The organism is Nitrospira sp. (assembly GCA_035968315.1).
GTDB lineage: Bacteria > Nitrospirota > Nitrospiria > Nitrospirales > Nitrospiraceae > Nitrospira_D.
Genome location: JAVYIN010000002.1, coordinates 1 through 54376, shown reverse-complemented (window position 1 = coordinate 54376; position 54376 = coordinate 1). Strand labels below are relative to the sequence as shown.

The 54376-nt window shown below is 60.1% G+C and carries 63 protein-coding genes and 2 tRNA genes (1 of these 65 cut by a window edge); 32 read left to right on the top strand and 33 right to left on the bottom strand.

The window, feature by feature from the left end; genetic code table 11:
* From RI101_00545 to RI101_00480, 14 genes are all read right to left on the bottom strand, one after another.
* A protein-coding gene (locus RI101_00545) for a hypothetical protein (GenBank protein MEC4888521.1) crosses the window boundary here: on the bottom strand, positions 1 to 192 show its 5' end (the start). It extends 261 nt beyond the left edge of the window; 192 of the gene's 453 nt are visible here — the first part of the coding sequence; the start codon lies at positions 190 to 192; its stop codon lies beyond the left edge, outside the window.
* Positions 189 to 956, bottom strand: coding sequence for an alpha/beta fold hydrolase (locus tag RI101_00540; GenBank protein ID MEC4888520.1), 768 nt, complete (start codon positions 954 to 956; stop codon positions 189 to 191). Before RI101_00540 ends, RI101_00545 begins: the two co-directional genes overlap by 4 nt.
* Before the next feature lie 43 nt (positions 957 to 999).
* Entirely contained in the window at positions 1000 to 2298 is a 1299-nt protein-coding gene (locus tag RI101_00535; protein ID MEC4888519.1) for a cbb3-type cytochrome c oxidase subunit I, read from the bottom strand.
* A 9-nt stretch (positions 2299 to 2307) separates the two neighbouring features.
* A complete protein-coding gene (gene thiD, locus RI101_00530) occupies positions 2308 to 3111 on the bottom strand; it encodes a bifunctional hydroxymethylpyrimidine kinase/phosphomethylpyrimidine kinase (GenBank protein MEC4888518.1) in 804 nt (267 codons plus the stop codon).
* A 16-nt stretch (positions 3112 to 3127) separates the two neighbouring features.
* Positions 3128 to 4093: a FlgO family outer membrane protein gene (locus RI101_00525; protein ID MEC4888517.1), complete on the bottom strand. Its 966-nt coding sequence runs from the start codon at positions 4091 to 4093 to the stop codon at positions 3128 to 3130.
* Between the two features lie 72 nt (positions 4094 to 4165).
* Positions 4166 to 4834, bottom strand: a complete 669-nt coding sequence (tenA, locus tag RI101_00520; GenBank protein MEC4888516.1) for a thiaminase II — start codon at positions 4832 to 4834, stop codon at positions 4166 to 4168.
* 98 nt (positions 4835 to 4932) lie between these two features.
* The gene (sthA, locus tag RI101_00515; protein MEC4888515.1) at positions 4933 to 6336 is read right to left on the bottom strand and encodes a Si-specific NAD(P)(+) transhydrogenase; all 1404 of its coding nucleotides are present in this window, start codon (positions 6334 to 6336) and stop codon (positions 4933 to 4935) included.
* 76 nt (positions 6337 to 6412) lie between these two features.
* Positions 6413 to 7081: a thiol peroxidase gene (tpx, locus tag RI101_00510; GenBank protein MEC4888514.1), complete on the bottom strand. Its 669-nt coding sequence runs from the start codon at positions 7079 to 7081 to the stop codon at positions 6413 to 6415.
* Between the two features lie 69 nt (positions 7082 to 7150).
* Positions 7151 to 8083, bottom strand: coding sequence for an alpha/beta fold hydrolase (locus RI101_00505; protein MEC4888513.1), 933 nt, complete (start codon positions 8081 to 8083; stop codon positions 7151 to 7153).
* Between the two features lie 32 nt (positions 8084 to 8115).
* A complete protein-coding gene (oadA, locus tag RI101_00500; protein ID MEC4888512.1) occupies positions 8116 to 10074 on the bottom strand; it encodes a sodium-extruding oxaloacetate decarboxylase subunit alpha in 1959 nt (652 codons plus the stop codon).
* A gap of 57 nt (positions 10075 to 10131) precedes the next feature.
* A complete protein-coding gene (gene accC / locus RI101_00495) occupies positions 10132 to 11550 on the bottom strand; it encodes an acetyl-CoA carboxylase biotin carboxylase subunit (GenBank protein MEC4888511.1) in 1419 nt (472 codons plus the stop codon).
* Between the two features lie 182 nt (positions 11551 to 11732).
* On the bottom strand, positions 11733 to 12188 hold the full coding sequence (locus tag RI101_00490; protein MEC4888510.1) for an IPT/TIG domain-containing protein: 456 nt from the start codon (positions 12186 to 12188) through the stop codon (positions 11733 to 11735).
* A 22-nt stretch (positions 12189 to 12210) separates the two neighbouring features.
* A complete protein-coding gene (locus RI101_00485) occupies positions 12211 to 13032 on the bottom strand; it encodes a substrate-binding domain-containing protein (GenBank protein MEC4888509.1) in 822 nt (273 codons plus the stop codon).
* A 62-nt stretch (positions 13033 to 13094) separates the two neighbouring features.
* Positions 13095 to 13415 (bottom strand): zinc ribbon domain-containing protein, encoded by a 321-nt coding sequence (locus RI101_00480; protein ID MEC4888508.1) that lies wholly within the window; start codon positions 13413 to 13415, stop codon positions 13095 to 13097.
* 157 nt (positions 13416 to 13572) lie between these two features.
* On the opposite strand from RI101_00480, the gene RI101_00475 reads away from it, so the two are divergent.
* The 4 genes from RI101_00475 to RI101_00460 all read left to right on the top strand — a co-directional run bounded on the left by RI101_00475 (position 13573) and on the right by RI101_00460 (position 15521).
* Complete coding sequence (locus tag RI101_00475; protein MEC4888507.1) at positions 13573 to 13749, top strand: hypothetical protein; 177 nt, start codon at positions 13573 to 13575, stop codon at positions 13747 to 13749.
* Positions 13750 to 13843: 94 nt separating this feature from the next.
* Entirely contained in the window at positions 13844 to 14047 is a 204-nt protein-coding gene (locus tag RI101_00470; protein ID MEC4888506.1) for a hypothetical protein, read from the top strand.
* Positions 14048 to 14164: 117 nt separating this feature from the next.
* Entirely contained in the window at positions 14165 to 15037 is an 873-nt protein-coding gene (locus tag RI101_00465) for a DMT family transporter (GenBank protein MEC4888505.1), read from the top strand.
* Positions 15038 to 15053: 16 nt separating this feature from the next.
* Positions 15054 to 15521: a hypothetical protein gene (locus RI101_00460; GenBank protein MEC4888504.1), complete on the top strand. Its 468-nt coding sequence runs from the start codon at positions 15054 to 15056 to the stop codon at positions 15519 to 15521.
* 190 nt (positions 15522 to 15711) lie between these two features.
* Here the strand turns inward: RI101_00460 and RI101_00455 are convergent, their stop codons facing one another.
* Positions 15712 to 16686, bottom strand: coding sequence for an acyl-CoA desaturase (locus RI101_00455; GenBank protein ID MEC4888503.1), 975 nt, complete (start codon positions 16684 to 16686; stop codon positions 15712 to 15714).
* Between the two features lie 362 nt (positions 16687 to 17048).
* On the opposite strand from RI101_00455, the gene hemE reads away from it, so the two are divergent.
* From hemE to hemG, 3 genes are all read left to right on the top strand, one after another.
* Positions 17049 to 18074 (top strand): uroporphyrinogen decarboxylase, encoded by a 1026-nt coding sequence (hemE, locus tag RI101_00450; protein MEC4888502.1) that lies wholly within the window; start codon positions 17049 to 17051, stop codon positions 18072 to 18074.
* An 81-nt stretch (positions 18075 to 18155) separates the two neighbouring features.
* Positions 18156 to 19100, top strand: a complete 945-nt coding sequence (hemH, locus tag RI101_00445; protein ID MEC4888501.1) for a ferrochelatase — start codon at positions 18156 to 18158, stop codon at positions 19098 to 19100.
* Positions 19101 to 19103: 3 nt separating this feature from the next.
* Positions 19104 to 20558: a protoporphyrinogen oxidase gene (hemG, locus tag RI101_00440; GenBank protein ID MEC4888500.1), complete on the top strand. Its 1455-nt coding sequence runs from the start codon at positions 19104 to 19106 to the stop codon at positions 20556 to 20558.
* An 85-nt stretch (positions 20559 to 20643) separates the two neighbouring features.
* Here the strand turns inward: hemG and RI101_00435 are convergent, their stop codons facing one another.
* The 3 genes from RI101_00435 to RI101_00425 form a co-directional block, all read right to left on the bottom strand.
* Positions 20644 to 20976 carry a DUF5615 family PIN-like protein gene (locus tag RI101_00435; GenBank protein MEC4888499.1) on the bottom strand — a complete coding sequence of 111 codons (333 nt, stop codon included), beginning with the start codon at positions 20974 to 20976 and terminating at the stop codon, positions 20644 to 20646.
* Entirely contained in the window at positions 20973 to 21197 is a 225-nt protein-coding gene (locus RI101_00430) for a DUF433 domain-containing protein (protein ID MEC4888498.1), read from the bottom strand. The genes RI101_00435 and RI101_00430 overlap by 4 nt, the downstream gene beginning before the upstream one ends.
* A 410-nt stretch (positions 21198 to 21607) precedes the next feature.
* Positions 21608 to 22060 (bottom strand): hypothetical protein, encoded by a 453-nt coding sequence (locus tag RI101_00425; protein MEC4888497.1) that lies wholly within the window; start codon positions 22058 to 22060, stop codon positions 21608 to 21610.
* A 243-nt stretch (positions 22061 to 22303) separates the two neighbouring features.
* Here RI101_00425 and RI101_00420 point away from each other — a divergent pair, with 243 nt between their 5' ends.
* On the top strand, positions 22304 to 22711 hold the full coding sequence (locus RI101_00420; GenBank protein MEC4888496.1) for a hypothetical protein: 408 nt from the start codon (positions 22304 to 22306) through the stop codon (positions 22709 to 22711).
* 21 nt (positions 22712 to 22732) lie between these two features.
* On the opposite strand, the gene RI101_00415 is transcribed toward RI101_00420, so the two are convergent.
* Together RI101_00415 and mazG are read right to left on the bottom strand one after the other, a co-directional pair.
* The gene (locus RI101_00415; GenBank protein ID MEC4888495.1) at positions 22733 to 23350 is read right to left on the bottom strand and encodes a hypothetical protein; all 618 of its coding nucleotides are present in this window, start codon (positions 23348 to 23350) and stop codon (positions 22733 to 22735) included.
* Positions 23351 to 23352: 2 nt separating this feature from the next.
* The gene (gene mazG, locus RI101_00410) at positions 23353 to 24222 is read right to left on the bottom strand and encodes a nucleoside triphosphate pyrophosphohydrolase (GenBank protein MEC4888494.1); all 870 of its coding nucleotides are present in this window, start codon (positions 24220 to 24222) and stop codon (positions 23353 to 23355) included.
* A gap of 126 nt (positions 24223 to 24348) precedes the next feature.
* Between mazG and RI101_00405 the strand changes: the two genes are divergently transcribed.
* From RI101_00405 to RI101_00395, 3 genes are all read left to right on the top strand, one after another.
* Positions 24349 to 24738 carry a DUF1844 domain-containing protein gene (locus RI101_00405; GenBank protein ID MEC4888493.1) on the top strand — a complete coding sequence of 130 codons (390 nt, stop codon included), beginning with the start codon at positions 24349 to 24351 and terminating at the stop codon, positions 24736 to 24738.
* Positions 24739 to 24848: 110 nt separating this feature from the next.
* Positions 24849 to 27188, top strand: coding sequence for an ATP-binding protein (locus RI101_00400; GenBank protein MEC4888492.1), 2340 nt, complete (start codon positions 24849 to 24851; stop codon positions 27186 to 27188).
* A gap of 63 nt (positions 27189 to 27251) precedes the next feature.
* A complete protein-coding gene (locus RI101_00395; GenBank protein MEC4888491.1) occupies positions 27252 to 28646 on the top strand; it encodes a sigma-54 dependent transcriptional regulator in 1395 nt (464 codons plus the stop codon).
* Positions 28647 to 28661: 15 nt separating this feature from the next.
* Here RI101_00395 and RI101_00390 read toward each other — a convergent pair whose 3' ends face one another.
* A complete protein-coding gene (locus RI101_00390) occupies positions 28662 to 29279 on the bottom strand; it encodes a response regulator (protein MEC4888490.1) in 618 nt (205 codons plus the stop codon).
* Positions 29280 to 29459: 180 nt separating this feature from the next.
* On the opposite strand from RI101_00390, the gene purM reads away from it, so the two are divergent.
* From purM to RI101_00375, 3 genes are all read left to right on the top strand, one after another.
* Positions 29460 to 30497 carry a phosphoribosylformylglycinamidine cyclo-ligase gene (purM, locus tag RI101_00385; protein MEC4888489.1) on the top strand — a complete coding sequence of 346 codons (1038 nt, stop codon included), beginning with the start codon at positions 29460 to 29462 and terminating at the stop codon, positions 30495 to 30497.
* Complete coding sequence (purN, locus tag RI101_00380; GenBank protein MEC4888488.1) at positions 30487 to 31161, top strand: phosphoribosylglycinamide formyltransferase; 675 nt, start codon at positions 30487 to 30489, stop codon at positions 31159 to 31161. Before purM ends, purN begins: the two co-directional genes overlap by 11 nt.
* A 198-nt stretch (positions 31162 to 31359) precedes the next feature.
* A tRNA-Ala gene (locus tag RI101_00375) sits at positions 31360 to 31435 on the top strand.
* Positions 31436 to 31516: 81 nt separating this feature from the next.
* On the opposite strand, the gene RI101_00370 is transcribed toward RI101_00375, so the two are convergent.
* The 5 genes from RI101_00370 to RI101_00350 all read right to left on the bottom strand — a co-directional run bounded on the left by RI101_00370 (position 31517) and on the right by RI101_00350 (position 36349).
* A complete protein-coding gene (locus tag RI101_00370) occupies positions 31517 to 31846 on the bottom strand; it encodes an Hpt domain-containing protein (GenBank protein ID MEC4888487.1) in 330 nt (109 codons plus the stop codon).
* The gene (locus RI101_00365) at positions 31843 to 34089 is read right to left on the bottom strand and encodes a response regulator (protein MEC4888486.1); all 2247 of its coding nucleotides are present in this window, start codon (positions 34087 to 34089) and stop codon (positions 31843 to 31845) included. Before RI101_00365 ends, RI101_00370 begins: the two co-directional genes overlap by 4 nt.
* A gap of 46 nt (positions 34090 to 34135) precedes the next feature.
* Complete coding sequence (locus RI101_00360; protein ID MEC4888485.1) at positions 34136 to 35140, bottom strand: diguanylate cyclase; 1005 nt, start codon at positions 35138 to 35140, stop codon at positions 34136 to 34138.
* Between the two features lie 44 nt (positions 35141 to 35184).
* Complete coding sequence (locus RI101_00355) at positions 35185 to 35823, bottom strand: response regulator (protein MEC4888484.1); 639 nt, start codon at positions 35821 to 35823, stop codon at positions 35185 to 35187.
* A 79-nt stretch (positions 35824 to 35902) separates the two neighbouring features.
* A complete protein-coding gene (locus RI101_00350) occupies positions 35903 to 36349 on the bottom strand; it encodes a GatB/YqeY domain-containing protein (protein ID MEC4888483.1) in 447 nt (148 codons plus the stop codon).
* A 174-nt stretch (positions 36350 to 36523) separates the two neighbouring features.
* Here RI101_00350 and RI101_00345 point away from each other — a divergent pair, with 174 nt between their 5' ends.
* Positions 36524 to 36742: a hypothetical protein gene (locus RI101_00345; protein MEC4888482.1), complete on the top strand. Its 219-nt coding sequence runs from the start codon at positions 36524 to 36526 to the stop codon at positions 36740 to 36742.
* On the opposite strand, the gene RI101_00340 is transcribed toward RI101_00345, so the two are convergent.
* Positions 36739 to 38127 (bottom strand): MFS transporter, encoded by a 1389-nt coding sequence (locus RI101_00340; GenBank protein MEC4888481.1) that lies wholly within the window; start codon positions 38125 to 38127, stop codon positions 36739 to 36741. The two genes, RI101_00345 and RI101_00340, sit on opposite strands and share 4 nt — an antisense overlap.
* 144 nt (positions 38128 to 38271) lie before the next feature.
* Between RI101_00340 and RI101_00335 the strand changes: the two genes are divergently transcribed.
* Entirely contained in the window at positions 38272 to 38904 is a 633-nt protein-coding gene (locus RI101_00335) for a hypothetical protein (GenBank protein ID MEC4888480.1), read from the top strand.
* Positions 38905 to 38951: 47 nt separating this feature from the next.
* Positions 38952 to 39239 carry a hypothetical protein gene (locus RI101_00330; protein MEC4888479.1) on the top strand — a complete coding sequence of 96 codons (288 nt, stop codon included), beginning with the start codon at positions 38952 to 38954 and terminating at the stop codon, positions 39237 to 39239.
* A gap of 6 nt (positions 39240 to 39245) precedes the next feature.
* Here RI101_00330 and RI101_00325 read toward each other — a convergent pair whose 3' ends face one another.
* Positions 39246 to 39743, bottom strand: a complete 498-nt coding sequence (locus RI101_00325; GenBank protein ID MEC4888478.1) for a glutathione peroxidase — start codon at positions 39741 to 39743, stop codon at positions 39246 to 39248.
* 113 nt (positions 39744 to 39856) lie between these two features.
* Complete coding sequence (gene htpX, locus RI101_00320) at positions 39857 to 40744, bottom strand: protease HtpX (GenBank protein MEC4888477.1); 888 nt, start codon at positions 40742 to 40744, stop codon at positions 39857 to 39859.
* A gap of 232 nt (positions 40745 to 40976) precedes the next feature.
* Between htpX and RI101_00315 the strand changes: the two genes are divergently transcribed.
* The 3 genes from RI101_00315 to RI101_00305 all read left to right on the top strand — a co-directional run bounded on the left by RI101_00315 (position 40977) and on the right by RI101_00305 (position 44183).
* On the top strand, positions 40977 to 41393 hold the full coding sequence (locus RI101_00315) for a cupredoxin domain-containing protein (GenBank protein MEC4888476.1): 417 nt from the start codon (positions 40977 to 40979) through the stop codon (positions 41391 to 41393).
* Between the two features lie 16 nt (positions 41394 to 41409).
* Complete coding sequence (locus RI101_00310; protein ID MEC4888475.1) at positions 41410 to 42441, top strand: phytoene/squalene synthase family protein; 1032 nt, start codon at positions 41410 to 41412, stop codon at positions 42439 to 42441.
* Positions 42442 to 42848: 407 nt separating this feature from the next.
* Positions 42849 to 44183: a DUF4382 domain-containing protein gene (locus RI101_00305; GenBank protein MEC4888474.1), complete on the top strand. Its 1335-nt coding sequence runs from the start codon at positions 42849 to 42851 to the stop codon at positions 44181 to 44183.
* Positions 44184 to 44231: 48 nt separating this feature from the next.
* Here RI101_00305 and RI101_00300 read toward each other — a convergent pair whose 3' ends face one another.
* The 4 genes from RI101_00300 to RI101_00285 form a co-directional block, all read right to left on the bottom strand.
* Positions 44232 to 44459, bottom strand: coding sequence for a hypothetical protein (locus RI101_00300; GenBank protein ID MEC4888473.1), 228 nt, complete (start codon positions 44457 to 44459; stop codon positions 44232 to 44234).
* A 65-nt stretch (positions 44460 to 44524) separates the two neighbouring features.
* Complete coding sequence (locus RI101_00295; GenBank protein ID MEC4888472.1) at positions 44525 to 44938, bottom strand: transcription factor IIS helical bundle-like domain-containing protein; 414 nt, start codon at positions 44936 to 44938, stop codon at positions 44525 to 44527.
* Positions 44939 to 44972: 34 nt separating this feature from the next.
* Positions 44973 to 45323, bottom strand: coding sequence for a (2Fe-2S) ferredoxin domain-containing protein (locus tag RI101_00290; protein MEC4888471.1), 351 nt, complete (start codon positions 45321 to 45323; stop codon positions 44973 to 44975).
* A gap of 14 nt (positions 45324 to 45337) precedes the next feature.
* On the bottom strand, positions 45338 to 45721 hold the full coding sequence (locus RI101_00285) for a hypothetical protein (GenBank protein MEC4888470.1): 384 nt from the start codon (positions 45719 to 45721) through the stop codon (positions 45338 to 45340).
* Between the two features lie 127 nt (positions 45722 to 45848).
* On the opposite strand from RI101_00285, the gene RI101_00280 reads away from it, so the two are divergent.
* From RI101_00280 to RI101_00225, 12 genes are all read left to right on the top strand, one after another.
* Complete coding sequence (locus tag RI101_00280; protein ID MEC4888469.1) at positions 45849 to 46745, top strand: S16 family serine protease; 897 nt, start codon at positions 45849 to 45851, stop codon at positions 46743 to 46745.
* 8 nt (positions 46746 to 46753) lie between these two features.
* Complete coding sequence (gene ald / locus RI101_00275) at positions 46754 to 47857, top strand: alanine dehydrogenase (GenBank protein MEC4888468.1); 1104 nt, start codon at positions 46754 to 46756, stop codon at positions 47855 to 47857.
* 36 nt (positions 47858 to 47893) lie between these two features.
* Positions 47894 to 47970: transfer RNA gene (locus RI101_00270), tRNA-Pro, on the top strand.
* Between the two features lie 349 nt (positions 47971 to 48319).
* Complete coding sequence (locus RI101_00265; GenBank protein MEC4888467.1) at positions 48320 to 48589, top strand: acylphosphatase; 270 nt, start codon at positions 48320 to 48322, stop codon at positions 48587 to 48589.
* Between the two features lie 27 nt (positions 48590 to 48616).
* Positions 48617 to 49570 (top strand): sigma-70 family RNA polymerase sigma factor, encoded by a 954-nt coding sequence (locus tag RI101_00260; GenBank protein ID MEC4888466.1) that lies wholly within the window; start codon positions 48617 to 48619, stop codon positions 49568 to 49570.
* 4 nt (positions 49571 to 49574) lie between these two features.
* Positions 49575 to 50099, top strand: a complete 525-nt coding sequence (locus RI101_00255; protein ID MEC4888465.1) for an adenine phosphoribosyltransferase — start codon at positions 49575 to 49577, stop codon at positions 50097 to 50099.
* A gap of 105 nt (positions 50100 to 50204) precedes the next feature.
* Positions 50205 to 50765 (top strand): TraR/DksA family transcriptional regulator, encoded by a 561-nt coding sequence (locus RI101_00250; GenBank protein ID MEC4888464.1) that lies wholly within the window; start codon positions 50205 to 50207, stop codon positions 50763 to 50765.
* A gap of 110 nt (positions 50766 to 50875) precedes the next feature.
* Positions 50876 to 51592: a 7-cyano-7-deazaguanine synthase QueC gene (queC, locus tag RI101_00245; protein MEC4888463.1), complete on the top strand. Its 717-nt coding sequence runs from the start codon at positions 50876 to 50878 to the stop codon at positions 51590 to 51592.
* A gap of 23 nt (positions 51593 to 51615) precedes the next feature.
* Positions 51616 to 51783 (top strand): hypothetical protein, encoded by a 168-nt coding sequence (locus tag RI101_00240; protein MEC4888462.1) that lies wholly within the window; start codon positions 51616 to 51618, stop codon positions 51781 to 51783.
* A 7-nt stretch (positions 51784 to 51790) separates the two neighbouring features.
* Positions 51791 to 52192, top strand: a complete 402-nt coding sequence (locus RI101_00235) for a cytochrome c (protein ID MEC4888461.1) — start codon at positions 51791 to 51793, stop codon at positions 52190 to 52192.
* Between the two features lie 353 nt (positions 52193 to 52545).
* Complete coding sequence (locus RI101_00230; protein MEC4888460.1) at positions 52546 to 53382, top strand: SPFH domain-containing protein; 837 nt, start codon at positions 52546 to 52548, stop codon at positions 53380 to 53382.
* Positions 53383 to 54051: 669 nt separating this feature from the next.
* Positions 54052 to 54376 (top strand): hypothetical protein (locus RI101_00225; GenBank protein ID MEC4888459.1); only part of this gene is annotated, 325 nt, incomplete at its 3' end.

The following is a 54376-nucleotide window of genomic DNA, read 5'->3' as shown; positions in this document are numbered from 1 at the left end:
GGCGAGCAAGGTCTCCAGGGATGTCAGCCGGCTGGCGTGCGGGCTTAATAGCAGCGCCAAGAGCATAGCCATCGATCCGGCTGACCCAAACGCCGTCCAGCGCATCATCTCATGGCGGCGGCGGTAGACTTCTTCCTTGAAGAGGGGATAGAGCGCCAGCAGGGTGCCGTGCCGTTCGTCGGTGGTGATCATCTCAGATGGGAGGCCAGCCAATCCGCGATGAGCGTCGTCATGCGGCGAAAGTCCTCGGCCTTGGTGAATTGATGATCGGCTCCGGGCAGCAGCTCCAACCGTTTCGTGACGCGGAGCGCGTCATAGAGCCGGCGGCTTTGGTGCAGAGGGACACATTCGTCTTGATCGCCTTGGACGATCAGCGTCGGGGCCGTGATGGCCTGAGCCGGCTCGTAGGCAATCTGCCGCAGGCAGTCGTCATAAAAGCTGTACCGGAGCCGGATGCGATCGGTGCCGCCTATGATATTGGGGATCGTATCGGTCGCGTTCCACTGGGCCAGTTCGCGGTCGCCGAATGTCAGCCGGAGCTCTTCTGCGAAGTCGACGACCGGACATTTGAGGGCCAGGCAGGCCAGATCATTGCGTTGCGCGGCGGCCAGCGTCGCCACGAGGCCGCCGAAGCTGGAGCCCATCAGGCCGATTTTCGCGAAGCCTTTTTGCCGGACGAGATCGAGCGCGGCCATGGCCTGGCCGATCGCCTGCGTGGTGGTCAGGACTTCAAAGGGGCCTTCGCTTTCGCCTTGTCCGAAGAAGTCGAAGGCGAATGTGGCGATGCCGTGAGGCTCCAGCAGCCTGGTCAGCATGTTGTTCGTGGTGCTGTGTTTCCCGGATAGAAACCCGTGGCAGAGCACCGCGATCCGATCGGTGCCCCCGTCGGGGATGGCGAGCACCGATGCGACGCGATGCCCTTGTGGATCGATAAAGGAAAGCGTGTGTTCCGTCATGAGCGAGACTCTGGCAGAGTGGTGGCCGTGGTTGCGGGGCTCTTTAGGTTGACGCGGGCTGGTCTTCTTCAGGGGATGCGCCTAACAGGGCGACGAGCTTGACGGAGAAGAGAGTCAGGCTGCCGAGCAAGAGGCCAACACAGGACCAGGTGGCGATCTGAATCGTCGGCGACGAGAGCGGCACATTCCAGGTCAGCGAGGCGAGGAGTGCCAGTCCCATCGTCCCCAGGCTGAGTCCCATGATCTGAATCGTGCGCCAGCGGTTGATAATGGCCGTGAGCCGGTCGAGATAGGCGCCGCGCTTTTTATTGCTCTGGACGCGGCGCACCGCCAGGGTGATCGGAAGAAGGTGCGAGAGCGCGCCGATGATGGTTTGCAAGATGAAGCCGATGAGCGCCATATGCGTGTAGGCCACCAGGTGGAGCGAGCCGAAGGGCATGATGGGCTGTTCGTGGAGATTATTGGCGGCAACCAGGGTGCCGAGCACCAGGGTGACCAGCAGAAAAAACGTGCCGATGAGCAGGTGGTCGGAGGCGGCGCTGCCCTTGTGGCTGGATGCCAGCCAGGTGCGGAACAGATTGACCGCGTAGAGCGTGGCTGTGACGACCAGCACCCCCCCTGCCGCCATTTCGACGATCACAGACGAGTTCAGGAACCCGCCGATCAGCAGCGCGAGCCCGAGCGGCAACAGGAACAACACCGCGCGCGCCAGTTTAGGGCTATAGAGCGGCGCATTCAGCACGGTTGGGAGCAGGTTGTGCATCGTGCCCACGATGGCCAGCGAGATGAAGCCCAGAATATTGAGATGGATATGGGCCAGCCTGACGTATCCGTAGGACTCTTGGGTGAACCGGAAGGCCATGGTTTCCCCGCAGGCGAGTCCTCCCAAGAGCGCGAACAGGGCGATGGCGTAGAACCAGAGATTCAATGGCGGCGAGTTCAGGCTCTTGCGGGCCTGCGTCCAGGCGTCCCGCGCGATCCAGAGGAATGCGGCCACGACGAGCAGTCCGCTGGCGCCAACGATCTGATAGTTGCCGAGACCGAACCCCGCCACCATGCCGAGCGCGCCGGCGTTGATGGCCAGAAACAGGACCGGATGGGATTCCTTCCGGTGTTGCCCGGTCATGAGCAGCGGGGGGATAAAGACCAGAAATCCGCCCAGGATCATTTGGGCGACGCCGCCGACCAGCGCCGCATGGGTGTGGGCCAGACGCAGCCACGAGGGCAGCGGCGTTCCGCGCACGAGTCCGACCAGAATGGCCATGCCGACCAGCGAGGCCAGGAGAAGCCAGGCGAAGCCTGTCAGGAGAAAGGTAACCGGACGACCAGGGAGCCTTAGCATGCGGGACCTCTACGATTCGAGAAAGTAAAAGTGATTGGTGGGACCGGTGCCATGCCCGATCGCCAGACTGTGCCGAATGGCTTCGGTGAGATAGGTCTTGGCCGCTTGCACCGCGTCTGGGACCGACTTGCCACGGGCGAGTTGCGCGGCCAGCGCCGAGGCAAACGTACAGCCGGTGCCGTGTGTATGCGGGGTGTCGATGAACTCGCCTTTGTAGATGTTGAAGAAGCGGCCATCGTACAGCAGATCGGTGGCGCGGTCGGCGGGCAAGTGGCCGCCTTTGATCAGGACATACTTGCTGCCGAAGCCGTGGATGATCTTGGCGGCACGCCGGGCGTCGGAGATATTTTCGATGGCGAGGCCGGAGAGCTGCTGCGCCTCATGAATATTGGGCGTTACGACGAGGGCCTGCGGGAACAAGAGCTTCTTCATGGCTTCGATCGCGTCCGGTTTCAGCAGTGCATGCCCGGTCTTGGAGACCATGACCGGATCGACCACCAGATTGGCCACCTTCTGCGGGGCCAGCATCTTGGCCACGAGTTCCACGATGGCGGTGGACGAGAGCATGCCGGTTTTCACGGCGGAGATATCGAAGTCGTCGAAGACCGCATCGAGTTGTGCGGCAATGATCGAGGGCGGCAATTCAAAGACGTCCGTGACTTCTTCCGTGTTCTGCGCCGTGATGGCGGTGATGACCGAGAGGGCAAATACGCCGTGGGCCGACATGGCTTTGAGGTCGCCTTGAATGCCGGCGCCGCCGCCGGAATCGGATCCGGCAATGGTCAGAACTTGTTTCATCGTGTGTGCGGTCATGGATGTTCCGTGATGGTTAAGGAGTGACAGATACCGCCGGTGCGGACGGCGTGTCGGCCTTCAAGCCTTCAATGAAGAATCCCGCATCCCGCCGGGGTGATTTTTCATGATAGGCCAGCGTGAAATGCGCGGCCGGCGCGGCATTGGCCGGCGCGGTGAACGTGAAGACCGCCCGGTCTTTTTCGCGGGGAGACAATTCCATTCCTCGTGTGCAGAGCCCTTCCCGATTGTCTTCCACTTTTTGCATCCACTGCGTTCCGTGCTCGTCTCGCAGCACAGTATTTTGCAGAAGGCACAGGATTTTCAAGTCGCGCGGCGAGCGGTTCTCCACCGTCACGTCGAGGCGGACCTGTTGCTCCTGCACAGAGAGCGACCGGACGACGAATTCATAGAGGTCGTTGCGATGAAATCCCAGCCCTTCCGGCGGCGGCAGGTCTTGAGGCAGAACCGTCTTCACCGGTGGGGGGGCATTGGCCGCCTTGAGTAGCTCGCCCAGCGGGCCTGTTTTGGGGATGCTCTTCCGTACCGCGCCGACTGCCTGCGCATTTAAGGGACTGATGAGCTTGGTGGTGACGAGGACGCCGTCCGGAGACTCCAGGTAGGACCCCACCACAAAGACATCGGCGCGAATGGCCTTGGCGGCCCCTTTCACGGCTTTCGGCTGTGTCGATTCGATCTCTTTGATGTGGAGTTTCCTCAGCGTCGAATTCACCAGGCGGCGTTCTACGACCGTCAACTCTCCGGCCACGAGCAACTGGGTGCTGAGTTCTTCCGCCAGAAACTGCCCCACTGGCGTGACCGTCCCCTTGGCATCGGTGAAGTCCACGATGGCCAGCCGCTCTTTTTTCGCCTTGACGGCTTCGGCCATGACGCCCTCCGCCAATTGCTTGAGGCTCTCTTCGTAATTGCCGGCGGCGAACCCAAAGCCCGGAAGCAGCGCGTACCACAGCAGGCCCGATATGACGAGGGGAAGCTTGTTCATAGACGTGGGGCCATTATACTCAGGTTGGGCTGGGTGTCCAGACCTCTTACTGGGGTTCAGGGGATGCCGCTGCTATATCGGCCACGGCTCTTCGTTCCAGGCCATCTCCCAGAACATCCACTCGTAGCGTGAGCTGATGATGAATGATTCTTCCATGCGCCGGATCTCGTCTTTGCCCGCCGTTTTGGCCCATTGATCGACTTTCTTGCGCATCCATTGCTGGACCTCGGCGAACTCCGGCGAGGCGTAGAGCATGAGCCAATCCCGATAGGGGTGGTTCTTCTTGGGCGGGCCGTGCTTCAAGAGATGCTCCCCGATGACGCAGTAGATCCAGGCGCAGGGGAGGGCGACGACGGTGATTTCCGCCGCCGATCCGCTCTGGGCCACGCTGAGCATGTGGCGGGTATAGGCGTAGTTGGTCGGAGCCATGGGCACGGCGGCCATTTGCTTCGCCGTCAGGTTCCATTTTGTGCCGTAGCCTTCATGGAGGCTGCGTTCGACCACAATGGTGTCTTCCGCCAGCTTGGCAAAGCGGAGCGCGCTGTCTGAGTCCGGCGCCTTCAGCGCTCCGGCGGCGAAGACGCGCGCGAGGTCGCCGAGAAACCGGGCGTCTTGCAAAATGTAGTAGGTGAATTTCTCGTTCGGCAGCGTGCCGTTGCCGAGGGCGACGACGAAGGGGTGGGTGAGCTGGGCCTCCCAGATCGGTTGCGCCAGCTTGCGGAGATGGGTGGAAAACGACATAGGGCTCCTTTCGTATCTCGTGAAACGTACTTCGCCGTTCGCAGGATCAGGGCACAGCGGGATTGCTTGTTGGCGCGGCCCCTTTTCAGAACGACGCTTCACGGGTGCGGGGTCCAAGGCCTGGGCAGCCGGTTGATACCGTCCAGTGCGGCGACTTTATAACATTCCGCGAGCGTTGGGTAGTTGAAGACGGTGTCGACAAAGTAGTCGATCTTTCCATGATAGGCCATGACCGCCTGCCCGATGTGGATCAATTCCGTCGCGCCTTCACCGATCGCATGGACGCCCAAGACTTCCCTGGTTTGCCGGTGGAAGAGAAGCTTCAACATGCCTGTCTCATCGCCGATGATCTGGCCGCGGGCGATTTCTCGATAGCGCGCGATGCCCACCGCGAAGGGGACATTGGCTGCGGTGAGTTCTTCCTCGTTTCGGCCCACCATGGAAATCTCCGGAATCGCATAAATGCCGTAAGGCAGCAGGGCGGTGTCGGTGCGGTCCGGCTGGCCAAAGGCATGACAGGAGGCGTGGCGTCCCTGCTGCATGGAGGTGGAGGCCAGGGCGGGAAAGCCGATGATGTCTCCCGCCGCATAGATGTGGGGCACCGAGGTTTGAAAATGTTCGTTCACAGCCAGCCGCCCTCGGCTGTCAGCGGCGAGGCCTGCGCGCTTAAGATTCAGCCCGCGGCTCGCGCCGACCCGGCCGATGGCATACATCAAGGTCGTCGTGGTCACGGGACGGGCCTTTTGCAAGGTCACGGTAATCTCTCCGTTCGCATCTTTCCGAATTCCGACCACCTCTTCGTCGTGGTAGAGGGTTACGCCGATGTCTTTCATTTGTTGCTGGAGCGCGTCGATGATTTCGGCATCCACAAATTCAAGCAGCCGGGGACGCTTGTCGATGAGAGTGACCGGGACGCCCAGAGTGGCGAGGATGGAGGCGTATTCGGTCCCGATCACGCCTCCTCCCACGATGACGAGAGAGGAGGGCACATGGTTGAGGGTGAGCAGCCCGTCGGTATCGATGATGCGGGAATCGTCGAAAGGAATGTGTGTGGGCCGGGCCGGCTCCGTCCCAACCGCGATGACAATGAAGTCGGCGGTATGTTCGACGGTTCCGGTCCCGGCTTGAATGCGAAGCCGGTGCGGATCCACGAAACCGGCCGTGCCATGGATCATCTCGACTCCATTGCGGGCCATCTGATTCTGAACGATCCGGATTTCGTTTCTGATAACGTGCTGGGAACGGATGGCGAGATCTTCGATGGTGATCGTACGTTTCAGCCGGTAGCCCGCGCCATAGAGACTGCGTTGGCGGAATCCCGAGAGATAGAGCACGGCTTCGCGCAGCGATTTGCTGGGGATGGTGCCGGTATTGGTGCAGACGCCGCCGACGACTTCTTTCCGCTCGATGATTCCGACCTTCTTGCCAAGCTTCGCTGCCTGGATTGCGGCTTTTTGCCCGGCTGGTCCGGTGCCGATCACCAACATGTCGTAGTGGGCCATCAGGCTGCATCCTCGTGAAGGGTGAGGTTTGCGGAGGATTGCGTCCGGGACGGCCCTGAGGCCGCCCCGCATTCGGCTAACTGGCCGTCACGAGGGCCCGTGCAAACTTGAAGGCTTCGTCGAGATCCGGGAGTTGCGCGAGTTCCGGCGTGATCTGGAGGTAGCGGACGACGTTATGGCTGTCTATCACCAGGATCGCCCGAGCCAGAATGTGCGGGTCCTTCAAAAATAAACCATGGGCTTTGCCGAAATCCGCGCCGCGATAGTCGGAAAGAAAGGTGATGTTATGGATCTTGGCTGCTTCCGCGAAGCGTTTCTGCGCGAAGGGCGTATCGATGCTCACGGTGATGAGCTCGATCATTTTGTCCAGGCCATGATTCTTTTCGCTGAGCTGATGGGTTTGCTGTTCGCAGACCTTCGTGTCGAGCGAGGGCACGACGCTGATGATCCGCACCTTCCCTTCGCCTTTGGTATGGACGATGTTCATGAGCGAGAGATCCTGTTGCGCCAGCTTCACGTCGCGGAGGGTGTCGCCTACCTTGATCCCTGACCCGGACAAGGCCAGGGGGCTGCCTTTGAAGAGAACGGAGTGGCCTTCGCCCGCGACGGCGCTGCCATCGGCGACCGGCAGGTTCTTATAGAGGAATTCGGATTCGGTTGAGCTGCCCAGGCCGGCGCAGGCGGTGAACAAGAAGATTGAAATGATGGCGGTGATCGTACGGAGTGTTAGTGCTGTCTCGCGCATGATTTGCTCCTGACTCGTGATGGGCGTGAGAGCTGAGAACACCAGTATACCCAGCCGCCGTCTATCCGCTCAAGGGCCGAGAAAGTTCAGGATGGCCCGGTTGACCAGATCCGGCTGTTCCCACTGCGGGATATGCGCGGCCTTGGGAATGCGGATCAAGGCGGATTCGGCAATGGCCTGATGAATGGTCTCTCCCGCAGCGAGGGGAAACACGCGGTCTTCCTCCCCCCAGATGATCAAGGTGCGGCGGGTGATGGTTCCGATGCGCGGGGCGAAGTCCCGTTCCCACAGCGGCAAGTTGGTTCCTACGGTCATGAGTGCGCGAAACAGGCCTGGCCGCTGGCGGTTCCGGTTGGCCCGGTCGATGACCGCCGGCGTCAGCAAGGCCGGATCGTGGATGAATTCGCGCAGCGTGGATTCAATCACGCTCCCGCCGAAGAGCCAATTGCCGAAGGAGATCAGCCAGGATGGCGCGGATGTCGTCAGCGCCCGGCGAAGCGTGGGGCTGCCGAGGTGATCCATGACCTGGGCGGGGAGTCCGTCGATGAGAATGAGGGCGGAAACGCGTGTGGGGTAGTCGAGGGCCAGGCCGATGGCGAGTCCGGCGCCCATGGAGTTGCCTGCCATGGCGGCTTGCGGGATTTGCAGCGCGTCCATGAACGCCACGAGAAATTCCAGCAATTGATCAGGCCGGTAGTCGATCTCCGGTTTGTCGGAGAGCCCGGCTCCGAGCAGATCGGGCGTGATGACGCGGAAATGTCGGGCCAGGGCGGCTTGCTGATATTCCCATTGCCACATCGATCCGCCGAAGCCGTGAATGAGCATGACCGGCGGGCCTTGGCCGTGGTCGAGATAGGCGATGCGGTGGCCGTTGACCGTGACAGATTTGAGGGGCAGGCGTTCGATGGCATCGAACCAGGGCGGCAGCGAGCCGGGTGCGGCGCAGGATCCGAGCAGCATGCAGAGCACCACGACGATGAGGGATTGACGAAATCGCGGCACGGTGGACCATGCCTTTGTGGGTGGTGAACGGCTTATTCCAGCTGGATGACGGTTTCGTCGGTTTTGACGTTCTCGCCTTCCGCCGCGAGGATGGCCGTCACTTTCCCGTCGATCGGCGCCGGGACCCGGCTTTCCATTTTCATCGCTTCGATGATCAAGAGCGGATCGCCGGTCTTCACCCGGTCGTCTTTGGCGACGAGGATTTTCACCACGCGGCCCGGCATCGGCGGTGCGACATCGCCGGGTTTGGCCGGCCGCGGCCGCTTGGGCTTTGAGCCGCTGCCGGTGTCCGGTGCTTCAGGCACGCCGGCGAGCACTTCCTGAATCGGTTCGAGCGACACTTCTTCCAGCTTGTCGTTGACCCGGATGTAGTAGGGTTTCCGGCCATCGACCTTGCGGCCCGATCCGGAAAGTTTCACGTGATAGGATTCGCCGTGGACGGTGATGTTGAACTCCACCGGTGCCAGGTGCAATTCGCCGGCGACCGCCGGGCCCTTGGGCGCCGAGGTTTCCAGCGTTTCCGGCACGAGATCGCCCTTTTCACGGGCCTCGAAGAAGTCGCGGGCAATGGCGGGGAAGAGCGCAAAGGAGAGCTGGTCTTCCACGGTGGTGGCATTCGGGGGCAGATCTTTCTTGATGCCGTCCAACTCCGGTTCCAGCCGGTCGGCCGGCCTGGTTTTGATCGGCTCTTCATTGCCGACCGCCCGGGCGAGGACTTCCTGATCGACCTGCCCAGGGGCGCGGCCATAGAGGCCCAGGAAGTAGTTCTTGGTTTCCGTCGTGATGACTTTGTAGCGCTCGCCGGTCAGCACATTGAGCGTGGCCTGGGTGCCGACGATCTGGCTGGTGGGTGTGACGAGGGGCGGATAGCCCATGTCTTTCCGGACGCGCGGGACTTCGTCGAGCACTTCCCGCATGCGGTCGAGGGCATTTTGTTCTGTCAGCTGGGCGGCGAGGTTCGATAGCATGCCTCCCGGAATCTGCGAGGTCAGAATTTCGGCATCCACGCCGGTGAAATCGCTTTCGAACTGGCGGTACTTCCGGCGCACGGTCCTGAAATGTTCGGTGATCGGCAGGAAGGTGGCCAGGTCCAGCCCGGTGTCGTAGGGCGTATTTTTCAGTGCCGCGACGAGCGTTTCCGTCGCCGGATGCGAGGTGCCGCCGGCCAGGGGGGACATGGCGGTGTCGAGCATATCGAGCCCGCCGAGGATCGCCATCAACGCCGACATCGACGACATGCCGGAGGTGTAGTGGGAGTGCAGGTGGATCGGGACCTTCACCGCGTTTTTGAGGCGCTTGATGAGGTGGTAGGCCTCCATCGGTTCCAGCAGGCCGGCCATGTCTTTGACGCAGAGCGTATCGGTGCCGAGGTCTTCGAGCTGCTTGGCCATGCTGACAAACCGGTCGATGGTGTGGACCGGGCTGACGGTATAACTGATGGCCGCTTCGACATGTTTGCCGCAGGCTTTGACCTCGCGAATGGCGCGGTCCATGTTGCGCACGTCGTTCAGGGCGTCGAAGATGCGGAAGACGTCGATGCCGTTGGTGGCGGAGCGTTCGATGAACCGCTCCAGCACGTCGTCGGCATAGTGCCGGTAGCCCACGAGGTTCTGGCCGCGCAGCAACATCTGGAGCCGGGTATTGGGCATCGCGGCCCGGAGTGCCCGGAGGCGCTCCCAGGGATCCTCTTTGAGAAAGCGCAAACAGGTATCGAAGGTGGCGCCGCCCCAGACCTCCAGGGACCAGTAGCCGACGGCGTCGAGCTTTTGCGCGATGGGGAGCATGTCCTCGGTGCGCATGCGCGTGGCGAGGAGCGATTGGTGTCCGTCGCGCAAGGCAACATCGGTAATCAGGACTTTATGGCCGGGCGAGGGCTGGAGTTGCACCTCCGCCGGTTTGGCCGCCTTCGTGCGCGAAGTGCGCACGACCGGTCCCCGCGCGGGTTTCTTGGCCGTGGTCTTTTTCGATCGGGTTGTGCGTCGTGCCGCCATTGTCGTTGCGTGCTCTTGGGTTAACGGTATCGTGTTCGGGTATCGCGCGAGGGCTGGTTAGAGGCCTTCGTAGGCGGCAATGGCCGCGGAAATCGCCAGGACTAAGTCCTCAGGCTGTTCGAGCTCGTCATAGTTGTACAAATCGGGATGCGTGTCCAAATAGGAGGTATCGAACCGTCCGGCCAGGAAGTCGGGATCCTGCATGATCGCGCTCATGAAGGGAATCGTCGTTTTGACGCCCCGCAAGACATATTCCCCCAGGGACCGGCGCATGCGGCTGACCGTTTCTTCCCAGGTGCGGCCGCGCACCGTGAGTTTGGCTAGCAAAGCATCGTAATAGGGGGAGACCGTATAGTCTTTGTAGACCGCGCCGTCGATGCGGACGCCGATGCCGCCCGGTGAGAGGTAGGCCGTGATCGTGCCCGTGCAAGGCCGGAAGTTATTGCGCGGATCTTCGGCATTGATCCGGCATTGGATGGCATGGCCCTGCAGGGTGACGTCCGACTGTTGAATGTCCAGCGGTTTGCCGGCGGCGATGGAAATTTGGTTGCGCACGATGTCGATGGCGGTGATCTGCTCGGTCACCGTATGTTCCACCTGAATGCGCGGATTCATCTCCATGAAGTAGTAGCGGCCATCCTGATCCAGCAGGAACTCGACAGTGCCGGCATTGTCGTAGGACACCGCCTTGGCGATCTTGATGGCGGCCTCGCCCATTTCTGCCCGCAGGCGCGGGGTCAGGATCAGCGAGGGCGCGATTTCGATCAGCTTTTGATGGCGGCGTTGGATCGAGCAGTCCCGCTCGCCCAGGTGGATCGTATTGCCATGCTTGTCGGCGAGGATTTGGAACTCGATATGATGGGGCCGTTCGACGCACTTTTCCAGGAACACGGCGCCGTCGCCGAAGGCGGCGAGGGCTTCGCGGGAGGCCACTTCCATGTTTTCGCGCAGTTCGGCATCCGTGCGCACGACGCGCAACCCGCGCCCGCCGCCGCCGGCGCTGGCCTTGATCATCACGGGATAGCCGGCCTCCTTGGCAAAGGCCAAGGCCTCCTTCACATCCGTGACGCCGCCTTCGGTGCCGGGCACGACCGGGACATTGATGGATTTGGCCAGATCACGTGCCTTGATCTTGCTGCCCATGGCGTTGATCGCCTCGGGCGACGGGCCGATGAAGGTGATCCCGGATTCATGGCACAGTTTGGCGAACTCGGCGTTTTCGGACAGAAATCCGTAACCGGGGTGAATGGCGTCTGCGCCGATTCGGAGGGCCAGATCGACGATCTGTTGCTTGTCGAGGAAGCCTTTGACCGGGCCGGGGCCGACCAGATAGGCCTCGTCGGCCTTTTTCACATAAATACCGGTCGAGTCGGCCTCGGAATAGATCGCGGCGGTCGCAATATCCAGCTCGCGGCAGGCGCGGATGATGCGCATGGCGATTTCGCCGCGATTGGCAATGAGAATTTTCTTAAACATGAGTGTGCTGGCCTGGGCCACAACCAACCTCGCACAGGGTCAATCCGGCGCAAGGGAGCGCGTAACCTAGCATAGACTCAAAAGTCCTGTCGAGGGATTGGCGGCCTGAAAAGGGGTTGACTGGTGGAGGGCCGAGGAGTGGCGCAAGGCTGCTCCTCGGCATGGAGACCGGTAGATTTTCGCTACTTGGCTTGGACGAGAAATCCCTTTGAGCGGGCGTTGCCGCCGCCGGCGACGACGTCGATGAACGACATGCCTGCTTTCACATCGGGGACCGTGGCCTCAATCGTTGTGTCGTTGACGAAGGTGTACTCGATTTTGGCCGGCCCCGCCGCGCTGAAGGCCACCCCGTGGAAGCATTCTTTGGCTCCGAAATTCTCGCCTTTGATCGTAACTTTTTGGCCGGGCTTGGCTTCATCCGGTTCGACCTTGAAGATCTTGGGCCGTTTGCTCCGGTCACAGACGGGATCTTGCTCAACTTTGGCGGAGCCCGATCCTTTGATCGACTCCATGTCATAGAGGGTGAAGCCGGCCCCTTCCACGATGGCGCCGACAGACTCTTCGGCCTGTACGGTGATGGCCATGAGAGGGAACGCGAGGAGTGAAGCGAGAAGAGCGAATGACCGAACGGCACGCATGATGACCTCCTTCGATAAGGGGCTACTGACCGGGCATGGGAATATAGGTTTCAGCGATGATGGCTTGTCCGGGGGGCGACAGGGCGAACTGGGCAAAGGCGTCGATCAGCGGATTTGGTTCTTTTTTCGAGAGCATCAGAATGGGCCGGCGGAGCGGATACCGCCCGTCTCTGACGGTCGGCGCCTGGGGCTCGACTTTATCCACCGGCAGCAGGCGGACAGCGACGCCGGTGGACACGACGGACAAGCCGGTGCTCATGGAAATATAGGCGACGGCGGAGAGGGGCGGCAATGTGCCCACCACGGTTTTGACGACCTTTTCGTCCCCGCCAATGAGTTTGGCGGAGTCGGGAATTTTTCCGGCGATGCCGAGCTGCGCTTCAAACGCCTCTCGGATGTTTTGGTTGCGAGGGCGAGTGATGAGGAGGATTTTGGTGTCCGGGCCGCCGAGATCCGACCATTCTTTGACGGTGCCCGAGAAAATGTCCGCCACCTGCTGTTTGGTCAGTTCTTTCGTGAAGTTGGACAAGTGTACCAGGATGCCGATGCCGTCCCAGCCGATCTGGGTGGCGGTCAAGGCGGGATCTTCCGCGCCAGTGATAGCGATTTGGGCTTGGCCGGATTTGACAAGATCGAGCGGTTTGGAATGATCCTCCCACAGCAGATCGATATAGGCGCGGGGATTGGCTTTTTCAAAGGCGTGCGCCAGGGCTTCCAGGGTCGTGAGCTCCGGGCCGTTTCCGGCGATGACGAGACTGCCTGACACCTCCGCCTGTGGCGACGGGGGGGCGGCCACCACGCCCATGAGGACGATTCCACATGCGAGCAGCAGTCTGGCGATCATGCCACATCCTTTCTTCTGAGCGGGTTCCAGAAAAGCGGGGACAGCGAGTCTGGGCGCATCGGTTACATTCCAGCGTCTGGGCCAGCGCCAGTGATGGGGTTTGAGTCGGAGGAGGTGTTGGGCTGGGGCACGTTGCGTTTGGCGTTGAGCGGAGGGAGTTTGGCGAACTTATCCATGCGTTCGTTGATCATGGACTTGGCTTTGAGTTCGGCAAAGCCCGGTTTATGGTCTCCTTTGATCGTCGAGGCAAAGGCGGAGAGCAGCCGCGTGGCTTCTTGGGCATGGCAGAACGGACATTCGGTATCTTCCGCCCGCGCATGGAGGGACTGGGTGGCTTCGAACGATTTCTCGCATTTTCCGCAACGGTATTCGTACACAGGCATGGCCGCAGCCCCTTTCTCTTCCCATTCAAACAGCCGGTCTGTCCGGCGCGACGGCCAACGTGTGTGCCGAACGCGCTCTTGACCGGCCGATAAACTTTGCCTTATTGTAGCATAACCATATAGTTGAACCGCCAGTGTGAATCAGAGGAGGCTGTCGATGTCAGTGTTGATTCGGAAGTACAAAGGCAACAACGGGGTCATGCAGGAAGAGCGGATCGATGACGAGGATCGGATCGAGCGATACATGCGGCTCTTCGACAAGGACGATGTAAAGAAGCTGGAGACCGGCGTCAAGGTGTTCATCGAAAAGGACGAATGGCAGCTCGTTCCCTAACCTCCGCGCCATCAGTCACGGGATGGGGCGCAGCCGGGTGATCGCCGTTACGGCCTGCCCCATCCTCACACCTCTTACTCTCTGATTGGCTTTCATGACGTACTGGGTTCATATCGCCCGATCCATCGACCGGGTGACGCTGCACAAGGATCGCTGCTCGGAAGTGCCCTCGAACGTCTCTCACAGTGATTTCTGGGAGGGAGGATGGTTCGATTATCCCGATAAGGAGCGCGCGCTCAGGGCGATGGAACAGGCCGGGACGACCTTCCAGCGCCGCTGCACGTTGTGCAAGCCCTAATTTGTGATAAGTGATGGGTGACGCGTAACGAGTGGGCGGGATATGTGACGGTCCTTCGGGATCCAGTTCCCCTGCACAGCGCTGAACACTCTTCACCGGTTACGCATCCTCCATTCTATGCCACGACTTGCGCTGTTGCTTACCACCCTCATCTGGGGTGCGACGTTTCCTGCCACCAAGGCGGTGCTTGAGCAAATCCCTCCGCTCTCCTTCTTGTTTCTACGCTTTCTCTTAGGCGCGGCATTGGTAGGGATCTGTGTGCTGCTGATGGCCCGGCGTCTGTCATGCGACCGGGCGGTGCTGCGGGCTAGTGCGATTGCGACCGGCTGGTTGTTTCTCGGGTATGTGCTCCAGACGGTGGGATTGCGCTACACGAGCGCCTCGAACTCCGCGTTTATCACGACTTTATATGTAGTGTTTGTGCCGTTGATTCTGCGCCGGTTCGGGATGCGTTCCTGGCTGGCCACCGCGATTGCGACGGCAGGGCTGTGGTGTTTGGTGCGGCCGACGGCGGTCTTGAATCTTGGCGATATGCTGACGCTCGGGTGCGCGCTGGCCTTTGCCGCGCATATTGCCTGTCTTGAACGGTTTACCCGCGAGGTGGATGCCACCTCGTTGTTCGTGTGGCAGCTGGTTGCCATGTCGGGGCTGATGCTGTTGGCGACGGTGTGGGAGCAGCCTCCGGTCAGCGCCTTTGCCCCGACGATGGTGCTTTTCATCGGGCTCGCGGTCACGGGCGGCCTGGCAACCCTCGCATTCGCCATACAGATGTGGGCGCAGCAGTTGATCCCCGCGCAACAAGTCGCGTTGCTCTTTGCCCTGGAGCCGGCCTATGCCGCCTGGCTGTCGTGGTATTTTCTCGGTGAATCGCTGGACTGGCAGGGGTGGGTCGGAAGCGGGCTGATTTTAACCGGCGTCATCGTCGGGTCGTTGGAGTCAAGCCGGAACGAACCGGAGCGGGCAGTGCAGGTTTCAGCCGCTTCATCATAATGTGGAGGCGAGTCACATGGCGCAAAAGTTTGGCAATGGGCGTTGGGTACAGGAAGGGTTCTTGGACAATCGGGTGGAGGGCACGGTGGTGGGAACGATCACGTTTGCCGCCATTGGGCCGGTCGATGTGTACCTGCGCGGAAACTTCAAGGGCGAGATTGCCGGCACGCTCATTCAGTTTCGCAACAGCCGTTTCGAGGATGAGGATCTGGCCGGGCAGGTGATCGGCGATATGGAAAATCCGCAGCTGGGGGATGTGAATCTAATGTCGTTCGATCCCCATCCCAATCTGACACCGCACCCCTACATCGAGTGGTTTTCTGTCAGAAAGAATCACTATCGCATCGAGCTCGATCCGGCGGATGCGTGGATTGTCACGGGAGAGCGGCTGGCCGAATTGGACCGCCAGAGTCAGCGGATCCGAGCCTCGTTAGCGGGGCAGGTGACGGCGAAACCTGCACGCGAAGACTCTGAGTGGGTGTAGCAGGGTGCTGAAAAAAGTCCGCCAGCGGCGTTCTCAGGAATCGTGAAACGTGAGGCGTGAAAGGTGAAACGAGGGGGAGTCCCGAGCTGCGGCCTTGCCCGCGGAACGGCGCGCTTCGGCGCGCCGGGGTTGGGAGGGTGAGAACCGTGGCCATTTTGAGCATCCTGGGCTCGATCAGAATCGCCAGCCGTTAGACGGCGATGGCTTCCGCTTTGGTCTTGCCGTCCCGCACGTAATCCGGCACGTCACGAATGTCCCAGACGAGTCCGACCTTCTCCATCAGCTTCAAGCAGTAATACGACATGTCCACTTCCCACCAGTAGAATCCCTGCCTGGTTGAAGCGGGATAGTAGTGGTGGTTGTTGTGCCAGCCTTCGCCCATGGTGATGAGCGCGAGGATGAAATTGTTGCGGCTGTCGTCGCCGGTGACGTAGCGCTGTGAGCCGTAGACATGCGACAGGGAATTGATGGTGCAGGTGCCGTGAAGCAAGGCGACGGTGGAAATGAAGAATCCCCAGATCAGCATCTGCGGACCATTGGTGCCCAGTTCCGGCGCATAGGCCTCCAGGAGCTTTCCCAGCCCGAACATGCCGAATCCGGCGATGGTGGGGACGAGGGTATCGAACCGGTCGAGAAAGCACAGCTCCGGATATTTGGCGAAGTCTTGAATGCTCTTGAGCCGCGGCGCAAAGTGAGTCTGGGAGGTAAACCATCCGATATGCGACCAGAGGAACCCGCCTTGTCGTGGCGAATGCACATCGTCCGGCGTATCGGAGGCAATGTGATGGTGGCGGTGATGACCGGCCCACCAGATCGGCCCGCGTTGGGCGCAGGAGCTGCCCAGCACGGCAAAGGCAAATTGAACTGCGCGGGAGGTCTTGAACGTGCGATGGGAGAAATAGCGGTGATACCAGCCGGTGATGGCGAACATGCGCGCGTAGTAAAAGGCGATCGCGACACCGACGGCGGTCCAGCTCCATCCCACCCAGATGGCCCCAAGGCACATCAGATGGACGGCGATGAGAGGAATGGCGCGGATCCAGTCCATCTTCGGCGGGCCTTCGACCTTCATCTGATCAAGCCCGGCCCAGGAATCAAACCAGCGCAGAATCGTAATCCGGACTTCCTGCATGCGGGTCAATGGCAGGGGGCGCACGTCGGACATTCCGTTACCTCCAGGTCAGGGATCGACACGGCAGGGGCTCCCAGGAAAGAAGAGTAGGCCGGTCTCCCGATTGAGCTAGGCACGATCGCGGCACTAGGGAAAATCAGCGTCAGGCAGGCCGCAGTTGCTGGACTCCGGCTCTCGTTCATCGAGGATCCAGCGTGATAGTGAGGCCGTATTATACATGCCTGATGGGAAAAGTGAAACAGCGGCCGCGCGCTTTTTTGAGAGGCTCTTGTATTGTACGGGAACCGTCCGGCCTGTCCACCTTTTGCGGGACTTTTCCGGCCTCGCGGATGCCGCCCCTGCGGCGAGCCGCGCATTTGACAGCTCCGCGGTGGCCTCCTTAGAATGCGCGCACTATGAATGATCGATTTCTCAAAGCGTGCCGGCGCGAACCGGTGGATTGCACGCCGGTCTGGTTCATGCGCCAGGCTGGCCGGTACATGTCGGAATACCGTGCCTTGCGGGCCAAGCATTCGATTCTCGAGCTGTGCAAGACGCCGGAATTGGCCGCGCAAGTCACGATGCAGCCGATCGACCGCTTCCCGCTCGATGCGGCCATCATTTTCGCCGATATTCTTCTGCCGTTGGAGCCCATGGGATTGAGTCTGGAGTTTGCCGAAGGCGAAGGCCCGGTCATCCATAACCCGGTGCGTGACCGCGCCGCCGTGGACCGCCTCAAGGTCGTCGAGGGCGACGAGCTGGACTATGTCTGTGAAGCCATCAGGCAGACGCGCCGCATGCTGAATGGCCGCGTGCCGCTCATCGGATTTGCCGGCGCGCCGTTTACGCTGGCGAGTTATGCCATCGAAGGCGGGAGCTCCCGGAACTATCAGCATGCGAAGCAGATGATGTATGGAGATCCGGCGGCGTGGCACAAGCTGATGGACAAGTTCGCCCGCGTGATCACCGGCTATTTGCGCCGGCAGATCAAGGCGGGGGCGCAGGCCGTGCAATTGTTCGATAGCTGGGTCGGCTGCCTGTCCGCCGGCGATTATGCCGAGTATGTGAAACCCCACGTGCAGCTCATTTTCGACGGGCTGAAGCACGAAGGCGTGCCGCTGATTCATTTCGGCACCGGGACGACCGCCATTCTCCGGCAGATGCGCGAGGCTGGCGGGGATGTCATCGGTCTCGATTGGCGGGTGCATTTGGATGAAGGCTGGGCCATGGTCGGTCATGACCGCGCCGTGCAAGGCAATTTGGATCCGCTCGTGCTCTTCGCGCCGCTGTCTGAAATCGAGCGGCGGGTGGAGGATATTTTGCGGCGGGCCGGGAACCGGCCGGGACACATCTTCAACTTGGGGCACGGCATTCTGCCGGGCACCCCGCTCGATCATGTTGCCGCCACCATCGACATGGTTCACAAGCTCAGCCAACGATAGGCACGTGGCGAGAGGGTGAACGCTGGAGCGGCCCCCCTGCCCCCTAGCCGTTCGCCGCGTGCCTCTAGTCTAAGGATTGGTATGCCAGAATCTCAGAGCGTCACCGCCGTCCTCCTTATGGCCATGGGCGGGCCGGATTGCCTCGACAATGTCGAACCATTTTTGCTGGACGTGCGCGGCGGGCGTCCAACCCCTCCTGAACTCGTCGAAGAAATTCGCGCGCGCTATCGCGCCACGGGCGGCAAGTCCCCGGCGGTCGGCATCACCCGGGAGGTGGCGGCGAGGCTGGAGCAGCGGCTGAATCAAGCCGGCCAAGGCCGCTATCGGGTCTATATGGGCCTGCGGCACTGGCATCCCTTTATCAAGGAAACGTACGCGGAGTTGCTGCAGGCGCAGCCGGAGCGCGTTATCGGCTTTTGCATGGCGCCGCAGCAGTCGTCGCTGAGCACCGGCGCCTATCGGAAAAAGGTGGAAGAGGCGCAAGCAAGCTTACAGAGCGCCTGTCCCGTGAGTTATGTCGGGAGTTGGAACCGGCATCCGCTGCTGATCGCCGCCATCGTGGAGAATATTCGCCAGGGGCTCGAAAAATTTCCCGCCGACGTGCGCGGGAGCGTGCCGGTCTTGTTTACGGCGCATAGTCTGCCGGAGCGGATTGTGCAGATGGGCGACCCCTATCCTCAGGAAGTGCGCGGCACGGTCGAGGCGGTGACGGCGCTGTTGGGGAGTCAGCCTACCAGGTTTGCCTATCAAAGCCAGGGGCGTTCCGGCGAAGCCTGGCTGGGCCCCACGGTCGAATCGGCGATTGAAGACCTGCATCGCGAAGGACAGCGGTATGTGCTGGTGGCGCCCATCGGATTTCTCTGCGACCATGTCGAAACGCTGTTCGATATCGATATCGAACTCAAAGAGCTTGCCGAAACCAAGGGGATGCAGCTGGAGCGAATCCCCATGCTCAATGCCTCGTCTCCGCTGATTGAGACGCTGGTGTCGGTCATTGCGGCGCATGAATCGGCACGGGTATCCTAGCTCGTGACTACTCCTCGCACAGTGGTGATTGTCGGCGGCGGCATTTCCGGCCTCGCGACCGCGTTTGCCCTTCAGGAGCAAGCGGCGGCGGCAGGGCTCTCGATCCGTTGCACGGTGCTGGAGTCCGGTCCCACCTGGGGCGGGAAGATTCAGACCCATCGCACGGATGGGCTGATTGCCGATGCCGGTCCGGATTCGTTCCTCTCTCAGAAACCTGCCGGCTTGGAATTGTGCCGCAAGCTGGGGCTCTCCGATCAACTCATCAATACCAATGAAACCGGCAAGAAGGCCTTTGTTTTGTCACGCGGCCGGTTGCATGAATTGCCCGAGGGCCTCATTACCTTCGTGCCGAGCCAGTTAGGCCCGTTCTTGCGCAGCGGCCTCTTGAGCTGGATGGGCCTTGCCCGCATGGGGCTCGATGTCATAATCCCGCGCGGATTCGCCGAGGGCGACGAGTCGCTCGCCTCCTTCTTCCGCCGCCGGTTTGGCGCTCAGGCGTTTGAACGGGTGCTGGAGCCGCTCATGGCGGGGATTTATGCGGGCGATGCCGAGCAGATGAGCCTGAAGGCCACCTTCCCTCGGTTTCTCGAACTGGAGCAGCAGTATGGCAGCATCATTCGGGGCATGGCCGCGGCCAGAAAGAAAATGCCGCCTCCCTCCGGCACGGGGCCGAAGCGGACGATGTTTGTCAGTCTGAAGAACGGGCTCGGCGATCTGGTCTCGGCCCTCACCGCGAGGCTCGCTCAGCAAGGCGTGGATTTGCGGCTGGGCTGTGCCGTGGATGCGGTGCGGGTGCGGTCCCATCAACTGGGCCGCTGGATGTACGATCTCAATTTGCGCGACGGCTCGGCCATCTCCGCAGAAAGTCTGGTGCTGGCGACACCGGCCTATGTGGCGGCCGATCTGCTGCGGCCGCTCACGCCGATTGCGGGAGGGCTGCTGGAGATGATTCCCTATGCCTCGACCGGCACCGTCTCGATGGCGTTCCCGGCCAGCGCCGTCTCCGGGGCCGTGCAAGGGTTTGGATTTATCGTGCCCCGCGCGGAGGCCAGGGAGCTGATTGCGGCAACCTGGACGTCCCTCAAGTGGCCTCATCGGGCGCCGGCGGACCAGGTGCTCATTCGATGTTATATCGGCGGAGTCGGGCGGGACGGCATATTGCAGCAAGACGATGCGGCAATCCTCAAGACTGTGCGCGCCGAGCTGGCTTCGTTATGCGGATTGACGGTGGAGCCGACCTATACGGAGGTGAACCGCTGGTGGAAGGCCATGCCGCAATACACGATCGGGCATCTCGACCGGCTTACCCAGCTCGAGGCGGCCCTCAGCCGCTACGGCGGGCTGGTGCTGACCGGAGCGGGGTATCGCGGGGTCGGCATTCCCGACTGCATCCGTGACGGAGCCGTGGCCGCGGAAAAAGTCATGCGGCATTTCGCCGGACAGTCGGGGGCGCAGTAGCCGTCAGAAAATATCCGGGCAGTATGGTATCCCGTTCGCCCTCCAAGGCATCCACTCTGTTGGTGTACAGCCGTCCGGCTATCGATCAATACAGTTCGACGAAGCGCTCACCGTGCTGAAGGTGTTCGAGCACTTGCGGAAAGAGCGGCTGGAACCACTGGGTCAATGCGGTATTCGAGCAATTCCCAATTCGGATCCACACAACGGGAGTTGTGCGTTTGGTCGCGAGTAAGAGGATGTTCTTAAAGTCTTCGTCTTTTGTGATGATCACATACTGATGGCTGACGGCGTAGTCCCATATTGCCGTGTCATTGGCCAGCAGCAACTGGGCGTCTTCGACGTGGACGGCATGATGGCCGCAGGATGTGATGAGGCGAGCGAGTGCTGGAGGAAGTTGCGCGTCGATTAGAAAGTTCATCCGGCACGGAGCATGACGTGATCGGATTGCGCGGCGGCAAATTCAAGCGCCGCTTGAATATCGGCTTTCTCAAGATAGGGGTAATCGTGCAGGATATCTTCTTGAGAGACTCCGGCCGCAAGAAGGTCCAAGAGGTCCTTCACCCGCATGCGCATGCCACGGATGCAGGGACGTCCTCCACACTGCTCAGGATTAATCGTAATACGGCTTAAGAGGCTCATGGCGGACATCTTACCCCTATGAAGATAACGAGATCAATGTTGCAAGGAGAATGATGGCAACGGAGCTGTTGGCACAGCGGTCTAGCCTCCATAATCGGTGCGTATCGGGCCGCGAGCCAGCGTGTTGGGCGGTATGAAGCGCTAAGGGGCAACTGGGATATTCAGCCGAAGTTGGCGAGTTTTGAAGAGAGAAGGTGAGGCCGATTGTCATCAGTGATAGTACCGCCAAGTGGGGGCGGAGGGGTCCAATTTGGGTTCGGGCAGAGTTCGACAATAGACTTCTCTATTCATGTGGAAGATCCAAATGAAAGCCCAGAATCTGACAGGAATGCAGGACCCGGTCAGGGTGGCCTCCACGATCAGCTTCTGTTTGAGAACATCATAACGGGGACCATGATTGCCCGGCCCAACTACGGGGCACTTAGCCAGGGGGGGGCATCGTCGGGAATACTTTCACAGACGAGTTTGCGATCGATAATGATCCGGCGGTTGCCTCCAACAGCCATGCCGTTCAGCCCCAATCTGATTCCTGGGTTGCTGGTGCCATTCAGGAACCGTTCGTCATACATGCCGAGTTCGGGCATGCCCTTGAATCCAACCAGGTCATAGACAGGGCCTCTGAAGACGAAGTGGCCGTCGGCCTGCCGAATTTCAACCTCGGCAGAGATTCTTCGGCCCCAGGCAGCGACGGGACCAGTACCAATCACCAGATCCTCGATTTGGACGAAGTCTCGCTTTTCCCGTTCCAGCCGCTGCCGCAGCGGGTCGCCGAGGGGCTCGACTTCGTACGTATCCCCGTATTGGTACCCGCACCCGAATTGGGCCAGAGCGAGAATCAGCAAGAACCAAATACTCTTCAGCATCGTCTCTCCTTCGGTAGCCAAACATTACCGCCTGATCGGACGTTGGTCAATCAATCTGATGCGATCAGCCATCTGCCTTGCACCTAGGGGATCTGTTTTCATGCAGCGTCCTTGTCGAGGTGGCGTGCTGATGGAGGGCCTATGCTGAGTAGCCGCTGGGCGGCCTCTTGTCATCGCTGGAGTGCTGACTCTATAGTACGGCCGTGCCGCGACAGCGGGTGGTTTTTACTGGAAGATGAAGCCATGAGCACGAATCTGACGATTTCCGATGTAAGCGGGCCGTTTCGCGAGCCGCGTGAGCCGATCTTTTCCTACGACTATTCCGTTCAACGGCCGACCTGGGCCACGCCGCATGGGGTGCGGGTGAAGGTGTCGATTCCGGATGAACTGGATGTGGTGCGGGCACAGTTGCTCGGCGCGGCGGCCGGGTCGGCGGGACAGCAGCTTGTGATCGGCAAAATTTTGTCCCGTGCGATTGCCGATTGGAAGCTGCGCATCGCCGAGGAAGAAGGCCTGTTGGCGGAGCGGCGGGATGTGATGCTGGATCCGTTTACCGGGCCGCTCGCCCACCTGTTTCCCAAAATGCTGGCGGTGCTGGATCAGCAGCAGGCGGCGTTGAGAGACGAGATCAAGAAACGAGCCGGCCTATAAGGGCCGCCGCGGCCGCCGTCCTCAAAAAATCCGCCGGAAGTGTTTGGAGTGCACCCCTGACTCGTCCGCCAGTCCGAGCGACCCCTTATCGGGCGATCCGGTGTCGTTCAGATCGATGCGATAGTGGCCCCGCACTTCTTCCATGGCCACTTCAAAGGGAATGGCGGAGGGGAGAAGCGTGCCTGGCGCATGGGCGCCCCGCGCGAGGGTTTTGATGGCGGCGGGTTCGGCGAACTTCGCGTCGGAAAAGACATAGATATCCGCCACGGCATGATCGCCCAATGTATGGCCTGGGGTGGTGGCGGGCACAAGGTCGCCTAACGTCCCGGCCAGCCGTTCACTCTTCAATCGCTTGAGCAGTCCGGCAACCTGGCTCTCGGTCGCCTGCGCCGGGACGACGAGGGCGATGGCATTCATCTCGCGGACGGTGGTCTGAACTTTAAAAATCACCGGGGCGGATTCCAGATCTTCGGCGCCCGAGACGGCCGGCCCTTCCGTGCCGGTCGCTTGTTTGTTGCGTGAGCTGGGCACGATCAACGCCACAAAGAGCCAGAGGCCGAACAGGATGCCGAGGACCACGGCCAGCGGGTGGGCGCCCGCGCGCTTGCCTTCTTCGTAGGGGTGCTGGTCGTCGCTCATAATCAGCCGTTCTCCTGGGGCGATGGGGAGGGATGAGGGGCGGTCTGTTCCCGCAGCCGTTGCTTGGCCTGTTCCCAGAGCGCATCCATTTCGGCCAGGGTCATGTCGGTGAGCGCGCGCTGTTGGTCGGCGGCTTGCGATTCCACCAGCGCAAATCGTTCAGCGAACCGGTTGGTGGACTGGCGGAGCGCGTCTTCCGGATTAACCTTGATAAAGCGGGCCAGATTGACGAGGGAGAAGAGCAGGTCGCCGAGTTCGCCGGCTACGTCATCGGTTCCGCTTCCCGGAGCCGGCTGCGCCTGGGCGAGGGCGGCGCGCAGCTCAGCAATCTCTTCCTCAATTTTCTTGAACACCTCTTCGAGTCCCTTCGCATCGTGCGACCAATCGAATCCCACGCGCGAGGCCCGCGCCTGCACCTGATAGGCTCGCAGCAGGGCGGGAAGGGCTTTGGGGACGCCGTCCAGAGTGGACTGGGGGCCTCCGGCCGCCTGGCGTTCGGCTTTCTTGATCTCTTCCCACTGGGTCAGGACCTGTTCGCCGTTGGCGGGTTTGGCCGCCTCATCGTTCCCACCGAAGACATGGGGATGGCGGCGAACCAGTTTGGTGGACAGCTGCTCAACGACGTCGTCAATGGTAAAGGTGCCGGCTTCGGCGGCGATCTGACTATGAAAGACGACTTGCAGCAGGACGTCGCCCAATTCCTCGCGCAGTTTGGCGAAGTCCTGATGGTCGATGGTTTCCAGGACTTCGTAGGTCTCTTCGAGGAGATAGGGCTTGAGCGAGGCGTGGGTTTGCTTGCGATCCCAAGGACACCCGTTGGGGGCGCGCAGGGCTGCCATGAGGTCGATCAGTTTCGTAAATCGGTCGGACATCGTCGCGCTCCTCTGCCGCACTCTATAACGAGTTGGCGCGTGGCTTCAACGCCCGGTGCACGCTTGCGAGCGAGGGAACCCTATGGTAGGGTACCGCGCACGGCACGTTGCAGAGGTGAGGGGGCCATGGCGACACAGGAAGAGGGCTTTGTCGTTCGAGACCGGCGGGGTGGAGGTGGCGAGCCTGCTCCAAGTGCGGCTGCGCCGAGTGACCCCAAGCCACTGACGCAACCGGCGGAGGCCGGGTCTTCCAGCCACGCGCCGGCCATGCCGGTGACGTTCTCCTCGTTTGTGATTTCTCTGGGCTCCTCGTCGTTGATGCTGATGGGCGAGCGGCTGGATCCCCAGCAGCAACCCATGCCGGTGAATCTTCCCCAGGCCAAAGAAATCATCGATCTGCTCTCGGTCCTTGACGAAAAAACGAAAGGGAACCTGACGGCGGATGAGCAAATGGTGCTGCGGGACATGCTGTATGCCTTGCGTATGAAGTATGTCGCCCTCTCCTCAGGGACGTAGCCCCGAGGGAATCTCCCCGTCTCCGGCCTGTCGTATCCGCCGGGCCTCCCCCATGCCGGTGTTTTGAGACTCCCCGGGGTTTCCGCTATAGTGGGCTCAGCGCCGTGGCAATGTCGCTGTGGGGCGGGGCGAGCACCATGCCGGATTTGGACCATCCTCAACGTTCCCCATCACCCGTTCCGCCGTCGGCGGGCGCCGCGTCACGTCCGGCGGGATTCCCGTCGAGCGGGTCTGAGCCGGAGCGGAAGATGCGGCATCTGCGCCCAGTCTGGATCGTCCTGATTCTGCTAATTCCCTGCTTGGCGCTCACCTTCTACTATTCCCAGATCGTGGTGCCGGGCGGCCAAGAAGCCGACTCCTACCTGCCGACCACCAGCTATGCGCTCGTGCTCTTGCTGTTGAATCTCGACTTGATCGGGTTTGTCGTGCTGTCGCTGTTGTTGTCGCGCAACTTGATCAAGGCCTATTTCGAGCGGCGGCATCGTCTGGTGGGCGCCGGATTCCGGACCAAACTGATTGCGGCATTTATTGGGTTTTCGCTGATCCCTACGATCTTGCTGGCGATTGTGGCGAGCGGGCTGGTGAACAAGGCGGTCGATGTCTGGTTCAGCGAACAGATCGAGCGGGTCATGAAGGATTCGTACGAGGTCGCGCGCATGCAGCATGCGGGGCACATTGCGCTCGCGGTCAATAGCGCACGGGCGATCGGGCAGGAGCTATTCCGTGAAGATATGCTCACCCCCGAGCAGCGGGATCTGCTGGTGGCGGCCATGGCGCGGAAACGCATGGAGTATGGCGTGGCCGGCATCGAGGTCTTTTCGGCCAAGATGGAGACGCTGACCAAGGCCTTGGATACGGAGGTGCCATCCGGCGTGCTCGATCTCCCCATCAGCCAGCTGGTCTTACAAGTGATCAATGGGAAGCAGGAGTTTACTTCCGTGCAGGAGGCGCAGACCGGCCGGCTGGTGCGGGCTGGTGTGCCGGTGGCCGCGGGCAACAATCGGGGCGAGCTGGCCGGGGTGGTGGTCGTGGAGGCGTATGTGCCGGAATCGCTGCTGACGAAGATGGAGGGGATCGGCCGCCAGTACGAAGAATACAAGCAGCTCAAGGCGATGAAGAATCCGATCAAGGCCGGGGCCTACCTGTTTGTCGCGGTCGTGACGGTCATGATTTTGTTCAGCGCGACCTGGTTCGGATTTTATGTGGCGCGGAGCATTACCGTGCCGATCCAACGGCTGGCGGAAGCGACGGAAGCGGTGGCGCATGGCGATCTGTCGGTGAAGATCGATGCCAAGGCGACGGATGAAATCGGCACGTTGATCGAGTCGTTCAATCGCATGACGGCAGATCTGCATAGCGGCAAGTCGAAACTGGAAGATGCGAACTTGTCGCTCCGGACGACGAACGCCGAGTTGGACCGCCGGCGCGCCTATATTGAAACCGTGGTGGATACGATTGCGGCGGGGCTCTTGTCGATCGACCGGACCGGTGTGATTACGACCTTCAACCCGTCGGGCGAACGGATTCTCGGCCTGGACGCGGAGCGGGTGCGCCGCCGTTCCGCGCACGAGGTCTTTAAGGAATTCGGGCTGGACGTCTTTCAAGCGGTGGTGGACCGGATGCAGGCGGATGGCCGGGACGATTGGTCGATGGAAGGGCAGATGGATGTGCAGGGCAAGCTGGTGACGATCCGGCTCAGCGGGTCGCGGATGCGGGATGAGGCGAACAAGGATCTGGGGTTCGTGCTGATTTTCGACGACCTGACCGAATTGATCAAAGCGCAGAAAGTCGCGGCCTGGCAGGAGGTGGCGCGGCGGGTCGCGCACGAGATCAAAAATCCGCTGACGCCGATTCAGCTGTCCGCGCAGCGGCTCCGCAAGAAGTTCTTCGAGAAGTCGCCGGACTTCGAACGGATCTTCGACGAGGCGACGAATGTGATCGTGAACGAGGTGGGCAGCCTCAAGCACATGGTCGATGAGTTCTCCAAGTTCGCGCGCCTGCCGGCCCCGCAGATGGCGAGGCAGTCGCTGAATGAGGTGGTGCAGGACGTGCTGCCGCTGTACCGGTCCGCGCAGAAGGATATCGAATTCATTGTGTCGCTGGATGAGGATTTGCCGGTCTTGAATTTCGACCGCGAACAATTGCGGCGTGTCCTGGTGAACCTGATTGAAAATGGCATTCAGGCCATGAATCAGGCCGGCCGCCTCTGGGTCACGACCAAGTATGATACGAAACGGAAGCGGGCGGTCGTGACGATTGCCGACGAAGGCGTCGGCATCGCGCCGGAAGACCAGGACAAGCTGTTTGTGCCCTATTTTACGCGCAAGAAGACCGGGACAGGGCTGGGGCTGGCCATTGTGCGACGGATCATTACGGATCATGACGGGCAGATTCAAGCGGGGAACAATCAGCCGAAGGGCGCCGTGTTTACGTTCGATTTGCCTGTGTAGGCGGCTGTTGATTGAGTACACGATGGTCTAGTCGGTATTGTTTTACGTTTCACGGGGGAGAGTATGTCAGCATCGATTTTAATCGTGGATGACGAGGAGGCGATTCGGACCTCGCTGCGCAGCATTCTCGAAGACGAAGGGTACGAGGTGGCGGTGGCGGCCAGCGGGACGGAGGCGCTCAAGATTTATACGACGGATCCGCCGGATCTCATGATTCTGGATATCTGGATGCCGGAATTGGATGGCCTGGAGACGCTCAAGCGGGTCAAGGCGTTCGTGCCGACCGCCCAGGTCATGATGATGTCCGGGCATGGGTCGATCGAGACGGCGGTGAAGGCGATTAAACTCGGGGCCTATGATTACATCGAAAAACCGCTGTCGCTGGAGAATGTCACGCTGCGGGTGAAGCACGCGCTGGACCAATACCGGTTGGAAGAGGAGAATCGCACGCTCAAGACGAAAGTGCAGCGGAAGTTCGAGCTCGTCGGCCAGTCGCCGGTCATGCAGCAATTGCGGCAGTTGATTGAAACCGCCGGTCCCACCAATAGCCGTGTGCTGATCGGGGGCGAAAACGGCACGGGCAAGGAGCTCGTGGCGCGGGCAATCCATGCGCATAGCGTGCGGGCGGAGCATCCGTTCATTGCGGTCAATTGCGCGGCCATTCCGGAGACGCTGATCGAGAGCGAGCTGTTCGGGCACGAAAAGGGGTCGTTTACCGGCGCGACGTCCATGAAACGGGGCCAGTTCGAGCAGGCCGACGGCGGCACGCTGTTTCTGGATGAGATCGGGGACATGAGCTTGAGCACGCAGGCGAAGGTGCTGCGCGCCTTGCAGGAACAGCAGTTTACCCGGGTGGGGGGCGCTAAGCTGATGAAGGTGGACGTCCGCGTGCTCGCGGCGTCGAATAAAGACCTTGAAAAGGAAATCGCCAAGGGGCAGTTCCGTGAAGATCTATTTTATCGGCTCAACGTGGTGCCGATCATCGTGCCGCCGTTGCGGGAACGGCGTGAGGATATTCCCGCGCTGGTGCGCCATTTCATGAAGATCCATGCCGAGGAGCAGGGATTGCGCATCAAGGAAGTCTCCCCCGAGGCCATGGCTGTGTTTCAACAGTACGAGTGGCCAGGGAATATCCGCGAGCTGCGGAATCTCATCGAACGGCTGATGATCATGGTGCCGGGGCCGGTGATCGACGCCCCCCAGGCCGCGATGTCCCTGCAGGGGCGCGCCGGAAGCCAGAGTGCGCCGGCGGGACATCAGGCCGCGAGCCCCTTATTGACCAAGTCGTACGATTCCTTGCGGGATGCGCGCAATGCCTTTGAAAAAGATTATATCGGGCGCAAGCTTCGCGAACATCATTGGAACATTTCACGGACCGCCGAGGATCTGCAGATCGAGCGGAGCCATCTCCATCGAAAGATCAAACTGCTGGAAGTGGAAATGCGGCCTGACAATTAGCCGAAGGGGAGCCGGTTATGGCTTGGCGCAGCCTACGCAGACACGGTCATGGAAGGTCGCCTGCGGGTGGGATTCGATATAGGCTTTTAGCGCGTGGTTCGATATCTGGTCCGGCGACAGGCTCTTGCAGGATGGGCAGACAGGGATCAGCCGCTGCAAGGTTTCCATCGCATGCAACGTCTGATCGAGTTCGGCGATGGTCTTGGTTAATTCCTGTTCCCAATTCTTGCGGGTTTGGGTTTCCTGCTTCAGCCGCAAGGCGGACTTCACGCGGGCGAGCAGTTCGAACTGTTCCACGGGTTTCCGGATAAAGTCGTTCGCGCCGGCATCGAAGGCCGCTTGCAGGTAGTCCTTCTGATCGCGGGCTGTCACCATGATGATTGGAATGGGCTCGAAGGCTTCGACGGATTTGAGCCGCCGGCAGGCTTCGACCCCGTCGATCTCCGGCATTTTAATATCCATCAAAATCAAGTCCACGTTTGCCGCGGCGGCACCGGCGTGATCGAGGTCCAGGTAGGCAAAGGCATCGCTGGCCGAGGCGGCGGAGTGCAGATCTCGATAGCCCGCGCTTTTTAGCAGCTGGTGTAAAAGCAGGCGCGCGTCGGGAGAGTCGTCAACGATCAGAATAGCCATCGAGATGCTCGCAAATAACTCTGTGAGTGATCGGGAAATACCCTGAGTCCGGTATTCAGTATAGGGTACGGGATGATAACGGCCAATATAATTCATGATTGGTGAGGCCGTGGGCCAGGCATGGAGGCCGTAATTGGTGCGTTGACCCCCAGCGGCGGCTCCGTTAAGATGCGCCCTCCTATGACTACCTATCGCGATGCCGGTGTCGATATCGATGCGGGAGACGAATTCGTCGATCGCATCAAGCCGCTTGTCCGCTCGACGTTTCGCCCGGAAGTCCTCACGGATCTGGGCGGATTTGGCGGACTGTTTCGCCTCCAGGCGAAGAAGTACGAGGATCCGGTGCTGGTCTCCGGGACCGACGGCGTCGGCACCAAGCTCAAAGTGGCCTTCATGCTGGATCGCCACGACACCGTTGGGATCGACCTGGTGGCGATGTGCGTGAACGATATTGCCGTGAGCGGCGCCGAGCCGCTGTTTTTTCTCGATTACTTTGCAACGGGCAAGCTCTCCATTGCGCAGGCGCAGGATGTGGTGAAAGGGATTGCCGAGGGATGCCGTCAGGCGGGTTGTGCGCTCATTGGAGGCGAGACCGCCGAAATGCCCTCCATGTATGCCGCTGGGGAGTACGATCTGGCAGGGTTTGCCGTGGGCGTGGTGGACCGGCCGAAGATCATCGATGGCCGCACGATTGTCCCCGGCGATGTCATTATCGGGCTGGCCTCGTCCGGTTTGCATAGCAACGGCTATTCACTGGCCCGGCGGGTGTTATTCGATCAGGCGAAGCTGACCGGTTCCAGTCGGATGCCGGAATTGACGGGCACCGTCGGCGAGGCGCTGCTGGTGCCGACCAGAATTTATGCCAAGCAGATTCTCACGCTCATTCAGGAGCAGCCCATCAAGGGCATCGCGCATATCACCGGCGGCGGCATTACGGAGAATCTCCCGCGGGTGTTTCCAGCCGGGGTGCGGGCGCGCATTCACCGTGACCGCTGGACCGTCCCGCCGATTTGCTCGCTGATCAGCCGGCTCGGTTCGGTGGACCGTGAGGAAATGTACCGCGTGTTCAACATGGGGATCGGCTTGATCCTCGTGGTGCCTGCTGCATCCGCCGAGGCGGTGATGGCCCGGGCGCAGGCGCTGGGCGATCGTGCCTACCTCATCGGCGAGATGGTGGCGGCCAAGGACAACGACCCGCAGGTGGAGTATGTCGGCTAGCCGAACGGTGCCGCTCAGGGTCGCCGTGCTGGCCTCTGGGCGCGGATCCAATCTCCAAGCCATGATCGACGCAATCGAAGCCCGGCAGGTGCAGGCTACGATCGTGGCCGTGATCAGCAATAAAAAAGACGCCGTGGCGCTGGAACGGGCGCGAACTCATGGCCTGAACGCGATGTTTGTCGATCCCAAGCCGTTTGCGGGCCAGCCGGATAGCCGGGAACAGTACGATCGGGCGCTGTTAGCCCTATTGCAGGAACTCGATGTGGAGCTGGTGCTGCTGGCCGGATATATGAAGATTGTGACGGGCCTGTTGGTCAACGCCTATGCGAATCGGATGATGAATATCCATCCGTCGCTGCTGCCGTCGTTCCCCGGGTTGGATGTCCAAAAGAAAGCCATCGAGTGGGGGTGCAAGCTGGCGGGATGCACGGTGCATTTTGTGACGGAGGGTGTGGACGAAGGGCCGATTATCGTGCAGGCCGCCGTGCCGATTCTGGATCAGGATACGCCGGAGTCCCTGGCGGCGCGGATTCTTGAGCAGGAGCACAAGATCTATCCGCGCGCGGTTCAATTGTTTGCCGAGGGGCGCCTGCGGGTTGAGGGGCGGCGGGTCTTCATCGATCGGGGGAAGCCGGCCGGTGAGGCGGTCATTAGTCCGTCGTAGCGCTCGTCAAGACCGGCGGGAGGCGAGCGGCTTTTTTCACTATCCTGCTAGAGACTCGCGACGCGCTTGTGTATAATACGACCTCTCGGGGCTGCGAGCCTACTTCCTCCCCGTTCTCTTTTCCGCAGTATGCAGTCTGCGTGATCATGCGCAGCGAACCCTGCGGAGTGTCCGGCTCGCAGGTCCCGTTCCCAGGGTGGGGGGCTAGCTCAGTTGGGAGAGCACTACGTTCGCAACGTAGGGGTCGCGGGTTCAACTCCCGTGCCCTCCACCAACCTTCTTTCTTCCTCGAGTCTCCACTAATAAAACAAAATGGTCTGTAAATCGCTGGGGTGCCCGTATCCCGGGTGCGGCGCTACCGGTACACGACGGTGACGCGGGCTAAGAAGTCATTCAGCTGTGCGAGCGAGCGCTCAATAGCCGGCTGGTCCCGCCGGCCGGCGGCCATTTCCATGGCGCCGCCAATTTCGCTGATGGCGCTAAACCCGTATCCGCCGCCGTCTCCCTTCATGCGATGGCCGAGGATGCCGATGACTTCGAAGTCTTTTTCAGCGATGGCGGTGCGGATCGTGTGCAGGTCTTTCCGGCGATTGGCGAGAAACGTAGGCACGATATCTTCGAGGTCGGGATCGATATGGACCGTGATGGGTTCATGCGATGCCGGGTCTGGGTTCGGGTGTGTCATGTTCGCTGCCCCTTGCATGCGTGGAGGACCTCGATGAGGGTCTGTTTCTTGACCGGTTTGGTAATGTGCGTATTGCATCCGGCCTCGAAGATCTTCGCGGCTTCTTCTTTCAGCGCCAGGGCGGTCAGCGCGATGATGGGGGTCTTGGGGAGGTCCTGCTCGCGCTCCCATCGGCGAATGGCTTTGGTCGCGGTCAGGCCGTCCATGACCGGCATCTGCATGTCCATGAGGAGGATGTCGTAGTGGCCCTGCTTGAATTTATCGACGCCGATGGCTCCGTTATCGGCGATCTCCAGCCGATGGGAGGTCTGTTTGAGATAGGAACGAATCAGCAATTGATTGTCGGGTGAGTCTTCCACGAGCAGGATGCGGAGCGAACCAGTGGAGGTCGTTGGCGGTGTGTCGCTGCTCTCGGCGGGGGCCTGAACGGTGCCTTTCGTGCGCCCCAGTGCGATGCCGATGGTTTGAAAGAGATCCGAACGCCGGAGCGGCTTGACCAAATAGCCCCCCAGCCCCAGCTCGTAGGTGCGCGCAATATCGTCCGCCCAATGGTCCGATGTCAGCATGATGACTGTGAGCCCTGTTCGCATGGGGGAATTGTTCACGGCTTCGGCGACGGCGAATCCATTCATGCCGGGCATCCGGCAATCCAGCAACAGTAGCTCGTAGGGTGCGCCGGCTTCGGTGGCGCGGCGCAGTTCCGCCAGGCCAGTGGGACCATCCGCTGCTTCGGCGACGTGTGCGCCCCAGGCTGCGAGGGTTTCGCGAAGGATCAAGCGGTTGGTGGGGTGGTCATCCACCACCAGCGTGCGCACGCCGGACAGGTTGATGGTGGGCGCGGGGGGATCGGTCGAGGGGTGCGACTGTATCTGGAATGCCAGGGTGCAGTAAAACGTGCTGCCGACGCCTACGGTGCTTTCTCCCCAGATGCGGCCCTTCATCCGTTCAGCCAGATGCCGGGAGATGGCCAGGCCCAGGCCGGTGCCGCCATAGTGCCTGGCGGTCGAGCTGTGGGCTTGCGTGAAACTGTCAAAAATTGCGGTCAATTTGTCGGCGGGGATTCCGATGCCGGTGTCTCGGACGGCAAACTGGAGGGTGCCGGGCACCGAGGATTCCGGAGCGTTGATGATGCTGACGGTGACCGAGCCTGTGTCGGTAAATTTCAAGGCGTTCCCGATCAGGTTGATCAGAATCTGCGTCAACCGGTGGGGGTCGCCGATGAGCGCGCAGGGGACGTCCGGCGCGAGATGGCACGCGAGTTCCACGCCCTTTTCACTTGCGCGCATGGCGAGGATTTCGATGGCCCGATCGAGTACTTCGTTGAGATCGAAGTCGATGGATTCCAGTTCCAAATGGCCGGATTCGACTTTCGACAGATCCAGAATATCGTTGATCAGATTCAGGAGGTTGCCGCCGGCCCGGCGGAAAATGCGTAGATATTTACGCTGCTCCGGCGTCAGCTGGGTTTCCCAGAGCAGATCGGCCATGCCGATGATCGCGTTCATCGGGGTGCGGATTTCGTGGCTCATGCTCGCCAGGAATTCACTTTTGGCTTGATTGGCCACCTCGGCGGCGTTTTTGGCGATGCGGAGGGCCTGCTCGACTGTGCGGCGTTCCGCGGTTTCCAGCGCCAGTGTGGTCATCGTGGCCATGGAGCTGACGAGATGTTCTTCGTACAGCGTCCACCGACGGGGACCGCCCACATGTTCGGCGCACAAAATGCCCACGACCTGTCCTTTTTGCCTGATGGGGGCATCGAGCATCGCGCCGATGTTGAGCGGAGCCAGGTAGCCTTCTGAAAACTCTCTGGTTCGCGGGTCTTGTCTGGCATCGCAGGCGGCAATGGCTCGTTTTTCCGTGGTCAAGGCTTGGAAGTAGGCCGGATAGTGGCGGGCGGTCAGGGCCATATTCGCGCGATGGCTGCGCGCGGCGGCGTCATAGAGATCCACCAGTGTGATTGACTGGCGGTCGTGCTCGAAGAGCCAGATGCTGGTCCGTTCGACGTTGAGCAGAGTGCCGCAGGATTCGGTAATGGCCCGGCAGGCGAGGGGAAAATCTCCGCTGGTGAGGGCGTCGCTTTGAGCCAGTCCTTGCAGCGCGTCCTGATATTGATCGAGCAGTGTCCAGGGATTTCCAAGAAGGTCTGGGGGGTACTCCGCAGGGCGTGAGCCGCCGGGTTCCGCTGTTGGAGCGGCGAGCTTTCTGGAGGGCGCTGGCCGTGTGAGGCGGTGAGGGCGTGGCATGTCGATTTGTACGGCTCCACTCCGGAATGAGTCTGGCGCGTTTCCCCTACTGGTCGTGCGTCTCTTGCGCGAGGGACAGCAGGCCGCCTGGTTTGGCCCGGTTGCGTCCCTCTTGCTTGGCTTGATAGAGCGCCTGATCGGCCGCTTTAATCAAATCCGTCGGTGAGGCGTGCCGGGTCGGGATCATGGTGGCATAGCCGACACTGATGGTCACCCGTGTGCCGTCGGCATGGGTGATTTCCAGCGATTCGACCCGGTGGCGAAGGCTTTCGGCGACTTGCGCGGCACCCTCAAGGCCGGTCCCCGGCAGGACAATGACAAATTCGTCACCGCCGTAGCGTGCGACCAGATCGCCCGGACGATTGACGGCGCCGGAGATGGCGGTGGCGACGTGCTTGAGGCATTCGTCCCCGGCGGTATGGCCTTTGGCGTCGTTATAGGTTTTAAACCGGTCGATGTCGAATATGATAAGCGAAACCGGGGTCGAGTCACGCGCCGCCCGCCGCCATTCTTGGTCGAGAAAGTCGTCGAACTGGCGGCGGTTGGTGATGCCGGTGAGTCCGTCGAGGCAGGAGAGCCGCAACAGCATTTGATTGGCTTCCTGCAACTGGCGCATGACCTCCAGCAGTTCCTGTTCCCGCGCGCGCCGGCGGTCGATCTCGTGGACAAGCCGGAGGACGGACCGGACCCGGGTGAGCAATTCGATCTTGTTGATGGGCTTGGCGACATAGTCCATGGCTCCGGCGGCAAAAGCCAGCTGGAGTTCGACGGGGTCGGTCTTGCCCGTGACCATAATGATGGGGGTATCGCGGAACCGGTCGCTGGCTTTGATGTGGCGGCAGGCTTCGATGCCGGTCATGTCCGGCATCGAAATATCCATCAGAATCAGATCCACGCGCGTGGCGGTCTGGGTGGCGTCGTTGAGGCCGATCAACTTGAAGGCGTGGGCCGCAGAGTCAGCCACAAAGATCTGCTCGTATCCTGCCGTGGAGAGGATCGATTGGAGCAGCGTTCGTTCGTCTGCTGAGTCGTCGACAATCAGAATGCCCATGAAGGGGAGATACTCTGGGTGAATAGCTGGAGAAATCGTACCAGCTAGTCTGGGTAAACACCAGGATAAAGCTTCTTGATGCAGGGCTGGCAGAGGCCGTGGCTGAATTCGGCCTCGGAATGATCGCTCAAATATTCTTCAAGCTGCTGCCAAAAGCCGCCGTCGTTGCGGATTTTCTTGCACGAGGCGCAGATCGGGATCAGCCCGCGAAGGACCTTCACTTCTTTCAGCGCGCGCTGGAGCTCGTCGTTGCTGCGGCGGAGTTCGCGCTCCCGTTCTTTGCGGCAATCCATTTCCTGTTTGAGCGCCAGTGCGGAGGAAACCCGAGCGAGCAGTTCCACGCTTTTCACGGGTTTATTGATGTAATCCATCGCGCCGGCGGCGAACGCCTCTTTGAGATTCCCGAGATCGTTATTGGCCGTGACCATGATGATGGGGATGTCGCGCAGGTGTTCGGCCTGCTTCACTTGCCGGCAGGCCGACACGCCGTCGAGATCCGGCATCAAGAGATCCATGAGGATGAGGTCGATATGCCGGGGCGGTTCCGATCCCGTCAGGTTGAGCTGGTTGAAGGCGGCCTGAGCGGAGTCGGCGGCCAGCACGTCGGTGTAGCCGGCTTTGGCCAGCAGCGACCGAAGCAGGAGGTGTTGGTCTGGGGAGTCGTCGACGATCAGGATGGCCATATCACACTCTTAACGGCTGCTCCCGTGAAAACTGAAGCCGCGGCGCAACTCCCTGCCTGTGCGGTGCCCGTATCGCGCCCTATTGCAGCTTGGCGCGCACGAGATCGCTGATCTGTTTTCCGTCGGCGGGTTGTCCTGCCAGGCGGGCCATGACCGCTTTCATCACGGCGCCCATCTCTTTCAACGAGCGGGCGCCCGATTCAGCGATGACACTCTCGACGATGCCGGCCAGTTGTTGGGGCGAGAGGGCTTGAGGCAGATAGGCTTCGATGATGGTAATTTCCTGGCGCTCCTTGGCGGCCAGCTCCGCGCGCTGGGCCTTCTCAAACTGTTCGACGGATTCCCGGCGTTGTTTGATGAGCGTCGTCATGATCTTGCTCATGTCCGCATCGTCCAGATCCTTCTTCAGTTCGACTTCTTTATTCAGGATGGCCGCCTTGATCATGCGGATCACGTCCATCCGCAGTTGATCTCTGGCCTTCATGGCCACCTTCAGATCTTCAGTCAGTCGGTCGCGTAAGGACATGGTCACCTCAATGGAAGAGCCTCGGCACGTGAGAGGAGAATACCCCGCTCTCAGGGTTGAGTCAATGAAATGGCGGCATGGTATTCATCGATCTTGGGGCGTATCATGTGGCCGAGGAATCGGCGTTCCAGAACGGCGGGGGCGGGTAGCCGTGTTGTATGAAGAGGGGTGGACATGAGGCGTCGAATTCAGGATGTGGCAGGGAGATTATCGGTTGTCGTGATGAGTGGGGCGGCGTTGTTCGCGGCGGGGATGAGCGGCTGTGCTAGTGAGCCGTCCAAGCCTGCGGTCACGGTCACGCCCGAGCAGGTGCGCGGGCATGCCGATACCACGTTCGAAAAGCTGAAACAGGAGGAGCAAGGGCGGTCCTCCGGTTCGACTATGCCCCGCTAGCGGCTGGATCCATGTGGCCGTTGGAGCGCCCAACGACGGACGGAGTTGAGCAGCGGGAGCTCCCAGAAGAGCCGCGAGGGTGATTGGTGTTCGACTTGGCGGGGTTCCCGGAAGGTGCGAAGAAGTGCGCTTGAGATCAAGAGCCGAAGCACGCCGGATATAAAAAAGATAAAGGGGAGATTGGAGGCAGGGTGCAGGCCCAGTGCTCCGAATTCAATGCTGCCCGGGACGGTGCTGATCAACCAGCTGCCGGTCAGTGTTCCGATGGCCCATCCGATCGCATTGACCGTACTGGAAACCGCGACGCCTTTGGCCCGATCCTCGGGACGCACGGCGTCGAAGACATAGTTGCTCAAACCGAGCGACAGCCCTGCCCACACGACCCCTCCGAAAAAGTTCAACGTCACGAGAAACAGCCAGGTTGAACTGACGAGGTAGAGCATCGGGAGAAAGGACACGAGGAATCCTGTGAACGTGAGCAGCGCTTTGTTGCCGAACCGGTCGCTGAACCGGCCCCAGCCCGGGAGCGTGATGAATTGTCCGACGATCGCCGCGGCCAGCCAGGTGCCATATTCCCAATAGGGGAGGTGCAAGTCCTGGAGCAGGTACATCACAAAGAACGGGCCGGATATCAGCACGGCAACGTGCATGAGTCCGGAATAAATGAGGAAGTGCCGGAAGTCTGACGAGGTGCCGTGCCGGAGAAAGATCATAAAGTGCCGATCAGCGGGTTCGTCCGGCTGGATTGGCAAATCTGTGACGGTGGTGAGTGCGTGGGCGGAGAGACTGCGAACGCCTCCGGCGATCAGGAAGAGCACGGCAAATCCGATCCAGTGCTGGTGGCGTTGGGCAAAGAGGCTCAGGAGCACTCCGCCGAGGCAGAGCGCGGCGAAGCCGGCAACGGCCATGAGTTGTGACCGTCGCGCGAAATAGGCACCGCGCTCGTTGGCCTGCAGGAGATTCGTGATGAGGCCGGTCCATGCGGGGGTGGTGAAGTGGGCGCAGCCAAAATAAAGCGCGGCACCGGCCACCAGGAGCTCAGGCCCCCATTGTGGGAACAGGAGAGGGAGACCCAGAATGGGCATCCACGCCAGCGACTGGCCAAGAATGCCCCAGAGGACCTGCGACTTTCTGGAGGGAAACCAGTGAGACACCTTCACGGAGATGAATTGCGCCCAGGTGCCGAGGAGTTGCGGGAGCGCGGACAGCAGGCCGAGGTGAACGGGGGTGGCGTGAAGCAAGAGTGCGAAGGCCGAGAGGTATTGCTCCCCCGCGCCTTGCGTGGTCGCCTGAAAGAGTCCGTCGCGCAGCCCAAACCGTCTCCCAGAGTCGTGAGCAAGAGGGGCGTCTGTGGGGTGTGAGCGGCCAGCGTTCGGCGAAGTCATGGTGTGTAATCGTTCTGAAAATCGCTAGGGGCACTCTATCATAGGTTCTCCGGTGCGCAACCGTTCATCGACCGAATGGACAGACGGTTGACCCTCCACGATGCACTCGATACCATAGCCAGTATGAGAACGAGGATGGCAGGGATGAGCCGAGAGGAAAAGAGATGGTTTCGGTGGGGGCTCTTGTGGCCGATCGGCGGTCTGTTCGTGGGGATGCTCGTTGCGGCAGGGGCCGGCGCGAAGGATTTGATGCCGCAGAAGGAGCAGGAAACGACGGAGATCGGTTCGACCCAGAGCCCCTCATTCGACGATCAGAAAAAAGGCATTCCCCAGTCCCTGTTCACCTGGATCAAGATGGCCAAGGGGTATGAGGTTGAGTGGGATACCTTCGGGCGAAAGGGATGGTATACGCAGGATCCCCGCTTGAAGCCCGTCGATCCGGCCTCCGAGTTTCCGCCGGAGACCCCGGCGATCTACATCGTGTTTGAATCGGCTCCGCTCGAAGATCCCACGCAATTCAGCGCCCAATGGTTTCTTGAAGGAGAGGGCGGGGCGCTGCCGTCGAAGCCCTTCGGCAAGGACATTCTGGAGTTGCCGGGCTATGAACGGTATGGGTTTCTTGAGCTGAAGCGGCCAGGCGAGCAGTGGCCGCTGGGCACCTACCTGGTAAAGCTCTTCATTGCCCCGCTGGGGCAACAGTCGTTTCATGCCGTCAATCAAGTGGGTACGCTGCGCTTTACCATCACCGACCGGCCTGCTGTAGCGCCTCGGCCATAATTTCCATACAGCCAGACTAGGACGATCAAGAAGGAGCAGGCACGACTATGGGCGATCGTATCAAGATTACCGATCCGGAAAAGTTGACCTTGCTGTTTGAACGATTCCGGGACGTGTGTCTCGTGGAGAAAGAGGTGTGGAAAGAGATCTTCATGCCGCGGGATATCACGCAGGGGGGGCCGGTACGGACCAATATTCAGGATCGCTATGAGGTAGAAATCGACGATCCGGCCATCGAGGAGACGCTTGACGTCAACATTCCTCGTGGGGGAGCCGCATTAGGAGCGGCGATTCAGGAATACCGCCAACACATAGCGTTTTACCGCAAAGCCTGACGCGGTCTATTGGGCGGCCAAGGCCCGTTCCACCTCTTTGGTAATCTCGGGCGACGAAGGTTTCATCCGGTGGGGGAAGCGGGCCACGACGTGGCCTGATCGGTCAACAAGATATTTCTGGAAGTTCCACTCCACCTCGCCGGGGAAGGGGCTGTGCTCGGTCAGGTAGCGGTAGAGCGGGTGCTTGTCGTCGCCTTTCACGCTGATTTTGCTGAAGAGGGGGAAGCTCACGCTGTACTTGGTGAGGCAAAAGCCCTTGATCTCCTCGTTCGTGCCAGGTTCCTGCTGGCCGAAGTTGTTCGCGGGGAAGGCCAGTACTTCAAACCCTTTGTCGCGGTAGTGCTCGTAGAGGGACTCCAGATCCGTATATTGCGGCGTGTTACCGCAGAAGCTGGCCGTGTTCACGACGAGCAGCACCTTGCCTTTGTACTGTCCGAGATTCACCGGTTTGCCGTCGATATCGTTCAGCGTGAAGTCATAGACGCCCGCCGTTTTCGCTGCCATCAGTGGTCCTTTCTGTTCGGCCTGCGCGTCAGGGACGGCCATCATGAGACCGCTCGTGAGCGCTACGATTGATGTCGCGGTGAGCAGCGTCTTCATGATGGGCCTCATCCCGGTTACAGCCGTTCGAGGGCGGCGATCCGTTCTTCAATCGGCGGATGCGTAGCGAAGAGATGCATGAATCCCGATGACTTGCCGGAGATCTTCATCGTCGCCAGGGCATCCTGCGTCGAGTATTCGACCTGTGCGCGTGACACCCATCGATCGATCGCGCGCAGGGCGGAGATCATCGAGTCTTTGCCGTAGACCTTGGCGGAAAAGGCATCGGCGCCATATTCACGATGGCGCGAGAACCAGCTGATCACGACGGAAGCCAGGACGCTGACGACGATCTGCAGCACGATGGACAACCCAAAACCCAGCGCGGCTTGATCCCGCTCGGCAAAGAACCGGCGCACCCACATGGAGATGTAATAGACAAACGTGTTCATCAACCCGGCCAACACGGTCGTGGCAAACATGTCTCCGTTGTACACATGGCCCATTTCATGAGCCAGGACTGCCTTGACCTCATCTTCCTTCAAATTCTGGAGCAGCCCCGTTGAAACGGCCACCATCGAATTGTTTTTGCTGGGGCCGGTGGCAAAGGCGTTGGGATCCGGAGAATCGTAGATCCACACTTCCGGCATGGTAATGCCCAGCCGTTGGGCAATCTCCTGAACCGAGCCGTAGATCACGTGTTCAGCTTGGGAGCGCGGTTGCGTAATCTGCTGGCAGTCGAGCATGGCACGGGCCATTTGTTTGGAGAAGGCCAGACTGATGAAGGCGCCGCCGAACCCGAGAATGAGCGCCCAGACCAGCGAGCTGAGATCGACCGATCCTCGCACGTCGATTCCGAACAGCGGGAGCACGAAATTTATGACGAGCGGCACGGTGAGCGAGAGCGTCACCATGATCAGAATATTGGCCGCAAACAGCAGGAACATACCCTTCATCCACTTCATCGAGATCCTCCTTGGAGACAAACACTCGCCTTGTATCGGCGGCGAGTGACTGAGTTCCTATGATTATACACAAACCGCTCGCCTGAAATGCATCGCATCGATTCGCTCGGGACGTGGTGAAAGAATAAGACCGTTCCGGATAAGGTCAAGATGGCAGAAGTCTTTGAAACTGTGAGGCAAAGTTGACCCCTTCTCGATCTTCCTGTTAGAAGGGTCTCATCGAGGAGGCGGCATGAAGTGTTTTCGTCGCATGGGGCTTGTCGGATTGCTGCTGGCGATGCCCGTGTCGAGCGGGCAGGCTACGGATGTTCCTCAATTCGGTCCTCCGTTTGTTGTTCCTATGGAGGCTGACGGAGTGCAGCGCGCCACAGTGACCCTTGATAGCTATGCCTATTCGCCGAATCATGTGGTAGTCCAATCCGGGAAGCCGGTGGAACTTACGCTGGTCAGTGTGACGAGCATCACGCCGCACAATTTTGTGATCAAAGAATTGGCGATTGAACAGGATGTGGGCGCCGGGAAAACGGTGATCATCCGGTTTACGCCGAGTCAGCCCGGAGTCTTTCCCATCTACTGCGATAAACGTCTTTGGCCTCTGCCCAGCCATCGGGACAAGGGGATGGAAGGCAAGCTGGAAGTGAAACCATAAGTCGGTCGGACGCGCGATGGCTGCTAAACGAGAACTTCTGGGCGAGCTTCTGAAGAGTGTGTCCCGTCTGTTTTACACGACGTTGGCTGTGGTGCCTGCCAATGTGCGGGATCAGCTCGGGCTGGCGTATCTGTTTGCTAGAGCCGCCGATACGATTGCGGATACCGAGTTGGTCGAACGATCCCGGCGGATGGAGTTTCTCAGCCAGTTCCGGGGGCAGTTTGCCGGCGATCGCATTGCCTGGGCGCAGGTGCAGAACATTCAGCGCGCGGTCGGGCCGCTCCAGCAGGACTCATCTGAGCGGGTGTTGCTCGAACGGCTGGAAGACTGCTTCCATGTCTTCGAATCATTTTCCCAGGATGACCGCGATCGAGTGCAGCGGCTCATGCGGACGTTGACGCAGGGGATGGAGATGGACCTCAGGGTCTTTCCCGGAACATCCGCCGATGAGCTGGTGGCCCTCAAGACGGTGGACGACCTGGATCGCTACACGTACTACGTCGCCGGGTGTGTCGGCGAGTTCTGGACCGATCTCATGTGCGCCCATCGCCCGGCGCTGGCATCATGGAACGTGCGGCACATGTCCGAGGTCGGCGTGCGATTCGGCAAGGGGTTGCAGCTCACCAATATTGTCAAAGACATCGCGCACGATCTGCAGAAGGGGCGCTGCTATATTCCGGAGACCATGCTCGCCGAGGCAGGACTTCAGCCTCGTGATTTGTTGGCGCAACAGAATCTGTCTCGTTTCAGGCCTGTCTTAAGCCAGCTTGTGCGCATGGCTACGGAGCATCTCGATCAGGGCTGGCTCTATACGATGTCGATCCCGCGCCACGAAATGCGATTGCGGCTGTCTTGCATGTGGCCGATTCTCTCCGGGGGCGAATCCCTCAAGCTGGTGCTGCATTCGCCGGATCTGCTGAATCCCGCGGTCAAAGTAAAAATTCCGCGCAGCACAGTCTACCAAATCATGGCCCTCACGACCTTCACCGGCGCCTGCGGGTATGTCGGTACGGCCTACTGGGGACGGTTACGGAAACAAATCAGTTAGCATGCCCTGTATCGCGGCATCCTGAAAATTAAGAGCGATCGAGATCTGGCGAGGGGATTTCTACGCTCGCGCACCGCTATGTCTTGTTCGCGGATCTCCTGCCTACCCTTCGATAAATCTGTTGCCGAATCCATTCATGTCCCCATTGTAGACTGTAGGGAAATCCAGTCAGCGCATGTGAGGGCCAGAAGATTCAAGTTGTGTCTTCACTCTCAGAGTTCCGGCGTTTTGGAATTCGTAACAGGTTGAATCAATTGGAATAATTCCGTTGTTAGCGCCTGCTCCCCTACAAGGAGGGTAGTGGTTGTCATTCGGCGCAATCGTGAAATAGCATGGTCCTTGCGAACCTTGATCAGGTGAAGTGGGCCGAATGAGATCGTCAATCCTATAGCCATAGGCGGTGCAACATGAATGTATGGACGGGCAAATACAAAGGGTTGGTAGGGGCAATGGGCTTCATGCTCACGGCGCTCGCGGTTGGATGCAGTGGCGGGGGAGACGGGGGACCCGCAGCCACTGCGCAACCCGGCACATTAAGTGTGTCGCTCACGGACGCGCCAGCCTGCGGCTACGACCAGGTGAATGTCACGGTCAGCAAGGTGCGGGTCCATCAGAGTAGTTCAGCTGACGAAAACAGCGCCGGATGGACCGACATCGTGCTTCCCTCACCGAGGCCAATCAATCTGCTGAGTCTCAATGATCCGACGCAGCCTAATGGTGCACTAGAGAGTCTTGGCCAGACGTCATTGGCGGCGGGACGCTATACGCAAGTGCGGCTAGTCTTGGAGAGAAATAATAATTGGATTATCCTTGAGGGCCAAGATCCTAATGATCCTAGCAATAGAATTCCGCTCGACACACCCAGCGCGGTTCAGTCTGGGATTAAGCTGATAAACGAGTTCGACGTGCCTTCCGGACAGCGAGTTGATCTGTTGCTGGACTTCGATGCCTGCCAATCCATTGTAAAGACGGGAAATGGCGGATACAAACTGAAACCCGTGATCAAGGCTATCCCATACGTGCTGAACGGGATCAAAGGTTTTGTCGCCACGAATCTGCTTACCTACAACGTCGTGGTGTCGGCTCAGAGGAATGGTGAAATTGTTCGTGCGACGGTGCCGAATCCCCAAACCGGGGAATTCTTTCTTCCCCGGTTGCCTGGCTATCCGTTACCTGGTGACTACCCGGCAAACTACGATGTGGTGATCACGGCGCGAAACAGCCCGACAAATACCTGCTGTGCGACAGCCGTTATAACTGGAGTGCCGGTCTCAAGCAGCGCAAGCATCACTCCAATCAGCACTCAGGCGCAGCCGTTTTCGTTGCCGCCCTCCGCATTTCACACAATCGGCGACACGGTGACGTTGATCAACCCGCCGCCTCCACCCGCGGTTGATGATCGCGATGATGCGACGGTTGTTGTTGCCGCGAAGCAGGCACTTACTGGTGGGCCGACTGTAACGGTGAGATCGCAGGTCGCTACGGTCAATGACGGCGCAGTACCAGTGGGCGATTATGGGTATGGATTAGTTCTACCCATCGTAGCCCCTTCGCTTGCCACGTACGGTCCCTTGCCGATTGTACCGAGTGCAACATCTCAGGGGGCAGTAGCTGGGTGGTATACCGTTCAAGGTTCCGCGCAGACGCCCACCACGGCGTACGCGACCCAGAACCCGACGCCGTTATCCGTGAATATTTCTGCGGGTGATAATCTGAACCAGGACTTTACTCTGGCCCCATAGTCAACGGCTGCAGGCAGCAGGCGATTGCCTGCTGCCTGCGCGTCTCGCTTACTTCTTTTGCGGCTCCAGCAGTTTCTCGCCCTTTTTGAATACCCCGAAGATCGCTTGCGAGGGGCAGGCATCCAGGCAGAGGCGGCAGCTTTCCAGGCAGCGGGAGGGGTCGAATTTGTACGGCGGTGTCGAAAGCCAGGCGCTGGTCGGGCAAATGGGGATGCAGATCCCGTTGTGCATGCAGCGGTCGGGATGGCGGACGAGGTGATCGCGAATGACCATCATAGGCTTGACTCCTTCGAAGAGACCTTGCGAGAAGATCTCGAACATGTTTTTGTTGGGGAGACTGCTCACTTCCACTCCTTCACGAGTTCTTTCAACCGATCTTTGAGTTCGGGAATCTGCTCCAGATTATTCTGAATCGCGCCCATGATCTTTTCCACTCGGGCTGATTTCAACGCCTCCCGATCTTTTTTGACCAGGCGATCATACTCCACATAGGCCTCGGGATGTTTCGGTTCAAGCTGAGTCCGAGCATCGACGAGCGCCTGGCCCAGCTCCCAGGGTTCCGGCGTAAGCGGTGGAACGACGGTAAATGATCCGTCGGTAAATACGACCACGGCGGCACCCTGTTTCCCGGTTAAGGGAACCACGGCTTGGATGGTTTTGCCCTGGCAGGTGTGCCAGTCCAACGTCAGGCCAGGAAACTGTTTGGTGAAGGCCACTTTTTCCTGGTTGGCTTTCCATTTTTCTTCAACTGCCATGGACCCTCATTGCCGGATGCTGGAATTGGCCGCCTTAGGATTTGAGCGGAGGGAGTGTCGCCGGAGCGGGATGATCGGGCATGACCAGCCTGGTCACCACCTCACCCTGCACCACGTGGCGTTCCATGATTTCTTTTACATCGGCCTCGGTCTTCACCGAGTACCAGACGCCTTCGGGATAAATAACGACGCTGGGCCCTTCGGCACAGCGGTCGAGGCAGCCGGCTTTGTTGGCGCGGACGGTCCCTTTTAAATTCAGCCGCTTCGTTTCTTGCTTGAAGACCTCATGCAAGGCCTGTGAGCCGAGCTTGGAGCAGCTACCGCGGGGATCATCCGCTGAGCGTTGGTTGGTACAGACGAAAATATGTCGTGCGAAGCCAGGCATGGGTGTGTTCCAGGTTAGGCCGGCATGGTGGCGGTGTTGAGCCGCTCCATGAGGAGCAGCACGTCAGGGCTTGAAAGAAACGGAGACCGGCCTGGTTGCGCGTCCAGGATTGTCAGGATTTCCCGGAGGCGAAGGAAGGCCCGGCGAAACTCTTCTCCTTTGGAGAGTTCAGAGCTCTGGGCCGCAGTCAGTTTGTCGTATTCGGTACGGATATCGCGGAAGTCTCGCTGCAAGGTTTTGTGCATGGAGCAGGTCTCGCAATACCACTTCGGACTTTGGTCCGCAGAGGGAGAGAGCCGGTCATAGGGACGGCCGAAAAAGTCCTTTCCCAATGAGTACTTAATGACGGGGCCTGCCGATTCCTGACAGGCATGACACGATCCAGCTGCGAGGTCCATGCGTGCCTCCTTCATTGAGAGGGAAACGTTCAGTGGGCGGGCGCATCTTACACCAGGGGTTTTTCGGCTGTCCAGCCGCGCGGATTGCTCTGCTATATTTAGATGAGGAATCAGGAGGAATTCGGTCATGAGGAGCCATGCGTTGGGCCTGACGATGGGGATGCTCTCAGTATGTGTGGGGATTCCTGGAGACGGGTACGCCGATTTATGGAAATGCAAACAGGCTGACGGAAACGTGCTCTTTAGTGACAGGGGAGGGGCCGGGTGCCGGGAGGTTGGCCCTCTGCCCGAACTGCAATCGGCGCCAACCTCGGCGGCGCGGGGTTCCATTGAGTCTGTGCAGAAACAGGCGGGCGCCATTCCGGTCCCAATTCAACGAGTCGCGCCGCAATTATCGTCGCGGCCGTTTGAACCATCCTCCCGGACGGTCCCTAACCTCTATGTCACACGGATCTCGTCCTCTCTTGCCGCAAAAGGCTGGAGCCAGCCCAATCAAGGCGATATCGCGCTGGTTCAGGTGGACTTGGCCCATTGGGCGGCGGGAAACGGGCCTTACCTGGGAACCGACCACCATTTTCAAAATGTGCCGAGGCAGACGTTTGCGGTGGCGGTGCTCGCCGCGGCTAAGGCGGTCAACTATGATCCGCGATTCGTGCAGGCACAGTTGACGATGCCGGTGGGGTCGATTCTGCACATGGGTGAGCAAATAGATGGCCCCAGCGCCGGTGCCGCGTGGGCGGTCGCGGTCGCTGCCGCATTACTCGGCGATCCCGTGCGAACGGATGTCTGTATTTCTGGCACCATCGATATGAATTTGGTTGTGGGGCCGGTGGGCGGGTTAGAGCATAAAATCGACGGGTGTCACATGATGCGGAATATCCATGAGATGGTGCTCCCCGCCGGACAAAACACATTTGCTATTACCGATAAAGGAATGGCACGATCGATCAAAATCACAGAAGTCGGGACGCTGGCAGAGGCCTATGAAATCATGACCGGTCGTCCATTGCGTCCAGCGCTATAGGATTCACGATGATCATCGGCGTTCCCAAGGAAATCAAAGACCACGAATATCGCGTGAGTCTGACCCCTGACGGCGCGGCGGCGCTCCGCAAGGCCGGACATACGGTGTGGGTGGAGCCTTCCGCCGGGCTCGGAAGCGGATTTCACGATGACGAATACCGGCGGGCGGGCGCATCGCTGGCCTCGTCGAAGGAAGAGGTCTTTCAAAAGGCGGAGCTGATCGTCAAAGTGAAAGAGCCTCTCTTGTCCGAATGCGCGCTCTTTCGTCCTGGCCAGGTGCTCTTCACCTATCTGCATCTTGCGTCGCTTCCGGAACTGACCAGGGTGTTATTGGACGCGAAGATCACGGCGATTGCCTACGAAACAACGGTGGCGAAAGACGGCAGCCTGCCCATGCTCAAGCCCATGAGTGAAATTGCCGGACGGATGTCGGTCCAGGTGGGCGCGCATTATCTTGAAAAGCTTCAGGGGGGGCGCGGAGTCTTGCTGGCCGGAGTGCCGGGGGTTGAGCCGGGCAAGGTGGTAGTGTTGGGCGCCGGTATTGTGGGCGCTGCCGCCACGCGGATTGCCGTCGGATTGGGCGCGCAGGTGACGGTGATCAATTTGGATGTCGAGCGGCTGCGCTATCTCGACGATCTCTATCAGGGGCGGGTCGTGACGCGCGCGGTCAGCGACGCGGCGATTGAACAGGCCGTGTGCGAGGCGGATCTGGTCATCGGCGCGGTGCTGGTGCCGGGCGCCAAGGCGCCGAGGCTGGTCTCGCGCGCACTGCTGTCCCGCATGAAGCCGGGGGCGGTGGTGGTGGATGTGTCCGTCGATCAGGGCGGCTGTTTCGAGACGACCAGGGCGACCACGCATTCCGATCCGGTGTATGTCGTCGAGGGCGTGCTGCATTATTGTGTCGCGAACATGCCGGGCATCGTGCCGCGGACCTCGACCTTCGCCTTGACGAACGCGACGCTTCCATACCTCATGCGGCTGGCCTCGGACGGCGTCGATCGGGCGGTCCAATCCGATCCAGGTTTCGCGCGCGGTGTCAACCTGAAAAATGGGCTGGTGACGTGTCAGGGAGTGGCCGACGCACACGACTTGCGTTTTACCCCCATCTTGTAAGACAATCCGGTTCCCGTTTTGATTCTCACGCCATGTCGGGGCGTAGCGCAGCCCGGTAGCGCACTGCGTTCGGGACGCAGGGGTCGGAGGTTCAAATCCTCTCGCCCCGACCAAACCGCACCTCGTGCGAACCGGCGCTTCTGTATCGCTGTAGCGAATTGAGGCGCCGGAGAAACACCTTACAGTAGGTCTTCCCCTTCTCCTGCTCCACTCGCAGCCTATTCTTTCACCGAGGCGACGGGACAGATCCCTCCGCGACGTTTCTCTCCTCTGCTTTCCCTGTTCACGTTTCTGGTGTCACCATCATGGAATGGCAACTCCTTTTCAATGCAGCCTTTTCTCGTGTGCGCCTCCGCGCAGATTTGTAAAACGCGTGACGGGTTCAGGGAGGTGTGAGAGGATGCCCTCGTGCGGTGAGCCGATTGTAAGAAGAGCATGACGGATTGCAGGGCGGCATCTCATGTGCGAGCGCACATCCTGGTGAGCGGGCGAGTACAGGGTGTGGGATACCGGGCGTTTGCCGCCCGGGTGGCAGCGCAACGGAAACTCGTCGGCGGGGTGCGCAACCTCGACGATGGGCGGGTTGAGTTGGACGTCGAGGGCTCGAAGGATCTCATTGAGGGGGTGGTGGCCGAGTTGCACACGGGGCCGCCTGCGGCACGCGTGACGGCGGTGATGGTGGTGTGGCATCCTCCCTCTGAGCGGTTCACGGATTTTCAAATCTGGTACTAGCGGAATCCGTCAAGGACGACACGGGATATGAGCCGAGAGGAAGACGAGCTGCAGGATCTGAGTGAAGCGCGCCGGCATGAGGCTGACGAGGGCGATCTGTCGGATGCCGGCAGCGGACCTGAGCCGGAAGAGAAGTCTTCGAATCGATCCGAAGGGCTCGATACGCTCAAGAGCTATCTCCGCGAGGTGCGGCGCTCGACATTGCTGTCGTTTAAGCAGGAACAGGAACTGGGGAAGCGGGTGCTTGCCGGCGATGAGCAGGCACGGCAGCAGATGATCGAGTCGAATTTGCGGCTGGTGATCAGCATCGGGAAACGCTACATCAACCGGGGATTTCCATTTTCCGATATCGTGGAAGAGGGCAATCTCGGGTTGATCAAGGCGGTTGAGAAATTCAATTACAAGCGCGGGTTCCGGTTCAGCACCTACGCCTCCTGGTGGATTCGCCAGTACATCGAGCGCGCGATCATCAATCAAGGGCGGCTGGTGCGGTTGCCGGTGCATGTGGTGGAGCGGCTGAACCGGTATTTGGGGCGAGTGGAGCAGTTGGTCCAGGAACTTGGCCGCGAGCCGTCCTCGCAGGAAGTGGCGCGGAAGATGAAGACCAGCGAAGCCGAAGTGATCGATCTGAAGCAGCTGGTTCGCACGACCTGTTCGCTGGACAGCCCAATCAATGATGGCACCGATATGTTTTTGCGCGATGTGATCGAGGACCCGCTCTGCCAGTCTCCCGACGAGACGGCGGACGGGGTTCGGCGCCGGGCCGAGCTCATGAGCTGGGTTACGGAGTTGCCTGAGAAAGAGCAAACTGTTATTGTGTCGCGGTTCGGGCTCGATGGCGATGAAGCCAAGACCCTGGAAGAAATCGGCCGGGAGATGGGGCTGACCCGTGAGCGGGTTCGCCAAATCGAAACCACGGCGCTGGTTCGGCTTCGTGGGACCATTGCGCGGAAGACCATGACACAAGCAGATTTGCTCTAACCCCGTGACGGCGATCAATTACAAAGCCCTCATCCGTGAAGTGCCGGATTTCCCGAAACCCGGCATCCTTTTCTACGACATCACGACGCTTCTGAAACATCCGGAGGCCTTCCGAAGCCTGACGGAGGAGCTGGTGGCCCGCTATCAAGGCCGTGGCATTGCCAAGGTGGTCGGGATCGAATCGCGCGGATTTATTTTTGGCGGGGTGCTTGCCGGCCGGCTTGGGGCTGGATTTGTTCCCGTGCGAAAGCCGGGGAAGCTGCCGGCTGATCGGTTTGAGGTCAAGTACAGCCTGGAGTATGGATCGAACTCACTGGCGATTCACCGCGACGCCATTGCGATCGGCGAACGAGTTTTGATCGTCGATGACTTGCTGGCCACGGGGGGCACCGCCGAAGCCACCGTGAGTCTTGTCCGTCAGTTGGGCGGCGAGATCGTCGGGCTCGACTTTCTGGTTGAACTCAAAGATCTCAAGGGACGGGAGAAGTTAGCTGGGTACGACGTCCATTCGACCATCCTCTATCCATAGGGCCATCAGGGTTTCTCCCCACAAGCCCTTGTCAAACCCCCCATGCCATGATATAGATGCCGGACTTTTTTGGCTGCCCAGACTCATCCGAAGGAGTACAACGATATGGCAACCAAAGCCTCCGCGAAGAAGAAACCGACTCCCAAAGCAAAAACAGGATCATCAAGCACGACTATGAAGAAAACGAGCACCCCCGCCGCACGGGTTGAAAAGCCGGCCGCGGTTCACATTGAAGTGGAGCCGGTTCGGCCTAAAGAGACGGCCAAGGAGCGTGAAGAGCGGGAGCGCCGGCGGGATGCGCTGTACCAGATGTTGATGACCAAGCGGCAAGAGATCATCAAGGAAATCGAGGGGAATCTTGGCCAATCCTTGACGGAAGACCAGCAGCGCCGGCTGGAATCCGCACGCGATGTTGGGGATCAAGCCCTCATGGATTTGGATCGCGAACTCGGCATCTCGCTCATGGAGATGCGCAATCGCCGGCGCCAAGCGATCGACGAAGCGCTCAATCGGTTGCGCGATGGCTCCTATGGCGTCTGTGCGGAATGTGGCGTCGAGATCAGTGAAAAACGGTTGCAGGCCGTGCTCTTTGCCAAGCTTTGCGTCGAGTGCCAGTCGAAGGCCGAGCTCTTGGAAAAGATCGAGAAGGAAGAAGACCGCGACTAACGCCTGTGCCGGGTCTTCCGCTGCAAGCCGTCCTGTCCGTGTTCCCGCGCTCACTCCACTATCCATCGTGATCATGCCGTGCGTCCTGTGCCGACGGCGGCGGGAGCGTTGTGCCTGTGAACGAAGAGACGCCGTCACCCACCCGTCCACGCGCCGTGGTCCTTGCCAGTGGCGGATTGGATTCCACCGTGACCGCGGCGATGGCCCGGCAGGACGGGTTCGAGCTGTACCTGCTCACCATCGCCTACCGGCAGCGGCATGCGGTAGAGATCGAGCGGGCCAAGCAAGTCGCGGCGGCGTTGGGCGCGCAGAGTCATCTGGTTATTGAGGTCGATCTCCGGGCGTTGGGCGGATCGGCCTTAACCGACGACCTGGCCGTGCCCAAGAATCGCCCTGACGAGGCACGCGCAGCCGGCATTCCCATCACCTATGTGCCGGGGCGTAATCTCATTTTCTTATCCCTTGCCGCCGCGCATGCGGAGGTGGTGGGGGCGAGGGTGATCTATTTTGGCGCCAACGTGCTCGACTATTCCGGCTATCCGGACTGCCGTCCGGAGTTCATTCGCGCATTCGAACAGGTGGTGGCGCTGGGGACCAAGGCCGGGGTAGAGGGGCAGCGCATTGAAGTGCGGGCGCCGCTGCTCATGCGGTCGAAGGCGGAGATTATTCGAGCCGGGATGCAGCTGCAGGTGCCCTTTGCGCTCACGCATAGCTGTTACGATCCGATCGGAACCGTCGCCTGCGGGCGCTGTGATAGCTGCGTCATTCGCAAGCAGGGATTTGCACAAGCGGGAGTTGAGGACCCCATCGCATATGCGGTAGGGTAAGCCTTGGCAGAAACGGAGTGGGCATGTCTCCTGAAGAATTTTTCATGTATCTGACCATCGGATTGATCGTGCTGGTGCCGGTCGGCGCGCGGCTCTATCGGCGCGTGACCTTGGCAAAGACGCAGGCCATGCTTAAAGAGCAGTTCGGCCAGCCGGCGGCCTCGCCGGATCAGTCCTCGCATAAAGGGTAGACCGCAGATGAAGATCGCGCAATTCGTTGGCCTGGGGTTCTTGGTGCTCTCCGTCGGAGTCGCGCCGGCCTGCAGTCAGGGCGAGCCGCCGGCAAAGCCGGCGAGCAGCCAATCGAGCGCCGCCGTGCCGGCCGAACTCCAGCCGGGAGAGGCCAAGTTCACCGCCAACTGTTCAGCCTGCCATGGAGCGGGCGGAGTGGGAACCCAGCAGGGGCCTCCGCTGGTGCATAAGATCTATGAGCCGAATCATCATGGCGACGCCGCCTTTCAACGGGCCGCGGCCAATGGGGTGAAGGCGCATCATTGGGAATTCGGCAACATGCCCAAAATCGAGGCCGTGACCCCCGAAGATGTCGATCAAATCATCAAGTATGTGCGGTGGCTCCAGCATCAAGCCGGAGTGTTTTAACAGGATGTTGAAAATGTCCGCCAGCGGCGTTCTCGCATCGCTCAGAGGCTCAACGTACGGCGCTGAGTACGCCTCGCTCTTCCCTCGCTGCGGCCTTGCTGGACGGCCATTTTGAACATCCTGTAACGTTGTTCGATTTCGGGTAGCGTCAAGGCCACTTTTCGTGCCGCAGGGCTTCCTACAGATTCTATCTTCTTGCTCCCCGAGTGCGGCATCACACAGAGCGACCGTCTGGTTTGACAGCGAACCGGCCTGCTTCGTAAGGTATCTCATCGAAACCGTCCTGTGCGATGGGGTAGCCCATTCACCCAGGCTGTGACATGTGAAAGTGTGGCAATCCAAAGGAGGGTGGTATGAAGAGTCTCATGCGTGGAATGCTGGGGATGCTTCTCGCCGTCGGGGTTGTGGGCGCGGGGACCGGCTGTGTGGCGATTGAAGCCGGGCATGAAGGGGTCCTGGTCGAGCAGCCGGCGTTCTTCGGGCATGGCGGCGTTGATCCGGTGCCAACGAAGACGGGCCGCCTGTGGGTCGCGCCGACGACCAAGGTGGTCGATGTCGATATCCGGCCCATTCAGTACGCGGAACATTTCGATATCATTTCGGCGGAGAATGCGCCCGTCTCCTTTGATGCGTTCCTGATCGCCAACGTCATCGAAGGCCGCTCGCCGGAATTGATCAGCAAGTATGGGCCGAACTGGTATGCCAATAATGCCAAAGAGGCGTTCCGCACGTTTGTGCGGGAAGAAGTGCAAAAGTATCCGCTCTTCCAGTTGACGACCGATCCCACCACCAGACAGAAGCTGCAGGATGCCATTGCCAAAGAAGTGCAAACCAAATTGATCGAGAAACAGGGCATTCCGGTGCGGCTGAACCGTGTCGTTGTCGGCAGCATTCTCCCGCCCAAGGGCGTGGTCGAGCAGACCACTCAGACCATCATTCAAGAACAGCGCAAGATCACCATGGTGGAGTTTCAGAAAGCGGAAGAGTCGCGTGAAAAGGCCGAACGGCAGCGCGGCATTGCGGACCGCGCCTATCGGGAATCCCTCGGCCTGACCGCGCCCGAGTTCGTGGATTTGCGCCGCATCGAAGTGCAAAAGGACATCGTGCAGCACGCGCCGTCCTCCCTGACCGTGATCATGGGGCTCGAACGCGTCGGCATCAATATGCCGCCCATTTCGGCAGAGAAGTAAGCCCTCCCCAATTGGCCAGCGCTCATGCGGGAAGAGTCTGTTCATGGCTCTTCTCGCCTTGGTCGCTTCTCCCTATTTCCTGTAAGCCAATCCTTCAGCCGCTAGGCTGCGGCCTCTGCCCTGATCTGATCTGTGCGCATGAAGCGGGTTCCGTACGGCTGCATGTATTACAGGTATTAATGTGCCAGTCGATGCCGACGTTTTGCGAGAAAGATCTAGAAAATCTTCGCCGTCTGTGAAAGAATGCTTTCCTAATAGTAGTAAATGGTAAGTATATGAGTATTATCCTTGCCGTGAGGAGAAGTGCATGGCGGAGTGGGAGAGGAAGGTGGATATCTCATCGGTTCTGCTCCATGCCGGAGGGAGGGGCGTGATTTCGCGGGTGGGCTGTTCTAGCCAAGTAGGAAGTGCCCGTAATATTGCTTGCCTCAATTTCGGATCTGTTGCCGCTGCAAGTAGTGCCCTCACAGCACAAGTCCAGGGTTGGGAGGGAGGCGCCTTCCGCCTGTTTATAGGAGATATCGCTGCCGGAATTGTCTTGGATGTGCAAGAGCGTTAGTTGTTGTCGTTCCAATGTGTTCGGTTTCTGATGACCGTGAAATCTTCGCAGAAACAAGCGAGAAGCTTCAATCCAACCTGACCATCGGTTAACCGAAGGAAGGATCTATCATGGCTGATATCTACGGGACTCCAGGTGACGACAATCTCAACGGGACTTCGGGAAGCGATTATCTCTATGGATTTGACGGGAATGATGTCCTGATTGGAGGGGGCGGCAGCGATTATTTGTCGGGCGACATGGGCAATGACTGGTATGTCGGGGGCACCGGCGCTGACATCATGTACGATTGGGGTGGCAGTGACACCTACGTGTTTGGTCTGGGGAGTGGGCAGGATACAGTGCAGGACTGGGGCTGGGATCTCAGCGAGGTGGACACCGTCCAGGTGACGAGCGGGATCACGCCCACGATGCTTCTCATTACGCAAGACTGGG

What these genes read in the sequence shown, in the direction of transcription:
- RI101_00540 (MEC4888520.1), bottom strand. Translation starts at nt 956, where the DNA reads ATGACGGAACACACGCTTTCCTTTATCGATCCACAAGGGCATCGCGTC.
- RI101_00535 (MEC4888519.1), bottom strand. Translation starts at nt 2,298, where the DNA reads ATGCTAAGGCTCCCTGGTCGTCCGGTTACCTTTCTCCTGACAGGCTTC.
- thiD (MEC4888518.1), bottom strand. Translation starts at nt 3,111, where the DNA reads ATGACCGCACACACGATGAAACAAGTTCTGACCATTGCCGGATCCGAT.
- RI101_00525 (MEC4888517.1), bottom strand. Translation starts at nt 4,093, where the DNA reads ATGAACAAGCTTCCCCTCGTCATATCGGGCCTGCTGTGGTACGCGCTG.
- tenA (MEC4888516.1), bottom strand. Translation starts at nt 4,834, where the DNA reads ATGTCGTTTTCCACCCATCTCCGCAAGCTGGCGCAACCGATCTGGGAG.
- sthA (MEC4888515.1), bottom strand. Translation starts at nt 6,336, where the DNA reads ATGGCCCACTACGACATGTTGGTGATCGGCACCGGACCAGCCGGGCAA.
- tpx (MEC4888514.1), bottom strand. Translation starts at nt 7,081, where the DNA reads ATGCGCGAGACAGCACTAACACTCCGTACGATCACCGCCATCATTTCA.
- oadA (MEC4888512.1), bottom strand. Translation starts at nt 10,074, where the DNA reads ATGGCGGCACGACGCACAACCCGATCGAAAAAGACCACGGCCAAGAAA.
- accC (MEC4888511.1), bottom strand. Translation starts at nt 11,550, where the DNA reads ATGTTTAAGAAAATTCTCATTGCCAATCGCGGCGAAATCGCCATGCGC.
- RI101_00490 (MEC4888510.1), bottom strand. Translation starts at nt 12,188, where the DNA reads ATGCGTGCCGTTCGGTCATTCGCTCTTCTCGCTTCACTCCTCGCGTTC.
- RI101_00485 (MEC4888509.1), bottom strand. Translation starts at nt 13,032, where the DNA reads ATGATCGCCAGACTGCTGCTCGCATGTGGAATCGTCCTCATGGGCGTG.
- RI101_00480 (MEC4888508.1), bottom strand. Translation starts at nt 13,415, where the DNA reads ATGCCTGTGTACGAATACCGTTGCGGAAAATGCGAGAAATCGTTCGAA.
- RI101_00475 (MEC4888507.1), top strand. Translation starts at nt 13,573, where the DNA reads ATGTCAGTGTTGATTCGGAAGTACAAAGGCAACAACGGGGTCATGCAG.
- RI101_00470 (MEC4888506.1), top strand. Translation starts at nt 13,844, where the DNA reads ATGACGTACTGGGTTCATATCGCCCGATCCATCGACCGGGTGACGCTG.
- RI101_00465 (MEC4888505.1), top strand. Translation starts at nt 14,165, where the DNA reads ATGCCACGACTTGCGCTGTTGCTTACCACCCTCATCTGGGGTGCGACG.
- RI101_00460 (MEC4888504.1), top strand. Translation starts at nt 15,054, where the DNA reads ATGGCGCAAAAGTTTGGCAATGGGCGTTGGGTACAGGAAGGGTTCTTG.
- RI101_00455 (MEC4888503.1), bottom strand. Translation starts at nt 16,686, where the DNA reads ATGTCCGACGTGCGCCCCCTGCCATTGACCCGCATGCAGGAAGTCCGG.
- hemE (MEC4888502.1), top strand. Translation starts at nt 17,049, where the DNA reads ATGAATGATCGATTTCTCAAAGCGTGCCGGCGCGAACCGGTGGATTGC.
- hemH (MEC4888501.1), top strand. Translation starts at nt 18,156, where the DNA reads ATGCCAGAATCTCAGAGCGTCACCGCCGTCCTCCTTATGGCCATGGGC.
- RI101_00435 (MEC4888499.1), bottom strand. Translation starts at nt 20,976, where the DNA reads ATGAACTTTCTAATCGACGCGCAACTTCCTCCAGCACTCGCTCGCCTC.
- RI101_00430 (MEC4888498.1), bottom strand. Translation starts at nt 21,197, where the DNA reads ATGAGCCTCTTAAGCCGTATTACGATTAATCCTGAGCAGTGTGGAGGA.
- RI101_00425 (MEC4888497.1), bottom strand. Translation starts at nt 22,060, where the DNA reads ATGCTGAAGAGTATTTGGTTCTTGCTGATTCTCGCTCTGGCCCAATTC.
- RI101_00420 (MEC4888496.1), top strand. Translation starts at nt 22,304, where the DNA reads ATGAGCACGAATCTGACGATTTCCGATGTAAGCGGGCCGTTTCGCGAG.
- RI101_00415 (MEC4888495.1), bottom strand. Translation starts at nt 23,350, where the DNA reads ATGAGCGACGACCAGCACCCCTACGAAGAAGGCAAGCGCGCGGGCGCC.
- mazG (MEC4888494.1), bottom strand. Translation starts at nt 24,222, where the DNA reads ATGTCCGACCGATTTACGAAACTGATCGACCTCATGGCAGCCCTGCGC.
- RI101_00405 (MEC4888493.1), top strand. Translation starts at nt 24,349, where the DNA reads ATGGCGACACAGGAAGAGGGCTTTGTCGTTCGAGACCGGCGGGGTGGA.
- RI101_00400 (MEC4888492.1), top strand. Translation starts at nt 24,849, where the DNA reads ATGTCGCTGTGGGGCGGGGCGAGCACCATGCCGGATTTGGACCATCCT.
- RI101_00395 (MEC4888491.1), top strand. Translation starts at nt 27,252, where the DNA reads ATGTCAGCATCGATTTTAATCGTGGATGACGAGGAGGCGATTCGGACC.
- RI101_00390 (MEC4888490.1), bottom strand. Translation starts at nt 29,279, where the DNA reads ATGGCTATTCTGATCGTTGACGACTCTCCCGACGCGCGCCTGCTTTTA.
- purM (MEC4888489.1), top strand. Translation starts at nt 29,460, where the DNA reads ATGACTACCTATCGCGATGCCGGTGTCGATATCGATGCGGGAGACGAA.
- purN (MEC4888488.1), top strand. Translation starts at nt 30,487, where the DNA reads ATGTCGGCTAGCCGAACGGTGCCGCTCAGGGTCGCCGTGCTGGCCTCT.
- RI101_00370 (MEC4888487.1), bottom strand. Translation starts at nt 31,846, where the DNA reads ATGACACACCCGAACCCAGACCCGGCATCGCATGAACCCATCACGGTC.
- RI101_00365 (MEC4888486.1), bottom strand. Translation starts at nt 34,089, where the DNA reads ATGCCACGCCCTCACCGCCTCACACGGCCAGCGCCCTCCAGAAAGCTC.
- RI101_00360 (MEC4888485.1), bottom strand. Translation starts at nt 35,140, where the DNA reads ATGGGCATTCTGATTGTCGACGACTCAGCAGACGAACGAACGCTGCTC.
- RI101_00355 (MEC4888484.1), bottom strand. Translation starts at nt 35,823, where the DNA reads ATGGCCATCCTGATCGTCGACGACTCCCCAGACCAACACCTCCTGCTT.
- RI101_00350 (MEC4888483.1), bottom strand. Translation starts at nt 36,349, where the DNA reads ATGTCCTTACGCGACCGACTGACTGAAGATCTGAAGGTGGCCATGAAG.
- RI101_00345 (MEC4888482.1), top strand. Translation starts at nt 36,524, where the DNA reads ATGAGGCGTCGAATTCAGGATGTGGCAGGGAGATTATCGGTTGTCGTG.
- RI101_00340 (MEC4888481.1), bottom strand. Translation starts at nt 38,127, where the DNA reads ATGACTTCGCCGAACGCTGGCCGCTCACACCCCACAGACGCCCCTCTT.
- RI101_00335 (MEC4888480.1), top strand. Translation starts at nt 38,272, where the DNA reads ATGAGCCGAGAGGAAAAGAGATGGTTTCGGTGGGGGCTCTTGTGGCCG.
- RI101_00330 (MEC4888479.1), top strand. Translation starts at nt 38,952, where the DNA reads ATGGGCGATCGTATCAAGATTACCGATCCGGAAAAGTTGACCTTGCTG.
- RI101_00325 (MEC4888478.1), bottom strand. Translation starts at nt 39,743, where the DNA reads ATGGCAGCGAAAACGGCGGGCGTCTATGACTTCACGCTGAACGATATC.
- htpX (MEC4888477.1), bottom strand. Translation starts at nt 40,744, where the DNA reads ATGAAGTGGATGAAGGGTATGTTCCTGCTGTTTGCGGCCAATATTCTG.
- RI101_00315 (MEC4888476.1), top strand. Translation starts at nt 40,977, where the DNA reads ATGAAGTGTTTTCGTCGCATGGGGCTTGTCGGATTGCTGCTGGCGATG.
- RI101_00310 (MEC4888475.1), top strand. Translation starts at nt 41,410, where the DNA reads ATGGCTGCTAAACGAGAACTTCTGGGCGAGCTTCTGAAGAGTGTGTCC.
- RI101_00305 (MEC4888474.1), top strand. Translation starts at nt 42,849, where the DNA reads ATGAATGTATGGACGGGCAAATACAAAGGGTTGGTAGGGGCAATGGGC.
- RI101_00300 (MEC4888473.1), bottom strand. Translation starts at nt 44,459, where the DNA reads ATGATGGTCATTCGCGATCACCTCGTCCGCCATCCCGACCGCTGCATG.
- RI101_00295 (MEC4888472.1), bottom strand. Translation starts at nt 44,938, where the DNA reads ATGGCAGTTGAAGAAAAATGGAAAGCCAACCAGGAAAAAGTGGCCTTC.
- RI101_00290 (MEC4888471.1), bottom strand. Translation starts at nt 45,323, where the DNA reads ATGCCTGGCTTCGCACGACATATTTTCGTCTGTACCAACCAACGCTCA.
- RI101_00285 (MEC4888470.1), bottom strand. Translation starts at nt 45,721, where the DNA reads ATGGACCTCGCAGCTGGATCGTGTCATGCCTGTCAGGAATCGGCAGGC.
- RI101_00280 (MEC4888469.1), top strand. Translation starts at nt 45,849, where the DNA reads ATGAGGAGCCATGCGTTGGGCCTGACGATGGGGATGCTCTCAGTATGT.
- ald (MEC4888468.1), top strand. Translation starts at nt 46,754, where the DNA reads ATGATCATCGGCGTTCCCAAGGAAATCAAAGACCACGAATATCGCGTG.
- RI101_00260 (MEC4888466.1), top strand. Translation starts at nt 48,617, where the DNA reads ATGAGCCGAGAGGAAGACGAGCTGCAGGATCTGAGTGAAGCGCGCCGG.
- RI101_00250 (MEC4888464.1), top strand. Translation starts at nt 50,205, where the DNA reads ATGGCAACCAAAGCCTCCGCGAAGAAGAAACCGACTCCCAAAGCAAAA.
- RI101_00240 (MEC4888462.1), top strand. Translation starts at nt 51,616, where the DNA reads ATGTCTCCTGAAGAATTTTTCATGTATCTGACCATCGGATTGATCGTG.
- RI101_00235 (MEC4888461.1), top strand. Translation starts at nt 51,791, where the DNA reads ATGAAGATCGCGCAATTCGTTGGCCTGGGGTTCTTGGTGCTCTCCGTC.
- RI101_00230 (MEC4888460.1), top strand. Translation starts at nt 52,546, where the DNA reads ATGAAGAGTCTCATGCGTGGAATGCTGGGGATGCTTCTCGCCGTCGGG.